The organism is uncultured Maribacter sp., from assembly GCF_963974015.1.
GTDB lineage: Bacteria > Bacteroidota > Bacteroidia > Flavobacteriales > Flavobacteriaceae > Maribacter.
The window spans coordinates 1-52,860 of record NZ_CAXBBZ010000019.1 but is presented as its reverse complement, the minus strand read 5'-3'; the positions used below and the strand labels follow the sequence as shown (position 1 = coordinate 52,860).

Here is a 52,860-nt window from a genome sequence, read left to right as displayed (position 1 = left end):
TTAAGAAAGTAAAATTCCGCATCTAAAAGGTTATTTATAATTGGCTACAACGGTTTGTGTATGATTAGTTGCGGACTTTTCCAACGGAAAATGTCCGCCTAGCTCTAAAGATAATTGATTGCAGGAATTTCCAATTGGAAATTCCGCCCGCAATTAATTATACACCGTGTTGTGCGCTGTTATTTTTTAAGTATTCCATTGCGTCACGGACATTTAAGTCCAATTCGTCAGCTGCTCGCCCGGTTCTCTCCTTAGCGAAGGCCTTTTCCCCAATTCCGTCCAATGCTATTAGAAGTTGGAAAAGAGTGTTTTTATGTCCTTTTTTTAATTCCATTCTCAACCAGTTTACAAAGTCCTCTTTAAGTTTAGGATTGCCAATTTTGTACAGACACCAATAAGCACTTATCCTTTCCGATTCGGTTTTATAAAGTCCAGCGTTTAGTCCATCAACAATTAGCGTTTCCAGTTCAGAAGTATTACGGTTTTTAAATTCCGATTCCGCAATTATTTTCCGTTCATATTCCGAATGAGAAACTCCGTTTGCTTTTTCGATAACGTAAGCCGCTTCTTCAAATTGATTTTCTGTAAGTTTCATAAATCAACCGATTTTACTGGCAAGCTTTAATAGTGCACAACGTTGATGTATAAGATTAGTTGCGTCTTTTAAGCACCTAATTTAGCAAATACAAACCAAATAGAAAATCCGCGAGGTTTTTCGAAAGTAAGCTTGCATTAGCAATTAATTTTATACGGTGTTAGCTACTGGTTTTTTCTTCAAATGTGTATTTCCCAAGTCTTAAGATACAGAAAAAAACTAATGTAACTGATTGTAAACTATAGTCCGAATATTGTAAAAATGAATGTGCAATATTATTCCTTAAATTTTTTCCTTTCTGTGTGAAAGTGTATTTGAACAATTCAATGTCTTTTTCTGTAAAATGTTTTTTGGTTGTTGGATTATCCAATAGTTCTTCAAGAAGCTGTTCTTTTATCTCTCCTCTTTTCGAAGTGGATGTATTTCCACCAGATAAGCGAATAAAATCTCTCAAAGCACCTTCAAACTTGACAGTCAATGAATCCATAGCTAATATGAAATTATTGATTTTATTGGTATTCATTAAAACGGAAAGTTCAAATTGTGCAAATAAATTATGAATTCCAGGTGCAAGCATTGTCAACCAAGATGAGTTTTGGTCAATCTCATTATCAGTCATCCCTCTTTTGAATTTCATTCCGTACCACGTTTGGACTTCTAAAAACTCGAATATTTTATAATAATTTAATTTACCTGTTATATTTCCATCAACGAATACTTTTAAGAAAAGACTAAAGCATTTAACTCCGTGAGCAATTGTGTAGCTTTGAATTATTTCTTTGTCAATTTTCTCCGAATCTTCAAGATTTTTGAAATTACTGTTTATATCAAAAACGCTCGTACTGAATAGACTACTAATAGAATTTTTTATAGATTTCTTGGCATTTTCTTCATTTTCAATAGGGTCAACAAGAATATCTTCATTTATTGAAAAGAAAGCAAGAATTCCGTCAGTTGGCATATCTAAAATGATTTTTGATTTCATATTTAGATATTCATTAAACATTTCTGTTTCCTTCTCACCAAGTTCCCAATTTACTTTTCCAAGCTTTACCGTTTGCTTTAATCTATTATATTCTTTTAGATTTTCTTCAGCTTCTTCTGTTTTACCTGCAAGCCTTAAATATTTGGCTTTTGTTCCAATGGTAGTAAACTTAACAAAATCAGTGTCTTCTTGATGTTGTTCTAAAATTAGGTCTTCGTTCTTTGCTAATAATTCATAAAGTTCATTTAGAGGAAGTCCAATTAAATTGTAAAGTCTAATTCCAGTTTCGAGTTTGTTTTTATTAGTGAAATATGAAACTGATTTATCATCTTCAATCCATTTTGGTAATTTAGAGGCTATATCATTTAATTCTTCGCTTGAGAGTGTATTATTATCTAAAATAGAGTTTAGGATATTTGGTTTAAACCAATTCGGTAAATCATTTACTAATTTTATAGCAGTCGCTTTAGCTATATCTATTTTCTTCTTTGATTTCTTTGAGATGTATAATATTGCAGATAGAATTATAGGTAATTCACGAGCTTCATCTGCCTTAATTCTATTTATTGTTTGGATATAATTGTCAATTGCAATTTCTGCATATTTGTTATGCTTTGTTCCTTGCCATAATAAATGTGAATATCTGGATTTTAGCCAAGCATTTTGAGTTGCCTCTAATCTATCCTTTAAATATTCAAGGTCATCTTTGTCTAATCCAATGCTCGATATTTGACCTTTCGTATCAGTAACTTGAACATTGGTTATTAATTCTCCTTTATTTAAATTATAGTTTAATGATTTCCTCTCAACGATTAGCTTTTTTTTCCAATCACCTTTTATTCTTTTTGTTGGCTTAAGTTCTCTTTGAATATTCCAAATGCTCAATGAATTAAGATTTTCAATTGAGTTGTAGAATTCTTTTAATTCATCTGGAATTTCATTCATATGAGTTTTGTTAAACTTGTAGCTAACGGTGAGTGTATGCGTAGTGGCGGACTTCGGAGCGCTTCGCTATCAAACCGATATGAAGTTGATGCGAGCCACAAACCTTGATATTTACTACTTTTCCAGCCATTACGTATGACACATTGTTAGCGGTTGTTTTTTTCATTTTTCTTTATTTTCTCAATCGCATCACTCAATTCCTTTTGGTATGAACTATTTTCAGTTTGGTCGTCATAGATAAGGAAACCCATGTCAACGACAGAATCTCTCTCAATTTTGTACAAACTTGTCCAGTTTCTTCCTGAATTTACATAATTGACGATTAGATTATATTCATTCAAAAATCTCGGATTCTTTATTTCATTAAATCCTTTAACTTTTGTCAAACTCTCGTTTTTTAAGTCAACGAGATATAGATTATAAGTCCAATTACTTCTTACGTCAGAGCTATTTTGTATTAAAATATCCTTAATGTTGTCGTTGTTAAAGTCGATGAAATTAATTTTGGGAACTGTGCTATAAATTGAGTCAGAATAAATGTTTTCAAATTGTCCATTTATCTTCTTTGTGAATTTAAACTCATATTTGTTTTCATTCTCGGCATCAGAGTTTAGCAATTTAAGTTCAATTTGGATGTGTAGATTACTATAAATTGAATCACAGTTTAATTTAATCACTTTTGAATTATCTTTTTTATCAATCCAAGCATCTGGAAATAAGGGCTGGTCAATTATCCATTTTTTGTCTTTCGAAGTCCACATTAAATATGGACCTTCAAATCCTTCAATAAATATCAATTGATATTCATTGTCGTTTAGTTTTTGGTATTCAGGTTCTAAAAAATCAAGATGGTCAATGAATCCGAATTTCTTCAATGTTTCCCAATCATTTGATTCAGGAAGTCCATTTGTTTTTTTGTAGGATTCAATCTGGTCAATTATTTTATTTCCTAACTCAATGTCAGAATGACGATTTATTGTAAAAGGAAGCTTTATCCAAATCAAATAGAGAACTACTAACGCAATTATTCCAAATCCTAATATTTTAATTCCTTTTCTCAAGTTTAACTTTTTATTTGTCAGTCCTTTAAATAACCGCTAACAATAGTATATATAACATTAATGTTATATATACCTCCAATATAGAATATATATAACATATGTTATATATATCTTTTATAAATTTCTAGGAGTCAAGAGGGTTTTTTATTTTTTTGAAAGTTGTTGTGGCAACATGTGTATAAATTTCAGTTGTCTTGCTCGAACTATGACCTAATAAAACCTGAATTTGTCTTAAATCTACACCTGCTTCTAAAAGATGTGTTGCAAAACTATGTCTTAACATATGTGGGGTTACAAGAATTTTAATACCTGCTTTTGTAGCAGCATTAATTACAACTTTCCCAATGCTTTGACCTGAATATTGCTTGCCGTATAAACCTTCAACAATATATTTTTCTGGCTTATATTGTTTATAATATTCTCGTAGATCTTTCAACAATGAATGTGAAAGCAAGGTATACCGGTCTTTATTACCTTTTGCAGCTTCAATCCGTATCAACATCCTTTTACTATCTATATCGCTGATTTTTAAATTCACCAATTCATTTCTTCGTATTCCAGAGGAATATAGAAGACTAACAATACATTTGTGTTTTAAGTTGTTGGTGTTGGAAATGATTCGGAGAACATCTTCTTTGGAAAGAACTTTGGGCAATTTCTTTTCTTTTCTAGGTCTTTCTATTTCATAAAACCTATTGGGCATACCTAGAACCGATTCATAATAAAATTTTATACTATTGATAGCTGAATTGATATAGGCATTGGATTTGTCTTCTTGAATTAATTTCAAGATATAACCTCTAACATCACTTTCATTAATAGATATTAAATCTTTTGTGCTGTAGTAATTTATGAATGTTTCAAAAGAATTTACATATGTTTTTACTGTGTTATTAGCATATTTCCTCAATTCTAACTTATCTAAATAACTTAAAGGACAAACACGATATGTTGCTGAAAGCTCCCTTTTTCTAAACCATGTAATATCGATTGTCTCGTTATGTTCTTTGGCAATGTTTCGATCAAAAAATTGGTTACAATCAACCCAAACAACACCATTAAATATTTTGAATATTTCATCAAGATTTTGTTTGTTGTTCAAAATGTAAGCCATGTTAAAGCTATTGCTCCATTTAACATCTGGTAACTGCTTAACAAGCGCATGAATAACTTTATCTGTGTTGAATTGCAAACCAATGTAGCGTCTTTCTTTAATTAAAAGATGCTTTAAAGTAACGCTCCTACCTTTTTCCATGGCTTTTTTTAGCAATTTACTTGATACAATTGATTTAATCGTACCTTATACGAATAGGATACGTATAATATGCTGTTAAATCTTTTATTATGAGAATTTATAAGGAATGTCGTCATTGTAGTAAAGAATTAAGAGGTAGGACGGATAAGAAATTTTGCGATCCTCAATGTAAAAGTGCCTACCAATACCAAATTGAAAAGCAAAATCCTGAGCGCTTTTATAATAAGGTAGATAATCAACTAAAATTAAACCGTAAGATTTTAAAGGAATACAACAAAGGGGGGAAGGTAACGATAAGAAGCAATGTGTTGTTGAAATTGGGATTCGACCCGAACTTTTTTACCCACTACTGGAAAAACCAAAAAGGGGAGGTGTACCTATTCGTGTATGAATACGGATTTTTAAAGAAAACGGAGAACGGCAAGGAGAAATATGTACTGGTCACTTGGCAGGACTATATGGGCAAATAAAAAAATTGAGGTAAAAAACTACTAAAATCTATACCGTTTTGAACGGAGGTAGGTAAGCTACCTGTTTGGTCTCCATACCGTAAAGGGGTGCGAAACCATCTTCCCGTAAGGGTAGAATATATTTTAGGTACCGAAATTTCGCTTTACGGACAAATCGTATGCACTTTTGTGTTCACTGGTAACTAACTGCTTAAAATTAGGCATGAAAAAACGGTTTAGCGAAAACTAAACCGTTGTTTTTAAATACTTTAAACTTAGTAGCGGGGACTGGACTCGAACCAGCGACCTTCGGGTTATGAGCTCACCAAAAACCTCCTATTTCCCCGTTTTTATTGACTTGTTGTTATGAAAACGTGTACGTTTGCGTGTACGCTAATTATACATTAGAATATGGAAATTTAATGATTTTTAATTTAGTTGTAGAAATTAGGTATTAACAATCTGAATTTAAAATCCACTCATACGTTATTACGGCTTATCAGATTTAAAGGTGTAAAAAAGAAAATACTTGTTATACCATTTAGTACTTGACTAGTTAAGTGTATCACGATTAATATTTTTAAATAATTCATCTTCTTTTTCTATTAAGGGATCATACCAGTCTGCCTTTTCATTTATCCATCTTTTTAGGTCTAAAGTCATTTTGTTATTCTCTACAGCATTAAGTTCTACAGCTTTTATATAGTTGCGTAAATCCATTGATTTTTGCCAGCGACTAGAATGGTTAATAACGGACTTGAAGGTTTCTAATTCCTTAGCTCTTCGTAGTTTTAATTCTTCTTCTATTTTTTGCTTCCGCTTGTATTCTTTGTGCCAAATTTCTCGCTCCTTTCTATCTTTTATATCACGCTTGGCTCTAAGTTCAAAATAAGCTATAATGTTCGGTAGCTTATCTTCTAGCAATTTAGTTTTTGAATCACTCCAGGTATTACTATTTAAGTTATCAAGTTTTAGGGTTAGTTTGCCAGAAGGAAAGTATTTAGCTTCTTTCCAATCGTATTTAGGGTGTTGTTCCATTATCCTAATGTTACTTTCTCTAATTCTTATATAATATATCTCTCCAAAAACGATTATTTTAGTTCCGTTATGATTAGAATATTGTTGATTAGCGTGCACCACTAAAGAATGCCCTCTTCTTTTTAAGAGCTTGATTAGTGCATCAGTGAAAATTAAGGCTCTTCTTTCTAATGCATTAGAAACATTTATAGATAATACTCCTTCTTTTGGAGGTTCAATTCTGGTATATTTTTTAGTTTTTTTAATTTTATTTAGATACTCTCTAGTTGATATAATTAATTTATCTGGTTTGTTAAGTTTTGTTGTTATTATTTGAGGTAAAATATTATCGTTTTTTATATCCCTAATTAATAAATCTAACTCAGTTAATTTACTTAAAACTGGTTCTCCTGAAATGCGTTTAGGTAATGTTATATCACTGTTATCAATGGAATTATCTGATAGGGGAATTGGAGCCACCATCTTTCCGAATTTTATCTTAGACCAATGACCTTTTAGAGGTAAAGGGATATCTTTTTTTTTGCATAATTTTTTAAAAGCATTATGGGTTATCGCAAATTCTTGAATAATTTTTGAGATTGGTTCGGACCATACTAATTTGTATAATTCTAATCTTGAAAATTTCTTATTGTTCATTTTTTATTTTAACCATATTTATAATTTATTAGTTAGGCATTTATAAATTAAAGGGGAGTACTGATTTTTGAAATCATGTGGTATAAGAAATATACTTTGGATAAAATTAAATATGCGATAGAAACTTGCTTTACGGTTTTCCGTAATCAAAGATTTGCAATAATGAATAACTTGTGAGAATATTCCGTGTATGCTAATTATACACTTATAAAGTTGGAATTATAAGTTGTTTATTCAACTGTCTTATGAAAATGAACAAGAACCTATTTGAGTTTAAAATTACAGATCAGGATTTTTTTATTATCTGAACTTGTCGATGAGTTGGAAATTGAAAATGTAACTTTTAAATGGGAATAGGGTCGCTATAATTTAGAACTTTGTTATCTTCAATTTTTATTCCCCCTAACAATTTTAATTTAGAGTATTCTATGACTAACATAAAAGAGTCAGCTAACTTTATATGGTCTATTGCAGACCTTTTAAGAGGTGATTATAAGCAAAGTGATTACGGCAAGGTAGTATTGCCGTTAACTGTTCTAAGGCGTTTAGATTGTGTATTGCAAAACACCAAACCTGATGTAATAAAAAAGTATAATCAGGTGAAGACAATGAGCATACAAAATCTTGACCCCATACTTAATAAAGAGGCAGGTTATAACTTTCACAATAAAAGCCCTTTCAACTTTGACAAGTTAATAGCAGACCCAAATAATATAGCCTCTAACCTTAGAAATTATATTAATGGATTTTCAGAAGATGCCAGAGAAATCATAGAGCAATTTGAGTTCGATAATCAGATTACAAAGCTAGATGATGCCAATCTACTTTTTATGGTCTTAAAACGCTTTCAGGAAGTTGATTTGCACCCTCAGCGTATTTCTAGTATGGAAATGGGCTATATGTTTGAGGAGCTTATAAGAAAGTTTGCTGAAATCTCTAATGAAACAGCAGGAGAACATTTTACACCTAGGGAGGTTATTCGGTTAATGGTCGATTTGTTGTTCATGAATGACAGGGAAATTCTAACCCAAAAAGGAATCGTAAAGACAATTTTTGACTGTTGTGCGGGTACAGGGGGCATGCTGTCTGTAGCAGAGGAATATTTAGCAGAATTAAACCCAGATGCGCGCTTAGAGGTATTTGGTCAAGAGCTAAACCCAGAGTCCTATGCTATCTGTAAATCAGATATGCTAATTAAAGGGCAAAACCCTTCTAACGTTGCAAAGGGCAATAGTTTAAAACGTAAAGATGATACCAAGCTAAAAGGTGACCAGTTTGTAAACCAGAAATTTGATTACCTAATTACGAACCCTCCGTTTGGAGTGAAGTGGGGTAAGGTACAGAAAGAGGTAAAGGAAGAGCATGAAGAATTGGGTCATGGTGGGCGTTATGGAGCAGGTTTACCTTCTGTTAGTGATGGTTCTTTCTTATTTCTTATGAATCTGATGTCTAAAATGAAACCCAAAGAACAAGGAGGCTCACGTTTGGCAATTGTGTTTAATGGCTCTCCCTTGTTTTCAGGTTCACCTAGTAGTAAAAAGAATGAAAGTACTATAAGACAATGGATAATTGAAAACGACCTCCTAGAGGCTGTTATAGCCCTTCCTAATCAATTGTTTTACAATACAGGTATAAGCACTTATATCTGGATAATCAGTAATCATAAACCTGCTGAGCGCAAGGGTAAGGTGCAACTAATTAACGCTATTGACTTCTATAAGAAAATGAGTAAGTCTTTGGGTGACAAACGCAATGAGTTAAGTAAAGAACACATCAAAGAAATTACGGAGCTTTATGGTAATTTTAAAGAGAGTAAACATTGTAAGATTTTTGATAATGAAGACTTCGGTTATTCAAAAGTAACCGTAGAAAGACCATTAAAAGAAAATGGTAAGTTGGTTACAGACCGTAGTGGTAACCCAAAACCAGATAGTAGTTTACGAGATTCTGAGAACATACCTTTAAAAGAAGATATTTCTACCTATTTAAAACGTGAGGTGTTACCTCATGTGCCAGATGCTTGGATAGATGAAAAGAAAACGAATGTAGGTTATGAAATTAATTTTACTAAGTACTTCTACGAGTATAAACCTCTACGTTCTCTTGTTGAAATTAGAGCAGATATTTTGGCTTTAGAAGAAGAAACCGAGAGTTTAATTAAAACGGTGATGAATTAGTATGAAACAATACGAAACATACAAAGATTCAGGTGAAGAATGGATTGGAGAAATACCAACAGAATGGGGAATGACACGTATTGGTAATTTGTCAGAGCTGACAGTTCCTCAAAGAGACAAGCCAAAAGATTTAAAGGGAGAAATACCCTGGTTACGAATTGAGGATTTTGAAAGCAAGTATGTTTCAACTTCCAAGAGTAATCAAGGTGTGTCAATTGAGACTGTAAAATCAATGAATCTTAAAGTATATCCCGTAGGAACAGTACTTACAGCTTGTAGTTGTACAATGGGAAAAACAGCTATTGTTAGAGAGCCACTAATTACAAATCAAACTTTTATTGGTATTACACCAAATCAAAACTTAGAGTCAGAATACCTATACTATTTTTTAATTTCTTCGACACAATATTTAAATTCAATTGCTTCTGGAGCAATACAAAGTTACTTGTCTAGAAGCGAGTTTTCAAAGTTGAAAATTCCTAAAATATCAATAGTAGAACAAACCAAAATAGCCAATTACCTCAACCACAAAACGGCACATTTAGATACCTTAATTGCTAAAAAAGAGCATTTAATCAACTTATTACAAGAAGAACGTACTTCTATGATTAACCAAGCAGTAACCAAAGGTATTGACTCTACTGTTATAATGAAAGATTCTGGTATTGAGTGGTTGGGTGAGATTCCAGAGCATTGGGTGAATTATAGAATTGATTGGATTACAACAATTGTTAGAGGCAATACTGGCTTTAAAAAAGATGAATTGCTTGAAAGTGGAGAATATGTAGCTCTGCAATATGGTAAAACATATAAAGTTGATATAGTTGATGAAAGTTTTAAATTCTTTGTTAATAATGAGTTTTATAAGCAAAGTCAGATTGTATCGAGAGGTGATACCATTTTGATTTCAACATCAGAAACGGTTGAAGACTTAGGTCACACATGTTACTACGATAAAGAAAATATTGGCTTACTGGGAGGGGAGCAAATTTTACTAAAACCTAATCGAAAAATTTTATCTGAAAAATATCTTTATCATTATGCAGGTCAGTTTTGTTTAGAAATGAGGAGGTATGCAAAAGGATTAAAAGTTTTTAGGTTCAATACTAATAACCTAAAGCAAATTTTTATCGCTATTCCCTCGCTAGAGGAACAAATTCTTATAGCTGATTACTTAGACCGTGAAACAATTCGTATTAGCGAGGTAATTAGTAGAACAAAGAAAGAAATAGAACTTCTAAAAGAGTATAAAACTTCATTAATTAGCGAAGTGGTTACAGGTAAAGTAGATGTGAGGGGAGAAGTTTATAATTAGAATATTACAAAATGAATTTTGAAGAAATAAGCGAATTATTTACTCAACTCCAACAAGCCAAATTAAACAATGCCGTAGAATGGGAGTGTTTGGGTAAAACAAGATACAGAACCAACTGGAACGGTCAAGAAATAGAAGTCGATAGAAGAAATAATATTGATAAAGATGTTCAGGAAATATATTTAAAGGTAGAAGACTTTGAAAATACCTATTCATCAAATACAGAAGAGTTTGATTTTCTGGTAAAATTTATAGAGAGAATTTAATGAAGGTATTAATTAATAGGGTTAAGGGAATTATAGATTTATGTTGGGATAGCTTCTCTGCAAAAGTAGGTTGTGGTCTTATTGTTATTAATAAAGAAGCTTCAATGCAGTTGCAGTTTGCCTACTTGCTCAAAAATAGTTTAGACTTGGTTGTTTATAACGAAGATGAATCTGTTGAACTGGAGCTTGAAATGGGAATTCGAGTTGGTGAAAAAACTAGAGTTTGCGATATTATAATTCATATTGAAAAAGGAACGGATAAAATTGAGCTACCCATTGAATTGAAATGTTATAGAAATATAAGTTCTTCAAGTGGTAAGTTAAGAGGTGCGCAAGACCTCTTTAAATTTGGGGTTTATGAAGATTTAGAATTATTAGAGTCTTATGTTGGCGATAATCGAATATCGGGAGTGCAATTAACTATGACTGATGCTCGAAATTTTGTTTATCCTAGAAATAAGACAGGTAAAAGTTGGGATTATGATATCTCTGACGGACATAGTATTACAAATGGAATTGAATTAAATACTCCAATAGGAGGGAAAGAAGTATCTATTATTTTGAAAGGTAGTTACAATTTCGCATGGATTAATAAAGGAGCTTTTTATTTTTTAAAAATACAGTCTAATGAGCAAAAGTGGGTTTATGCGCCTAATGAAGATAATACTGCTAGATATACTTTGGGTAAGGTAGGAAACCGGAATTTAATTTGTGTAGGTATTAACCCTAGCACAGCAACCCCTGAAAAATTAGATACAACACTAAGGAAAGTAAGCAACATAGCAGAACAAAAAGGATATGATGGTTGGTTAATGCTCAATGTATATCCTCAACGAGATACCTATCCAGAAAATTTAGGTACAGTAAGCGATGCATATCTTATTAAAGAAAATAACAAAGCAATTAAGGAAGTGTTAAGCAACTATGATTTTGCTGATATATGGGCAGCATGGGGAACAACAATAGAACACAGGGCATATTTAAAAGATTGTTTAATTGAACTTTCTAAAAATTTTAATTTCTCTTATAGGTGGCTTCATTATGACGAACTTACTAAATATGGTCATCCAAGGCATCCATTGTATGTATCCTATGATAAAGAGTTTTCAGAATTTAATATTACCTCTTATCTTGAAAGTCTATGAGTATATTAGTTGGTATAGAAGAGTTGTTGTCAGGGAGTGTCGTCGAAGGTACTCGTATGGAGTTTAAAAAAGGTTGGAATCCTACACCTATAATGCGTTCTGTTTGCGCTTTTGCCAACGATTTTGAAAATGAGGGGAGTGGTTATATTATTATAGGTGTTGAAGAAGTTGATGGCAAACCTATACGACCTGTTTTTGGGTTTAACCCTGCCCAACTTGAAAAGGTGGAAAAAGAACTTTTGGGGTATTGTAATACTATAAAACCTTCATATTTTCCAAGAGTTTCACTTGAAAGTATTGATGATAAACATGTTTTGGTATTATGGATTCCGGCAGGTAGCAACAGACCTTATGAAGTTCCTGACGATGTTATCGCTAAACATAAAACCTATAACTATCGTATTCGTTTTCAGTCCAATAGTATAGTTCCGAATAAAGAACAAGAAACAGAGTTAATTCAATTGACCTCTAAAATCCCTTTTGATGATAGGGTAAATACACAAGCCAGTATTGACGATTTGAGTTTTTCTTTAATGAGGGAACACCTACAAAAAACTAAAAGTAGGTTGTACCAAGAAAGTGATGCAATGACTGTTGAAGAACTGGCGGAAAAAATGAACTTATCGCAAGGCGCAAAGGAGCATTTATTTCCTAAAAATGTGGGCTTACTTATGTTTTCAGACCATCCAGAAAAGTACTTCAAGGGAGTTCAAATAGATGTTGTGGAATTTCCTAAAGGAGTTGCTGCAAAAGAGTTTAATGAAAAAATTTTTGAAGGAGCAATTCAAAAACAACTAGTAGATGTGCTTTCCTATATAAAGACAAATGTTATAAAAGAGAAAGTAATTAAACATGCTAATAAGGCTGCTTCTGATAGGGTTTTTAATTATCCGTTTAATGCTATAGAAGAAGCTTTGTCTAATGCAGTATATCATAGAAATTATGAGTTGCAAGACCCTATAGAAGTAAGAATTTTGCCAGAAGCTATTGAGATAATAAGTTTTAATGGTGCAGACCCTGCTTTAAAACAAGCTGATTTTGATAAGGGTATTGTTAGAGCTAGGCGTTATAGAAATAGAAGAGTAGGGGAGTTTTTAAAGGAATTGAGACTTACAGAAGGTCGTGGTACAGGTATACCTACTATTGTAAAGGCTTTAAAAGATAATGGGTCTAGTGAGCCAAAGTTTGATACTAATGAGCCAGAAAGAACTCATTTTTTAATTGAGTTACCTATTCATGATACATTTATAGATGTAATGAGTAAAAATGTCGAAAAGTATGTACAAATAGCAAAATCATTAGATAAGCTTCAAATAGAAATATTGAAGTATGCTTTAGAGCCTGTTAAGAAAAAAGAACTGTTGGAAGATTGTTTGAAGATGTCAAATCAGACTAAAAATTTTACCACTCATATAGAACCGTTAATGGATATGAATTTAATTAGTATGACGTTACCAGATAAACCAACTAGCCAATTGCAAAAATACTATACTTCTAACTTAGGAAAAGGAGTCCTTCATGTTATTAAAGAAGGAGAGATAAAATAGGAGTTAATAAGAGAATAAGTAAAAATGTAAATAAGAGAGAAACTTAAAAAGTAACTAAGGTAGTAACTAAGTTAGAAGTTGAATGAAGAAGAAGGAGAGAAACTTATAAAGTTGATAAGAAGATAATACATACAGCATCTAAGAGAGAAGTTAAACAAGATGTAGAAGGAGAAACTAAGTTAGAAGTTAAGAGAGAAACTTACAAAGTAACTAAGGAGGTAACTAAGGAGGTAACTAAGGTAGAAGTTGAATGACGAGGAAAGAGAGAAACTTAAAAAGTTGATAAGAGGGTAATACCTACAGTATCTAAGAGAGAAACTAAACAAGATATAGAAGTAGAAACTAAGTAAGAAGTTAATAGAGAAACTTACAAAGTAACTAAGGAGGTAACTAAGGTAGTAACTAAGTTAGAAGTTGAATGAAGAGGAAGGAGAGAAACTGAATAGACAACTTAAAAGGGTAACATAAATAAGAAGATTAGAATATGGCTAAAGGAATACATACAGAACTAACTTTTGAAGAAGCTATAGAAGTATCATTATTAGAAGATGGTGGTTATGTTAAAGGACATTCTAGAGACTTTAATACTCAGTTAGGTTTATTTCCTGTTTATATTACAGACTTTCTTAAAGATTCTCAACCTAAAGCATGGGATAAGTTAAGTAACATTCATAAAGAAGAGGTAGAAGATAAAGTAATTCAAAGATTAATAAGGGAATTAGATTTAAGAGGCACACTTGATGTTGTTAGAAACGGATTTACCGATTATGGAGTAAAGTTTAAAATGGGCTTTTTTAAGCCTGAGACAACACTCAATGAAGATGATGAGCTGTTGTATAGTAAGAATCATTTAAGCGTAACAAGACAACTGTATTATGAGCGAAAAGGCAACAATTCTTTAGATATGGTTTTAAGTCTTAACGGCTTACCAGTTTCAACAATAGAGTTAAAAAATCAATTTTCGGGTCAGAATGTTACCAATGCAAAAAAGCAATATGTGTTTGACCGTGAACCTAATGAGCCTATTTTTTCCTTTAAGAAAAGAGCCTTGGTTCACTTTGCAGTTGATACAGATGAGTGTTTTATGACCACTAAATTAAGTGGTAAGTCAACAAGATACCTTCCTTTCAATTTAGGCTATAATAACGGAGCAGGTAACCCAATCAATAAGGAAGGGTATAGGACAGATTATCTCTGGAAGTATGTTTGGGCAAAAGACAGCTTTTTAGATATTATAGGAAAGTTTCTACACTTAAAAATAGAAGACTTTGAACTTAATGGAGTAAGTAAGAAAAAAGAAACATTAATTTTTCCCCGCTACCACCAATTAGATGTAGTTCGTAAGTTGACTACGGATGCAAAAGCGAAGGGTGCAGGTACAAATTATTTAATTCAACATTCAGCAGGTTCTGGTAAATCCAATTCCATTGCATGGTTGTCTTACAGATTGTCTAGTCTTCATAATGCTGAAAACAATAGGATTTTTGATTCCGTAATTGTTATCACCGATAGGAAAGTTTTAGATAGTCAATTACAAAATACTATTTACCAGTTTGAACACAAACAGGGAGTTGTTCAAAAAATAGATAAAAATTCTCAACAGTTAGCAGACTCTTTAATGGCAGGGTCAAACATTGTAATTACTACCCTTCAAAAATTTCCTTTTATTTTAGATAAGATAGGAGAGTTGCCAAATAGAAAGTATGCTGTCATAATAGATGAGGCACATTCTTCACAAGGAGGAGAAGCATCAAAAAAAATGAAAGAAGTGCTATCTGCTAAAACCTTAGAAGAAGCACAAGATTTAGAATTAGATTCAGGCTTAGATGAAGATGCAGAAGATGAGATTAGAAAGTCAATGGAAGCGAGAGGTAAGCAACATAATTTAAGTTTCTTTGCATTCACAGCAACCCCAAAAGCTAAGACAGTAGAAGTATTTGGTTCTAAAGGGACAAATGATATTCCAAAGCCTTTTCATTTATATAGTATGAAACAAGCTATTGAAGAAGGTTTTATTTTAGATGTACTTCAAAATTACACGACCTATAAGACCTATTTTAAACTATCCAAGGAAATAGAAGAAGACCCCAAAGTAAATAAAAAACAAGCTTCAAGAGCTATAGGAAGGTTCTTGTCATTGCACCCACATAATTTGGCTCAAAAAACTGAGGTGATAATTGAGCATTTTAAACAAATAGTATCCAAAAAGATTGGTGGCAAAGCTAAAGCAATGGTTGTAACAGGTTCTAGGCTTCATGCGGTACGTTACAAAGAAGAGTTTGACAAATACATAAAAGATAAAGGTTATACAGATATTAAAACCGTAGTAGCATTTTCTGGTAAAGTAATTTATGATACTTACCCAGAAGGAGTAACAGAAGTAGAACTGAATGGTTTTAAAGAAAAAGAGTTACCCAAAAAGTTTTCTAGTAATGAGTATCAGCTACTTTTAGTTGCAGATAAATACCAGACAGGTTTTGACCAGCCACTATTGCATACAATGTATGTAGATAAAAAATTATCTGGGGTTAAGTGTGTGCAAACCTTATCTAGGTTAAATAGAATGCATGCAGGTAAAGAAGATACTTTTATTTTAGATTTTACAAACGAAGTTGAGGACATTGTAAATTCTTTTCAGCCCTATTATGAGCTAACCACTATAGAAACCAATACAAACCCAAACCATTTATACGATTTAAAAGGAGAGATAGAAAAAGCTCAAATAATTTGGGAGTCAGAGGTGGATAATTTTTGTAATGTGTATTTCAAGTCCATGAGTGTGCTGAATGTAAAACAGCAAGCTAAGTTAAATGCATTTGTAGACCCTGCTGTTGAACGGTTTAAACAACTACCAGAGGAAGACTCTAAAGATGATGTAATAGGAACAGAAGTAACACAAGATAATTTTAAGCATGCTTTACAGACTTTTACAAGAACCTACTCTTTTTTAACTCAAATAATGCCTTTTGCAGATGTTGACCTAGAAAAGCTCTTTACCTATAGTAGATTTTTATTAAAAAAACTACCAAGAAAAAGTCAGCAAGACAGATTTAAGTTAGGTGATGAAGTTTCATTAGAGTACTATAGACTACAACAAATTGCAGAACAAAATTTAGTACTAGAAAGTCAAGGGGAATATGGTTTAGATGGTATATCTGAATCTGGGATTAGAGCTGCTAAAGAAGAAAAAGAAGCTTTGTCGGAAATTGTTAATGTTTTAAACAAAAGGTTTGGAACTGAGTTTGCAGAGGCTGATAAACTTTTCTTTGACCAGATAGAAGAAGAACTAGTTGCAGATGGTAAGCTATCAGAGCAAGCCCAAAGTAATACTCTTGACAACTTTAAATTTGGTTTCGAAGATGCTTTTATGGATAAACTAATTGGACGTATGGAGCAGAATCAAGACATCTTTACTAAGATGATGGATGATAAGGATTTTGGTGCTTTAGTGAAGAATTACATGCTTAAGAAGGTTTATAAACGATTGAATGAATAAAGGTTTAAAACTCGAAATACTAAGAGAACTATTAACTCAGCAATCACCATTCTATTATCGTGAAGATGGGGATATTATGGAGTTTCTGTTATCCATTTGGGATTTAAGAGCAATGCCGGATACAGATGGAAGATATAAAGATGCATATGGCGATGTCTTTCAGCATGTAATTAATAATCAAGACTGGGATTTTGAGTACTTGTTTATTGAAAGATTAAATCTACTTGAAAGCAATGATATTTTTATAAAATTCTTAAATAGAATTATTCACCCTGATACAAGAGGGGACGAAAAAAGTATAATGGCTTACTATTATCTTTTACAACCTTATTTAAAGAGGGGTAATTTAGGTTTTATCCGTAAGGCATTTGAATCGAATGAATTGCCGATATATGAAATAGGACAATTTAAAGAGGATAGTGTAAGTACATTTGGAATAAAAAAAAATGTAATTCCTTTTATAGTTGATTTTAGACCCAACGGGCATTCAAACCTTGTAAACTCTCATAGGAGAATAGATAAGTTTCCTTATTTTGCTTTAGCTTTTAATTACGGATGGAATGATTATAAAATAAAATCCACATTTCATTTGTTCTTTCATAAAGACAATGCTCAAGTTTATCATGTTGGGGAGGTTAAAATTATTCATGAAAGTGCGACTGATGCTTCTGAGGTTGTTCCTGCTGAATTTACAGATTTAACTACTGATTTCTGCTCACTTGGTCAGAGTAGTCATTATTACAAAACTTTAAAGGAGTTATTTCCTAAAGAATTTGAAAATATTTTGTGGGCGTTAAGAGATTCGGCTTTTTTCTTGGAGAATGCAGAGCGTTTTGAACAAAATTCCAATTTTAAAAATTCTTTAATTAGAGAAAATACGGCAGAGCGATTACTAAGAGAAGCGAAATATTTACTATATGATTATGATTTAGAGAATCTATATTCCTTCTCGTTTAAATTCAATCCTAAGTTCGCAGAAAATAATTTAAACGTAGAATTTAATTTTAAAGATAGTGAATTTGCCTATGATAGAATATATGGGATAATAGGTAAGAATGGTACGGGAAAAACACAATTAATCACATCTCTTCCATTAGATATTTCTAAAAAAAATGATGCGATTTTTAAGCCAAAAGCACCCCTATTTAGTAAGGTAATTGCAGTTTCTTACAGTTCATTTGATAGCTTTGAACTACCCAGGAATAATGCAACATTTAATTATAATTATTGTGGGCTTAGGAATGAAAATAATGAACTTTTAACTGAAGAAGAACTTCTTTTAAGGTTTCATGAAACTCGATTAGATATAAAAAGATTAGGTAGAACAGGTCAATGGATTGATACGTTAAAAAATTTTATTGACAACGAGTCATTATCTCAATTTGTAGACTTCGAAATAGAACATTCTGGGACTACTAAAAAGAAGGTATTCACCTTTGATGTGGAAGCGTTTAGAGGGGTGGTGAAACATCTGAGTTCTGGTCAAAGTATTATTCTATTTATAATAACAGAGTTGATTGCAAAAATACGTTTCGATTCCTTAATTCTTTATGACGAACCAGAAACACACTTGCATCCCAATGCCATTTCTCAATTAGTAAATACAGTTTATCATTTAGTTCATCTTTTTAAATCTTATTGTATAATCGCAACTCATTCACCATTGATTATTCAAGAAATTATTTCGAAAAATGTTTATGTTGTTGAAAGGGAGGGAAATTATTCTTCGATACGTAGGATTGGCATTGAGTCTTTTGGTGAAAATCTATCCATTTTGAGCGAAGAAGTATTCGGAAATAGAGAGATACCCAAACAATATCAAATTATATTGAAAGAAATGGTTGAGTCAAGATTGACATATGAACAAATAAAGGAGCGTCTAGAGTATGGTCAAATCCCGTTAAGTATTAATGCAAGCATTTATCTCAAAAGTCTATTGAATGAACAATCTTAATGTTTCCAGCGAAGACCCCGATGACTTTTTCGACAGGGTATTAGCATCTAAAAAAAACTCTGCCAAAGATGTTAATTATAAATCAAGAGTAAATACATACAAACCAAATATTAGACGTCATTTTGCTGATTATAATTATAGATTTATTAGTGGAAGTCTAGGGGCTACAACATCACAAGGTTATGTTGACCCCGTAAAAAAAGATTTATTAAGGCTCTATAGATATGATACGCCCTTAATGCAAAAATTAAAGGTTGAAGTCACAACTTCATCAAACGATAGAATTATTAATACTTGCCAGAACTGTACAATAAATGCTGTAAATAGTTTAGACCATGTACTACCTAAAGAGGAGCTAAGTGAATTTTCCGTACATCCAAAAAATTTATTTCCTTCTTGTACAGAATGCAATGGAAAGAAAAATAAGTTTTGGCAAGATGGAGGACAATTATTGTTTCTCAATTTGTATACTGATACGCTTCCTAATCTTCAATATCTATTTGTGTCAGTTAGTTTTGTTGATGGATTACCGGGGTGTAAATTTACAATTGGCAATCCAAATGGAATAGACCCATTGCTTTATTCCGTTATTGAAACTCATTATACTAGATTGGGTCTTTTACGGAGATTTGAAATGAATACTAATGAAGTTATAACAAACATTGAACATCAAATATTGGTGAATAAAGGCAGGCTTCCTAGACAGGACATTATTGATGTTATAATCGAACACAATAATTTAAATAGAAGTTCGCTAGGGTTTAATCATTGGAAAAGCCTCTTATCAATTGAATTAACTAATTGTCAGCCGTACATGGACACACTATTTTCGTGAATAATATAGTAGGTGAATTAAAAGAATTTTATCAGATTTTTTTTTTGAAATACAAACTAGCTATGACTCTGAAAATGAAAGTGTTATTCCAAAGCAAAAAAGATGATTTAGGTTGTTGAATATGCCGAACGCAACACGATAAGATATAGTGTTTTCTTAAGTTAAGAAACTATCCTAAACTTGCACGAAACTAATTTTAAAGAAATGGATGGAAATTTTATCTACAACGTAGAATATCATAAAAAAGGTAAGCCTAATGGTAAACGCTCGCTAGAAGTTCTAGCAGATGATTATGAAGAAGTACTTTGGACACATTTATTAAAACAACTTTGTGAAAAAGTTCATGGTGATGATTTTCTCTTTGGATATTTAAAAAATGAAGATGTGGTATGTAATAATACGAACAATATCATAGCTCAATATACTGTGACCTTTAGAGATGAAATTGATACGATATACATAATTGATATGGAAGTAATAGGCGAGAGAAATATTGATTAATCTCTAATTTACTGTAGAGTCCTTTAGAATCAAATCCACCAAATCCCCACCTAGCTTAATATCTATTTTTTCTAAAAGGTTGCTACATTTCATTTTAAAACCTGATTCAATTAATAATTTCATTTTGTTATTCCAAACTAAGAATTCAGTTTTGTCAGGGTATAATATTATTTTAAAATCTTTTATGGGTAATAGTAATTCCTGCTTTAAATTGGACTTTGACCCAGTTGCCATCCAATGATAATCTGGTAGTATCATACTCATTATAATTGCAGTTTTTTCAGATTCCAGAAGGCATATTGTTTTCTTTTGAACATCATCCTTTATAAGGTGTAAACCAAAAAGACATTGTTGTAATACAAATGGTTCAATTTGTAATACCTTGTGCATCCAATTGATATGAGAAAAGGGTTTTTTAACTCTACTGCCTGTGCTACAGCTATATAGCATCACCTTTCCAGTATGTATTCTATGAAATTCATCGATTTGCCAGAAAATTGTGGCACCATTCCATATGCCAGTAGTACCTATGAAATACATTTCTATAGCTTGTATTACATCTTGTTCGTGAAAATGTTTTAATAAAAAAGTGATGAAGTAATTATTATCGTAATCATTACAATACCTGTCAATTACATTTTCATTTAAGTAGGTAGTTTTTAATGGTTTAATATTTTGAAATGGTGCTATAATTGCACTATTGCCGGATGGGGTATTAAGATAACCACATTTGCTTTCTCTGTCACAACGTCCGTATATTGGCTCCAAATAATTACCTGTTGTATAATCTATGTAATACACAAATGTTTTTTTTGTGCAATTAGGGCAACGAAATTTTTTGCTTGATTTGTCTAATGTGAATCTATATGTGCTCATGGGTTTTCGTAATTCGTACCGTCGTACCCTTTTAAATAAGTACGAGGGTACGAACTAGTTATTTTATGTGATGTTTTAAAAGGTCTTGTAGTGCATCTTCAACACTATATTCAGGTAGTTTTTTACGACTTTTTTTTATTTTATTGGTTTCCTTTAAATCTGATTTGAGCATATCGTACAGTAGTGCAAATTCCTCGGGAGGAAGAGCTTTAGCTATAGTATATACGTCAGGGGCTTTCATCTTTTAGATTTCAAGTTTTTCACGTCTTTTCCTAACAGTGGATTCGTGCATGCCTAATTCTTTTCCGGTAGCTACATTTGACAAACCTGAAGCTAATAGTTTTTTCATTTTAGCATCTCTCTCATCTAAATTGGTATAAGTTTGTTGTCTTAGATGGTTTAATTCTGAATCAAAAAATTGAAACCGAAATCCAAGGAAGTTAGATTCTTTCTCTAATGAGCATATCATTACGTTACTGGTATGGTACAAATGCTCGGTATTTCGTTGTTTAATTTGTTTTAAATACCTGTGCTTTGGGTCTTCAGTACTCTTGCCAATAGCAAATGCACTATCGCAAAAATTACTTAACATTTTGCTTCCAGCTAAGTCATTAATACTAATAGGTTTAGATTCATCGCGTTTAGGGGTATGTGCCAAAACCATCACTGAAACATTTTGTTCCTTTGTGATTATTTTTAGTTGCTTCATGAGTTCCAAAGCATTTTTAGCCTTTTCGTTATCATTTTGCAAAAAAGTAAGGTTGTCAATGATTACAACCTTTGCCTTATGTTTCTTAATAATTCCTTTTAATACCGCAATTAGGTAATCCTCAGGACCTTTGTATGGTTTAGGAATATCCAACATTGGATTAATTTCAGCCCTAAGAAAATTGGGGTGAAATATAAAGTGATCATTATAGTCAATGGAGTACCTTTTTTCAAACTGTTTATCAGAAAGTTCGAAGTCTAAATACAACACTTTTTGGGGTTGCGCTTCTAATTTGAAATCTTTAATTGGAATACCAGAACTAATGCTTTGGGCAATTTGAACCGCTAAAATTGATTTGCCAACATTAGTGTCAGCATATAGAATACAAACTTCATTTTCATACCATAATTCACTAAAAAGCATATTTGGTATAGGGCGGTTTTTGGCTTCATCCATCCATACATTAACGGGCTTTATAATTAGGCATTCTTTAGTTGTAGCGTCATTATTTAAATCAGCTTCTAAATTTTGAATGTCTGACTCAATAATACTCCTTGTAGTTGCAATGCTGTCTTTAGATTTCATAGTATCGGAATTTCTAGAGACCATATCTCATTCATTAATAGGTAGTAGTTAAAGGAAAGATGATTTCCTAATACGGAGAATTGGAATTGTTTATCCTCAGAGTCAGGTTCAAGTAAATACCTATTCAAATCGCCAAGAACTTTTAAGAACTCAAGTTTTAATTCATTTGAAAATGAACTTTCTGCAAGTACTCTCTCAACTTTTAACTTTAATGATGTTAGTATAGATTTTGAATTATTGTCGTGTGGATGCATGCGTCGACAGAACAACCATGTAAGAAGACATGTAAAAGCATATGTTTTTTCGTATGGTATTTCAATAGACAAATCAGAATCATAATATTCCTCCTCTTCATCAATTTCCTCTTGATCTATTGAATCAGTGAATTTTTCACTATTAAAATCTTCTACGTGATTTAAAAGTATTTCTCTAGTATAATCGGATAGGGAATATCCATGTATTTCTGCTAGTTCCTGTAGTGTTGATTTAAGTTCCTCATCAACTCTTAAATTAATTGTTTTTTGCATTTTACTCGTATTATGTTTAACATAATTGCAAGCAAATACTTATTCAACTAAAAAAAAAGGACATGAAAATGGTCATTCAATGGTTTTTTATGGTCCTAGAAGAAGTTTTAGGGTCATACAAATTATTCACCGTCTGTAAGTGCAAAATCGGCCCATAAAACCTTAAACTTTTCCATTCTTTGGAGGTGTTTTTTGTTCTCAGGAAAGTCGTTTTTTATTCTTTTGATTTTGAGGTCGAATTGAGAATTTATGAAATCTTGAAATATTGTACGGTTTTCATTGATTAGTTGATTATCAAATAGAAAAAAGTACAAACTTACAACATAGGATTGTGAAGGAATTTTGGTAATGTCCAGACATTTATTAATGAATTTAAATACTTCGAATGTTATGGATAAGCTTATAATATTTTGATACTTCTCAAATAAGACCACATTTTCGTCAAAATAAATATCAGTCTGAAAGTTGTATTTCCTGTTCAGTTCAAGTAGTATTTCAAGTTTTCCTTCAAATGAAATAATTGTTTGTAGGTATAAGTTTGAAAGGTATAATTCAACATCAAAAAAAACTTCATCACCAGTAAGAAATGCGATGACTATTTCACGTTCTTTTGAGATATTGGATGAAATATGTTCTCTTTCTAAGTGTAAAAGTTCAATCCTTCCTTTTTTTGAAAATGACTTGATTTTTAATGTATTGTATATTGCATTAAATTCGTTTAGCCCAGCTTTTTTAATTTCGTTATTTTCCAAGCCAAATATTGAATCTTCGAATTTTATAAAAAAGTTTACTGGAATAGCTTTTAAGTAAGTAAAGTATCTGTCTAAAAGGAAATTATAAATGTTTTTTTGAAGTTGGGTATTACAGAGGTAACTTTTGTTGTTGTAGTCATACTGTGCTAAAAAATTAAATTTACCAGGAACTGTTGACTTCGGAATGGGTATGTTATCACCTGCTAGCATTACGGTGAAAAGTCCAATATCTGTTAGATATTTATTTTGAGTGTCGATATCCCATTCAAGAAAATTTGGTTGGGTTATAGTTCCGAAATATTTGTTGTCCATTTATTTTAAATGTTTTGAATAGTCTTTTGGGAGACTTGCATCTATACCTCTTAAATATAGTTCCAAAGCTTGCATCGAACCATGTCCTGTGATGTGCATTAAGTGACTTTTAACTTCATGCGGGGTTAGGGTTTTTTCTAATTCTCTATATAGTTTACCAATTGCTGTATGTCTATAACTATATAAGGTATAGTCATTGTGTAATTCAAAATGGTTTTTAACCTTCTTAAATTTCTTGGTGTAGTAATCTCTTCTATTGGTTTCCTCAGTATCCCATAATCCTCCGATACCATTCATATTGAATAGGACATCACTTTTGTCGTATATGGAAAGGTCTGGCAATTCATTTATTAAAATTTCAGGTATAATCTTTGTCTTGACTGGTTGATTTTTAGCCTTTATACACAAAGTATTACCAATTAAGTCAAAGTCACCTATTGTTAGTCTACATATTTCAATAGGTCTTAATAACCCGTAATAAATAAATTGTATATATAAGCGCAATACTTTGTCCTCCTTTATTAGGTAGCCATCAATCTTATTAAAAAGTTCTGTAGGATATGTTTTGTTTCTAGTAGGGATAGAATGTAACTTATCTATTTCTTGTATGAAATTATGCTTTATAATTTCATTTTGTTCAAGTGTCTTAAAAAAAGCGGCTAAGTCCGCTCGTGTATTATTTCTTGTTCTAGCGCTTGTCTTTTGTAATACATGGTTGAGATATTGTATTACAACTTTTTTAGTTATGGATTCAATATCATTCTTATTTGTGATACTATTACTTCCTAACCACTTTTCAAAGCGTACTATTTTGTTTCTGAATTTCTTAAATGAATCATCGCCTAGTACCTTTTGTTTGACTTTAAGTCCTGTGTTAAAAGCATCTTTAATACTTATAGATGGTTCTGGGGACTGTGTTACATTTTGTATTACAGGTTTATGGATTGTGGGTGTGATTTCTTTACCTCGATTTTGAAGATATTCCTTTAAGCCCCCATTATCCCCATACGGATTGAACCCTTCTTGTAATACAATTTCAATTGCTAACTTAATTTGTTTGAGAATATGGTATCTACTTGCCTTGTCTTTGTGTCTATTGGCACCTGACTTTAGATTTGTCTGTTTGACAAGTTTTCCTGTTTTGGGATTTCGGTATCGATAATACACGTACCAATTTTTCTGAAGTGCGCTCTTTTGCTCCTTCTTTGTCAATTTTGACCATTGGGTTATATCGACTCCACCGGTGTAGATTTTAGGTTCTGAATAGTTCAGTTTCATGCGTAAAACGTGTACGTTTTCGTGTACGTTTAATAAAAGTACGGAAATTGAAGACATAAAAAAACGGTTTGTGCGAACACAAACCGTTGTTTTCATTGACCTAAGTCTTAGTAGCGGGGACTGGACTCGAACCAGCGACCTTCGGGTTATGAGCCCGACGAGCTACCTACTGCTCTACCCCGCGATATGGGTTTCATCTTTCTTGTTTTACAACTTCAGTTCATTACGTTGACAAGATGAGCGCTACTATTTGTAACGGGCGACAAAGATACAACACATTTTCTCTATATTCAAAACTTATTTAAAGAATCTTTTTAGGGCCAGTATCATTTAAAAAACTTAAAATCCATAACTTCGAATTTTTACTATTTTATGGATACAATCAATGATTTTATTGCAGGCGCACTCCCGTATACAGAATGGCCTATGTTCCTTTTGTTAATAGGTGGCGGACTTTTCCTCGTTTTCTACTCTAAGTTAATGCCTTATCGTTTTTTTGGACATGCCATAGCCATTACTGCTGGTAAATATGACAATAAAAACTCAAAAGGAGATGTGAGTTCTTTTCAGGCATTGTCGGCAGCAGTTGCAGCAACAGTGGGTCTGGGAAATATTTCTGGGGTTGCCATTGCTATACATGATGGTGGTCCAGGGGTAGTGTTCTGGATTTGGATGACGGCATTAATAGGAATGTGTATCAAGTTCTACTCCTGTAGTTTGGCAATTATGTATCGGGGCACAGATTCTGATGGTAAAATGCAAGGCGGGCCAATGTATTATATTACTAAAGGTTTAGGTGAAAAAGCCCGTCCGTTGGCAACTTTTTTTGCAGTGTGTGGCATATTTGGCTTTTTAGGGGTTTTTACTGCCAATCAATTTACTGAAACGTTTATGAGCGTAGTGGAGCCTTCGACTACCTTATTTGATATGGGCGATGAGAATTGGAAATGGACAATTGGCGTTATTTTGGCTATCATAACATCTTTCGTGATTTTTGGGGGGTTAACCAAAATAGCTAAAGTGGCCTCTGCTATTGTGCCTTTTATGGTAGCTGTATACTTGGTGGCGGTAATAGTGGTTATGGCCTTGAATTCTGATCAAATTCTTCCTTCTTTAAAAATGATAATTACCGAGGCTTGGAATTTTAAATCATTGGCAACTGGCGGTTTTTGGGGTCTTGTTATAATCGGAGTTCGTAGAGCGATGTTTTCTAACGAAGCAGGTTTAGGTAGTGCACCTATGTATCATGGCCAGTCTAAAAATGACGAACCTATTCGAGAAGGGTTGGTTGCCATGCTAGGCCCATTTATAGATACTATATTGGTGTGTACCTTCACTGCAATCGTAATTATATTAAGCGGGGCGTATCTAGAAGATTCTAGTGGTATTGTTATGACCTTGTCGGCATTTGAAACGACATTGTTTGGATGGGGAGATATACTATTAATGGTGATTGTTACTGCCTTTGCGTTATCTACCTTGTTTACGTATTCATATTATGGTGTTAAATCACTTTCATTTTTAACCAATGCTAAAATTGGAAAGTTTTACAATTGGTATTTTGTAATTATGATTGTCTTTGCTGCAGTTGCCTCTTTAGAGTTAGTAAAAAATTTAATTGATTTGTCTTATGCGCTAATGGTGATACCGAATATGATTGCCGTACTTTTGTTGGCTCCAAAGGTAAATGTGGAATTGAAAAAATATATAATAAAATATAAGGATGGCAGATCATAAGGCAGGCTTTGTAAATATTATCGGAAACCCTAATGTTGGTAAATCTACTTTAATGAATGCCTTTGTGGGTGAGAAATTGTCAATAATTACTTCTAAGGCCCAAACAACTAGGCACCGTATATTAGGTATAGTTAATGGTGATGATTTTCAAATGATTCTATCCGATACTCCTGGTATTATTAAACCTGCATACCAGTTGCAGAGCAGTATGATGGATTTTGTAAAGTCTGCATTTGAAGATGCCGATGTGTTACTGTATATGGTTGAAATAGGGGAAAAGGCCCTGAAGGATGAGGCATTCTTTGAAAAAATAAAGAATAGTAAAATTCCCGTTTTACTATTATTGAATAAAGTAGACACTGCTACTCAAGAGTTGTTAGAAGAGCAGGTTCAATATTGGCAAGAAATGTTACCAAATGTTGAAATACATCCTTTATCTGCATTATCTAATTTTAATGTCAAAGGTGTATTTGAGCGTATCATAGAATTGTTGCCCAATTCGCCAGCGTATTACCCAAAAGACCAGTTAACTGATAAGCCTGAGCGTTTTTTTGTCAATGAGACCATTCGTGAGAAAATCCTTTTAAACTACAAAAAGGAAATCCCATATGCTGTAGAAATAGAGACAGAGGAGTTTTTTGAAGATGAGGATATTATTCGCATGCGCTCGGTAATTATGGTTGAACGTGATTCTCAAAAGGGAATTATCATTGGTCATAAAGGTGCCGCATTAAAACGAGTTGGTGTTGAGTCTAGAAAAGATTTAGAGAAATTCTTTGGCAAACAAGTTCATCTTGAACTATATGTTAAAGTGAACAAGAATTGGAGAAGTGATTCTAGACAGCTCAGACGCTTTGGGTATAATAAGTAGTTCAATATTCCATAAAATTGCTCAGACTTCAGAACGATTTTTTTCACATTCTCTTTATTAATATGCTTTTAGGGTCTTTATACTATTTTTTCCTTTCTAATAATCATTTGGTTAGTATGGATTTTGCATATTTTTTTTAACGTTTAAAATAAAATAATTGACCTTATCTGGTTTTAAATTATCCAAATAGAAAAGAATGTACTACATTTGAATCATCGATAAAGTATGCAATAAACCCGATGAAATGCAGAATGTGATTATTTTTGGAGCCTCTGGCCATGGTAGTGTTGTTCTGGATTGTTTAGAAAAAGAAGGTAAATATAACCTTATTGGGTTTGTTGATTCATACAAAAAAAAAGGTTCAAGAATTAATGGATATGAGGTTCTTGGTAGTGAGTTTGATCTTCCATATTTAATTAATAGGTTTAACATAGTTGGTGGTATTGTAGCAATCGGGGACAATTGGATAAGAAAACTAATTGTTGATAGAATATTAAAAATAGTGCCAAATTTTAATTTTGTAAATACAGTGCATCCGAAGTCTATATTGGGCAAAGATGTGCTTTTGGGATGTGGTAACGTTTTTATGCCAGGAGCAATAGTTAATGCCAATTGTACAATTCATGATTTCTGTATAGTAAATACGAATTCTTCCCTTGGTCATGATGGAGTTATGGAATCTTATTCAAGTCTTGCGCCTTCGGTATGTTGTGGTGGTAATTTATACCTTGGTCAATTTTCTGCTGTTAGTTTAGGAGTTAATATTATTAATGGAATTGAAATTGGGAGACATTCAGTTATTGGGGCCGGTTCTTTGGTAGTAGAAAGCTTTGGTGATAATATAGTTGCCTATGGTTCACCTGCTAAAATAATCCGAAAAAGAATAATTGGAGAACCTTATTTGTCAACCTCTAAAAAACAATCATTACCAAGTTTAAGAAATCTTCAAGAGGTTAGGTCTAATCTCTCTATTTAAGTTTTATTGTAATTGCCACTTTAAGCACTACCTTTGCGCCAAATTTAAGATATGAGTGCTATTGTTGCCATTGTAGGAAGACCTAATGTGGGTAAATCTACTTTATTTAATCGATTGATTCAGAGACGTGAAGCTATTGTTGATGCCGTTAGTGGTGTAACTCGTGACCGTCATTATGGTAAAAGTGATTGGAACGGCAAAGAGTTTTCGGTTATTGATACTGGGGGTTATGTTATCGGTAGTGATGACGTTTTTGAAAAAGAGATTGATAAGCAAGTCGAGTTGGCTATTGAAGAAGCCGATGCCATTATTTTTATGGTAGATGTAGAAACCGGTGTAACCGGTATGGATGAAGATGTTGCAAAATTACTGCGTAGAGTTAAAAAACCTGTTTTTTTAGCGATAAACAAAGTAGATAATGCAAAACGTGCAAAAGATGCTGTTGAATTTTATTCACTAGGTTTAGGGGAATACTATACATTATCAAGTATAAATGGTGGTGGAACAGGTGATTTGCTAGATGCTCTGGTTAAGGAATTGCCAGATGTTGTTGAAGAGAAAAGTGAGTTGCCAAGATTTGCAGTGGTCGGGAGACCAAATGCGGGTAAATCATCTTTTATCAATGCACTAATCGGTGAGGAAAGATATATCGTTACTGATATTGCTGGTACTACAAGAGATAGTATCGATACGAAATACAATCGCTACGGGTTTGAATTTAATTTAGTCGATACAGCAGGAATCCGTCGTAAATCTAAAGTTAAGGAAGATTTAGAGTTTTATTCGGTAATGCGTTCTGTTCGAGCAATAGAACATTGTGATGTATGTATATTGCTTTTGGATGCTACTAGAGGTTTTGACGGACAGGTAGAGAATATTTTCTGGCTTGCCCAACGTAATCATAAAGGAATTGTCATTTTAGTGAACAAGTGGGATTTGGTAGAAGACAAAGAAACCAATACCATAAAACACTACACGGATAAAATCAAAAAAGCAATTGAGCCATTTACGGATGTTCCGATACTTTTTGTTTCAGTGCTTACAAAACAACGAATTTTTAAGGCCATTGAAACCGCAGTAGAGGTCTATAATAATAGGAGCAAGAAAATCATTACACGTAAGTTTAATGAAACCATGTTACCAATTATAGAACATTATCCACCACCAGCATATAAAGGTAAGTTTGTGAAGATAAAATTCTGTACACAGTTGCCTACACCATATCCTCAATTTGCATTTTTCTGCAATCTTCCTCAATATGTTCGGGAGCCTTATAAGCGTTATTTAGAGAATAAGATTAGAGAGGAATACGATTTTACGGGAGTACCGATTACTGTATTTATGAGGAAGAAGTAGTTTTATTGAGAGTTAAGTTTTTTGGTCAAGTAGTTTTATGTAAATAAAATTATTTGACCAATTATATTTTGGTTAAGTCAACATCTAAGATTTACCATCCACCAGAAGCTCCGCCACCGCCGAAGCCACCGCCGCCAAAACCTCCTCCGAATCCGCCACCGCCAAAGCTTCCACCGCCGCTGCTACCACCAAAGCCACCAGAACCATTTGAGCGGCCCATATTGCTAAGTATAATGATATCCCACGGACTTAAGCCTCCACGTCTTCCGCCACGACCATTGTTGTTGCCATCTTTTCTATTCCATAGAATAAATAAAATGACAATAAAAATGATAAACGGTAAGATGGACGAGAACGGGAAACCATCATTTTCGTCAAAGGTTCGCTCTTCTTGAAACTCTCTATTCAGGACTTGAAAAATAACATCGGATCCTTTGTCCAAGCCAGCGTAAAAATTACCAGTTCTAAACTCTGGTAGAATAATATTTTCAATAATTCTTTTCGACAAGGCATCGGTTAAGGAACCTTCGACTCCATAGCCAGTACTAATGGCAATTTTTTTGTCGTCTTTCGCTAATATGATTAAAATACCATTGTCCTTTCCTTCTTGTCCAATACCCCATTTTTGACCCCAGTTAGCACCAAGATAATTTATATCCTCCCCTTTGGTGGTTGGAATAATAGTGATCACTATTTGTGTAGAAGTACTGTCAGAATATCGAACCAACTTCTGGCTTAACTCCTTTTTTTGTTGGTCGGTCAGTAAGTGAGTGTAGTCATAAACACTTGTTTGTAGTGCTGGTTTTTCAGGAATCTCAAATTGACTCCAAACAGGTTTGCACCAAAGAAAAAGTATTACAAGGCTAACCTTTAGATATCTCATTGCTTAATTCGTTGGTGTCATCTGAATACCATGGAAAATGGCTATTCAATTCTGTACCGGCTTTTAAAACGCCGGCTATAATACCCTCTTTGTATGCTCCTTTAATAAAGTGACTTTGAATGGTATCTTTAGTAGTTTTCCAGAAATCTGTAGGCACTACTTTGTCAATTCCCTTGTCACCACAAATAACAAACTTTCTATCATTTACGGCAACGTAGATTAGTACGCCATTTTCTTGCTTGGTATTGTCCATCTTTAGCAAGTGAAAGACTTCTTGAGCACGTTTGTAATGGTCTTTTCGGGTATGCGCCTCAATGTGTACCCTAATTTCACCAGAAGTGTTTTTTTCAGCCTTTAAAATAGCGTCAACTATTTCTTGCTCTTCTGTTGCAGTCAAAAAATCTTCTACTTTGGACATAATTGAATCAATCAAATTCAAAATTCACGTCTGGTGCATTTTCAGAGCCTGAGTCTGCTTTGTAGTAAGCTAGTTCGCTAAAATTTAATATACCCGCCAATATCGAATTGGGGAATTTTTTAATGTGTAGGTTATAAGGTTCAACAGTTGCGTTGAATCTATCTCTAGCTACATTTATTCGATTTTCAGTACCTTCTAATTGAGATTGAAGTTCAAGAAAATTTTGATTGGCCTTTAAGTCAGGATAACGCTCTACGGTTACCAATAATCTGCTTAAGGCACTGCTAAGTCCGCTTTGAGCTTGATTGAACTGTGCTAGTTGTTCAGGAGTGATATTCGACGGGTCAATACTAATTGATGTAGCTTTCGCTCTTGCTTCGATTACATCGGTCAATGTTCCTCTTTCAAAATCGGCTGCACCTTGTACAGTTTTTACCAAATTACCGATTAAATCGTTTCTTCGTTGATAGGCACTCTCTACATTGGCCCAAGTTTTACTAGATGTTTCTTTCAATGCTACGGCAGTGTTGTTGAAGCCTACGCCCCATTGGTATAGCCCAAATGCTATGACTGCAATTATTATTAATGCAATAAGTCCTTTTTTCATAATGGGTTGTGTTATAATTGATCTTTAATTTTATTTAATTCCGCTTTCACCCGTTCCAATTTCTGTATAATATCGAAATTTGAAAGTGTTTTCTGTTTTTCTTCTTTGAGGTGTATTTTGGCACCATCAAGGGTAAATCCTCTTTCTTTTACCAGATGATAGATCAATTGAAGATTTTTAATATCTTGAGGTGTAAATTTTCTATTGCCCTTAGCATTTTTTTTAGGCTGAAGCACATCGAATTCTTTCTCCCAAAACCGAATTAAAGAGGCGTTGACTTTAAAAGCACGGGCCACTTCGCCGATGCCATAATATCTTTTTTCTGGAAGTTCTATTTGCATTAATCCAATGATTGGTTTTCTTGATTAGCGAATTTCAACATATTTTCAAATTCTTCTGGAGATAAACTGCCATAGTAGAAATTGATAGGGTTGATTCTGTCATTTTCTTTCCATACTTCATAATGTAGGTGAGGAGCTTCTGAACGACCTGTGCTTCCTACAAAGCCAATTAGGTCACCACGTTTTACTTTTTGTCCTTTTTTTACATTGTATTGGCTAAGGTGACCATAAAGACTCAAGTAACCATAACCGTGTTCTATACGAATGTGTTTGCCATATCCTGAAGAATTATTATCGGCACGAGTTACTTTTCCATCACCTGCGGCATAAATAGGTGTGCCTTTCGGTGCTGTAAAGTCCATTCCGTAATGCATCTTTCTAGCCTTGGTGAAAGGGTCTGACCTCCAGCCATAACCAGAAGCCATACGAGTAAGGTCTTCGTTGTTAATAGGTTGAATTGCAGGAATGGACATTAATAACTTTTCTTTTTCTTCGGCCAACTTGGTAATTTCATCTAATGATTTAGACTGTATGGCCATTTGTTTTTTTATAATATCTAGCCTTTTTGTGGTAGACACGATCATTTCTGAATTGTTGAAACCTTCTAATGATTTGTATCGATTTATACCTCCAAATCCTGCTTTTCGTTGTTCGTCTGGTATTGGATTTGCTTCAAAATATAGTCGGTAAATATTATTGTCGCGTTCCTCAATATTACCAAGAACCTCCTCGATTTGGGCCATTTTTTTGTTCAATAGCTCATATTGGAGCTCATAGTTTTTTGCTTCACGAGCCAAAGAAAGTTCCCTAGGGGTATTGATCAGGTTGGTGTTTAAAAGAAGAACAAGAGATAAAAGTCCAAATAGGAAAGATCCTAAAACAAAGAATGCGATATTTCTATAGCGCTTTGATTTTACGGGCTCTATTTTACGGTACGACAGCGTGTCCGGGTCGTAATAGTATTTTACCTTAGACATGAATGTAATTTATCCTATTTTTGTGGTTTAATTTTAACGCAACAAACAAATATAAAAATTGTTTTATAGAAACGGTTAAAATTTGTAAAAGCTTAGCATTTTAGATGAATTCCAAAGATACAAGAACTACATTTTTAAATTATTTTAAAGGTAAGGCACATAAAATCGTTCCTTCTGCCCCAATGGTCATCAAAGATGATCCGACCCTACTTTTTACGAACGCGGGTATGAACCAGTTCAAAGAATATTTTTTGGGTATCAGTCAATCTAAAAACCCTAGAGTAGTTGATACACAGAAATGTTTGCGGGTTAGTGGTAAGCATAATGACCTTGAGGAAGTAGGTAAGGACACCTATCACCACACCATGTTCGAAATGTTGGGCAACTGGAGTTTTGGTGATTACTTTAAAGAAGAGGCGATTACTTGGGCTTGGGAGTTATTGACGGAAGTTTTCAAAATCGATAAAGAAAGTCTGTATGTTTCCGTCTTTGAAGGAAGTGAAGACGCAGATCAATTAGATATGGATACTGAAGCTTTTGAGCTTTGGAAAAAGATTGTGCCGGTCGACAGAATTATTAAGGGTAATAAAAAGGATAATTTCTGGGAAATGGGTGATCAAGGTCCATGTGGTCCATGTTCCGAAATTCATGTGGATATTCGTTCGAAAGAAGAAAAAGCAAAAGTTTCTGGGGCCAGTTTAGTAAATCAAGATCATCCTCAAGTTGTAGAGATTTGGAACTTGGTATTCATGCAGTACAATCGTAAAGCAGACGGTTCTTTAGAGAGTCTGCCCGCCAAGCACGTAGATACGGGTATGGGCTTCGAACGTCTTTGTATGGTTTTGCAGGGAGTACAATCGAATTATGATACCGATATTTTCACACCGTTAATTCGTGAAATTGAAACAATAACTAATTCTGATTATGGCAAAAATGAAGAAGTAGATATAGCAATACGCGTTATAAGCGATCATATTCGTGCAGTATCTTTTTCTATCGCAGATGGCCAATTGCCCAGTAATACTGGTGCGGGATATGTGATAAGAAGAATTCTAAGAAGAGCAGTACGTTACGGATTTACGTTTTTGAATACAAAAGAGCCATTTATGTATCGTTTGGTTAATGTGCTTACCGATTCTTTAGGTGATGCTTATCCAGAATTGAAAGAACAAAAGCAATTAATAGAAAACGTAATTAAAGAAGAGGAGTTTTCATTCTTAAAAACCCTTGATCAAGGGTTGGTCTTACTTGATACTATAATAGCAAATACAAAAGGTAAAACTGTTGATGGTAGTAAGGCGTTTGAATTATATGATACTTTCGGATTTCCAATAGATCTGACTGCATTGATTTTAAGCGAAAAAGGCTATCAATTAGATGAAGCTGGTTTTGATGCCGCCATGCAGCAACAAAAAAACAGATCTAAATCTGCATCTGTTGTTTCAAAACAAGATTGGGAAATTTTAGTAGATGATACCGAGCAAGAATTTGTGGGTTATGATTTACTCGATGTTGAGGTGAAGATTACCAAGTATCGTAAAATAGTTTCGAAAAAAGATGGTACTCAGTACCAGATGGTCTTTAATCTTACTCCTTTTTATGCCGAAGGTGGTGGTCAAGTAGGGGATAAGGGCTATTTAGAAGATATGCATGGTGATGTTGTTTATATTACCGATACGAAAAAAGAGAATAATGAAATCATTCATTTTGCAAAGAATTTACCTAAACATTTAGGTGAAAGTTTTAAAGCCGTAGTAGATAAAAAACAACGTAGTAGAACAGAGTCGAACCATACGGCAACACATTTACTACATCAAGCATTGCGTGAAATTCTAGGTAAACATGTTGAGCAAAAAGGATCATCGGTACACTCTAAATATTTACGTTTCGATTTTTCTCATTTTGCTAAACTTTCTACTAAAGAACTACGCGATGTAGAAAATTTTGTAAATGCACGAATTGATGGGCAATTACAATTGCAGGAACAGCGAAATGTGCCAATGAAGGATGCTATAGAAGCTGGTGCCATGGCTTTGTTCGGTGAAAAATATGGTGATGCGGTTCGAACGATACGATTTGGACAGTCCATCGAATTATGTGGTGGAACCCATGTAAAAAACACGGGCGAAATCTGGCAGTTTAAAATTAAGTCAGAAGGTGCGGTAGCGGCAGGTATTAGAAGAATCGAAGCTATAACAGGCGATGCAGTGAAAGATTTTCATATAGAAAATGATAAGCTTTTGTCCAAGATAAAAGATGTCTTGGGAAATTCTCAAGACCCTTTAAAAAGTGTGGTTGGTTTGCAAGATGAAAACAGCAATCTTAAAAAGCAAGTTGCCGAATTATTGAAAGACAAGGCAAAGAATCTGAAGGGAGAATTGTTGCAGGAGCTTCAAGAAGTGAATGGAGTGCAGTTTTTAGCCAAACATATCGATTTGGATGCAGGTGGTGTAAAAGACCTTTGTTTTGAAATGGGTAACAATAAGGATAACCTTTTTTTGCTTTTTGGAACGGAACAAAATGGTAAAGCTTTATTGTCTTGCTATATATCAAAAGAACTTGTGGCTTCGAAAGATTTGAATGCCGGTACAATTGTAAGAGAGTTGGGTAGATATATTCAAGGTGGCGGTGGTGGGCAACCTTTCTTTGCCACGGCGGGTGGTAAGAATCCTGACGGTATAAGCGAGGCCTTAGATAAAGCCAAGGGATATCTACAATAAAACTTTTTTGTTCTGATATTTTACATAGGTGAAGATTGATTCAGAGTACGGTAATCTTATTAAATAAAAATTTAAGACTATCTTCAAAATGTAGATAGAAACACTTCATTTTTTTATTTGAAGAAGCTATATAACTTGATAGTTTTATGAAAAAGTATTTAATTATTTTACTGAGTGTTGTGTCATGCAATCTGGCAACCGAAGACCAAAATAGTTCAGAGATTTCCGAGGGTTCTGAAGGTATAGCACTTACTTCTGTCGATTCAATGCGAGTTAAAGGTTTTATTCAAAAAGCGTTCGGCACACCTTTGCATTCCTTAGAACATCAACAATTTTTAGATTCAGCTCTTGCTATTCAGCCAGATAACGGTTGGCTTTGGCAGCAAAAAGCGATGCCTTTATATAAGGCAAGAAAGTATCAGTTGGGTAAGCCATTTTTAGAGAAAGCTGTTGAGTATGACCCTAAAAAATGGTTGGATTATAGCGGATTTATGAGATGTATATTCTCTAAGGATTATATAAAATCTATATCCGAATTCATGAGAGCCAAAAAAGAGTATGGCGATGGTTATGTAATGGACCATACCTATAATTTTTACATCGGCTTAGATTATCTTCAATTAAATGAATTTTCTAAGGCTAAAGAGTTTTTACTGTTAAGTAAAGAACAGCAATTTAAAGATTTCCCTAAAGACCCACCACAAGAGGCGTGTCATTATTTAGATTGGTATTATTTGGGTATTGCAGATTTTGAGCTTGGTAATTATAAAGAGGCTATTGAATCTTTTAATATGTCCTTAATGGTCTATGAGAATTTTGCTGATGCGCTTTACTTTAAGGGTAGAAGTATGACAAAGTTAGGCGATGTGGAAGAAGGGGTGAAGTGGGAAAAGCAGGCATTTGATAATGGCGATAATACGATTAATGAGGATAACGTTATTTATGAAATTTATCCATATCAGGTTTTTCATAAGCTAAACGAAAGTGTGCGGCCAAAATGAAACTTTTAACCCAAATTCCATTTTCAAAAGCTAAATCTACCATTGATTATTCAGATCAATTATTGCTATTGGGTTCTTGCTTTTCTGAAAATATAGGAGCGAAACTTAAGTACTATAAGTTTCAGGGGTTACAGAACCCGTTAGGAATTTTATTTCATCCGTTGGCCATTGAAAAATTGATTCAAAAGGCCGTTCAACAAGATGTTTATGATGAAAATGATGTGTTCAATTTAAATGAACAATGGTATTGTTTTGATGCGCACTCAGAGCTAAGTAATCCATCCAAAGAAAAATTAATATCAGATTTGAATTTTGCGGTTGAACGTACAATGGTTCAATTGAAAAAGGCAAGTCACGTCATCATCACTTTTGGTACCGCCTGGGTATATCGAAATACTTCTACCAAACAAGTAGTTGCAAATTGTCATAAAGTACCTCAGTCAAATTTTACGAAAGAATTATTGGGTGTTGAAGATGTAAAAGAAAGTTTAAAGCGGACTATCGCGTTGGTTCATTCAGTAAATCCGACAGTTCAATTTATTTTCACGGTATCTCCGGTACGTCATTTAAAAGACGGGTTTGTGCAGAATCAATTGAGCAAGGCACATTTAATAGCTGCTATTCATCAAGTAATTGATGCCGATAAGATTTCTTATTTTCCAAGTTATGAGCTTATGATGGACGAGTTGCGTGATTATCGGTTTTATGCCAAAGACATGCTACATCCTAATGAAATGGCCGTTGATTATATTTGGGAAAAATTCTGCGAGGTTTGGATTGGTGATAGTGTTGGTCATGTAATGACAAAGATAGATGAGATACAGCGAGGATTGAGGCATCGGGCGTTTAATCCGGAGGGTATGGCACATCAGAAATTTTTAACATCGTTAAGGGGTAAAATTGCGTATATAAAACAAACATATCCATTTATGGATTTCAAACTTCCCGAAGCATGAAAAAGTTTACAGCTGGCGTCTTAATTACCTTGGCAATAGTTTTTATTATTCGTTCTTGTAATGACGGTAAAGAAAATATGTCGATTCTGCAGGAGAATTCCATGCTTATTCAGCAAGAAATTACAAATGTTTCTAAATTGATAGTTACTGAAGGTCATTTTGCTGAGGTCTATAATTATAAGGATTCTAAAGAGCTATTTGGTCAACTATTGCGTGCCGAGAAGAAAGCACTTGTAGTTGTGAACGCTGATGTTACGGTAGCTTACGATTTAAGTCAAATAGATTTTGAAATTGATGAAGCAACTAAAACGGTTAAAATAAATAGTATACCTGAAGCAGAAGTTAAATTGAATCCAGATTTTGAATACTATGATGTTACCTCAGACTATCTAAATCAATTCGATGCAGCTGACTACAATAAAATTAAAAAAACGGTAAACGCATCGTTGATGAAAAAAGTGGAAGCCTCTTCACTACGTAGTAATGCAGAGAATAGACTGATCAGTGAACTACAAAAGTTCTACATACTTACCAATTCTATGGGCTGGCGATTAACTTACCAAGAACAAACCATTGAGTCTTTAGAGGGTTTACAGGTTATTAAGCCATAGTTATGGCCTCTATTGAGGCTAATTCCAAGCCATCATCTATCAATTGACCTAAATTGGGCTGTTTTTGTTTAATGGTTTCAAGATGTGTTTTTATTCCGTCTGTCAATGTCTTTTCCCCACTTTTTACGGCCAATTCATATATTTCTATAGGCAATAACCAATCTGATGGATATTTCAGTTGTATTTCCTGAAACACCTTAGTTCTAGATATGATGGTGTTTTTACCTTCCCTAAAATCACGTATTAATTTATAATACGATTCAAGCTCACTTAAGTTGGTATTGTCATTATTTAAAGACCCAGTACTAAGTGTATGGTCTAGTAAGTCAAAACTTTTTAAATCTGCTGGCCCGTGGTATGCAGAAACAATTTCTTCACCAATAGCCATATTATATAATTCGTTGTTCGATTCAAAAAGTATATTTCCTTTATGTGTCACTTTGCAGTTTTCGAAGGTGATTAAAATGATACGCCCCTGCAGATTTCGTGTGCCCGTGACTATTTTACCCGTAACATTAATGCCTCCCGTAAAATCTAACGATACGACTTCACCTTCATAAATTTTGTAGGCTTTTAGGTCTCGCGGACTCATTTCCTCAATAGGTATGTTTATGCCTTTTAATCTACCGATTGGCGACCCAAAACCAGTTTCATGTTGGTTGATGTCTTGGCCTACTAATTCTTTCTCTCTATAGGCAAGTGCAGATTTTCCTTTGGTTTGAAAATAGATTGGTTTACCGTCATGTTCAATTAATGTTTCGAAATTTCCAGAAACTTGTAAGCCAGTACTTAGTTCGATTGTTCCTAGTTCTTTGGAAGTAATCAATTTTTGTAAACCACTAAGACCGCCCCTACGTAGTGCCATCGTGTTGGCAAAATCTTCTAAAACCTGACTTAAAAAAGCAAAATCCGGAGTTACGAATAGTTGAGGTTGAGGTTTTGTGATATCGAACGAAGTTCTAGCTGCCTCAATAGAATAAGGTAGTTTTTCAACCTTATCGGTCATGCACCATTGACTTTCACCAATAGAGGACAAAAGTCCTGCACCGTAAATTTTAGGGTCTTCTACGGTACCGATAAGTCCGTATTCAACGGTCCACCAATGAAGATTTCGAATAAGGGCCATCTCGCTTGGTTCGCCCATATTGTCTTGTAAAAATTCAATATGTTTTTCAGCTTTTTCAATTTCCTCTAAAGCTGTTCCCTTAGCTTCTTTAATTATAGAGAGATGGCGTACCGCCTCATACAATTCAAAATCTTTTGCGCTAGATATGGCCTTGCAGCCGATTTCGCCAAATCGCCTTAAGTAAGCTGAATATTCCGGATTTCCAATAATTGGGGCATGACCAGCTCCTTCATGAATAATATCTGGTGCTGGGGTGTAAGCTATATTTTCTAGTTGACGAATATCAGAAGCGATGACCAAAACATTATATGCCTGAAACTCCATAAATGCGGCCGGTGGAATAAATCCATCAACCGCTACCGCGGCCCAACCTAAATCTTTAAGAATACGGTTCATACCATACATGTTAGGAATCTTGTCTATAGAGATACCAGTTTTCCTTAATCCTTCTAAATATGATTTATGGGCCACCTTACTTAGGTAAGTGACATTTTTACGCATTACATAACGCCATACCGCTTGGTTAATGGGTGAATAGGTCTCATAGTTTTGAGGCTTAATGTATTGAATAAGATGTTTTGGGAGTTTATCTAATATAGGATTACTCTCATAGCCTTTACCGTTCATCTGCTTCATTTTTTTATTTTGTTACCTTGGGTATCGAACATTTCTTTGATAGAAAATACGCTCTGCGTATCACCGTGTTTTTCGTGGTGGAGTAATTTTTTTTTAACCATTTCTAAGGTAGGGGTTTCTCCGACCGGAATCCACCACATAATGAATTGAGAGGGCCCGCCTAAATCAAACCATTTCTTCTTGTTTCGCAGAAAGTAACTATGCACTGAACTATAAACAAAATTAGAGAGAGAATCGAAATCTTCCCAAACACTAACATTGATTGCCATTAATTCATCTTTAAACGGGGACTCGATATATGAAGCCGACTTGCCATCGGTATCGGTTAGTCTCCATATGAATCCTTTGCTTTCCTCAGCTGACTTATTTACAGGCTCTAAAAAATCTGTAAATTCTTTCATTAGGGGGTTGTCTAATGGTGCTTTAAAACGTGCGATGTTGGCTTGTGCTAAGTAGTACATTCATGTGATATTTCTAATAAATTTAAGGAAACAGTATTTAATATTTGTTAATTATCATATAATTGGTAAAAAAAACTATATTGATGTAATAAATCAGGAATTAGTTATAATAAGAGATTGATTTATTACAATAAACAGGAAAAAATTATGGCAGTTAAATTAGATGAAATTGATAGATCGATTTTAAGAATCCTCCAAAAGGATTCTAAAACAGTGGCAAAATCAATTGCTGATGAACTAGGGCTGACAAAAACGCCAGTCTATGAGCGTATAAAACGTTTAGAGCAAGATGGGTTCATTAAGAACTATGTTGCCATCTTGGATAAAGATAAAATTGAAGAAAGTATTACGGTCTTTAGTTTTGTTTCATTGGAAACACAGAAAGGTGCAATGATGGATGAATTTTTTGAAGATGTCAAAAGTTATCCTGAAGTCGTTGAATGTTTTGTGGTGGGTGGTGAATTTGATTTTCTTCTGAAAGTAGTAGTGAAAAATCTAGATGCGTATTATGATTTCGCAAAGTTTAAGATAGCTTCATTACCGAGCATTGGCAGTGTAAAAAGTGCATTCGTATTAAACGAGGTAAAGAATGATACAACATTTCCGTTATTATAAAAAAGCGATAGTTAATAACAACCTTATTAACTATCGCTTCTATTAAAATTGGTGTGTATTACTTTAAAGCAACTGTATTTGGTGGATATTGCTCTAATATTTGAGAAACAAATTCCTTAATGCGTGCTTCTTTCTTAGCTACATTACTAGTGCTTTGAAGCGTTCCCTCACCTTTGCCTTGCCAAACCAGTTCGTTTGTCTTGTTATCTATTAGGTCTATATATAAAGAACCTTGTGTACTTGCGCTGACTGTACTTCCGCCCCAGCCAAAACCAGGTCCCCAAGCCCATGGGTTGTAACCCCATCCCCAAGCTCCGCCCCAACCATAGTTGTTGGTGTAAACATCTACTCTTTCTTGTTCCTTGGTGAAAATACTGACCAATAAATCTGGATTCTCTGATTTTACAAAACCTCGTGAGCCCATTTCAGCTTCAATCGCTCTTAGAATTCGTTTTTTATCTAAATCTGATATTTGTGCTTTGTCGATTCCTGTTTTATAAAAGGCGTACGAAGTATATCCATTAAAATCTGCTTTCTGGTCATAATCTGATAGTACTCTTACCGATGAGCATGAGGAAATGAAAACTAGAAGCAGTAAGGGAAGAGCAAGGAATTTAATTTTTTTCATAACGTTATTTTTTTTAAGTACTAAATTGTTCTATTTAGAACAATCACAATAATCATGCCGAATGAGAGAGAGTAAAGCTACTGTGTATTGGTTTTTAAGTCATAACCAAAAGGGCAATGCCTGCAGCCACTTTCACAACAATAACCACGTTTATAGTGGTATTGCGCTGTAAAAACTCGAAAGCCATTTTCAGACCAATAAAAATCACCTTCCTCAATAGGAATAATCTCTTTCATCTACAATTGTATTTTAATGGTATAAAGTTACTTTATTCTGTTGATAACCTAGACTACATTCCTTTGTTACTAGGTTAAATAGAGGTTGTGCAGCGTATTAACCTTTTGTCGGCATTGTTGGCAACAAAATCCAGTAATTTTCTTACAAAGACTATTTGGCTTTATCTTTGTTATAGAATACCCAAAGTAAATTTATGATTTTAGTTTTTAGACATTTCTTCTATAAAAATTATGTGGGGTTATCACTATGGCCCTTTATATTTTTAAAAAATAGAAGTTTAAAAAATGATGGGGTTCTAATTAATCATGAAAAAATTCATTTACGGCAGCAACGAGAACTATTGATCATTCCATTTTATATTCTTTACTTATTAGAATGGAGCGTTCGTACAATTTGGTATTTAGATTCTTACAAGGCATATCAGAATCTTAGTTTTGAGCGAGAGGCATATTCGCATGAGAACAACTTAGACTATTTGTCAAACAGAAAATCCTTCAGTTTTATTAAATATCTTTGTCGTTAAATTACGACGCGTTTGCAAATAGAGAATCAACTTGTTCAAATACCGTTATTTGTAGAAAAGCAAGTGACACTTGCCATTAAACGGGAAGATTTACTACACCCATTTATTTCAGGTAACAAATATCGCAAATTGAAATACAATTTGTTGGAGGCCAACAAAAAGAGGTGTCATACCATTTTGACTTTTGGAGGCGCCTTTTCAAACCAAATTGCAGCGACCGCTTATGCGGCTAAAGAAAAAGGATTCAGTTCAATAGGAATCATTCGTGGTGAAGAGCTGAGAGAATCATGGCGTCAAAATACGACTTTGCTTAAAGCCCATGAGGATGGAATGATTTTCAAATTCGTAAATAGAGGGGAATATAGGAAAAAAGAAGAGTCGGGCTTTTTAGCTGATTTAAGGAAAGAATTTGGTGATTTTTATCTTGTGCCTGAAGGTGGAACAAATAAACTAGCTATAAAGGGTTGCGAAGAGATATTGGTAAGCGGGGATGAGCAATTTGATTTTATTTGTACTAGTGTGGGCACTGGCGGTACAGTAGCAGGATTGATAAATTCATCATTTCTACATCAGAAAGTACTAGGATTTTCATCATTAAAAGGAGATTTTCTAAATAAGGATATTAAGAGAATAACTGCCAATAACCGTTGGGACTTAATTTCAGAGTATCATTTTGGAGGGTATGCTAAAATTTCTCAAGAGCTAATTAACTTTATAAACGATTTTAAAAAACAAACCAACATATCGTTGGATCCTATTTATACGGGAAAAATGATGTTTGGGTTGTTCGATATGGTTTTGCGTGATACTTTTGTAAAAGGAACTAAAATTTTAGCAATACATACTGGTGGTCTACAAGGTATTGCTGGCATGAATAGTGTACTGAAAAAGAAAAAATTACCTTTGTTGGATATATGAAGAAGAAAATATTATTGCTGTTAATCATAGGAATCATTTTTGCTTCCTGTAAATCTAAAAAAGCGTACTCAGATCAGTTGCGTACAAAGAATGTACTCAATGAACGAAAGAAATCAGGAGATGTTAAGCCACTAACATCGCGAGAAGTTGTGCTGCCGAAAGAGCCATCTAGATTTGTTCCATTTAGAATCGAAACTCCTTCCGAATATATAGAAACTTTTGCCGAAACCGCACAGGTAGAGATGATGGGTTATGGTATACCAGCAAGTATTACATTAGCTCAAGGTCTTTTAGAGAGTGGGTATGGTAAGGGTGAGCTTGCCATGAAAACAAATAATCATTTTGGTATAAAGTGCCATAAAGGTTGGGAGGGTGATTATGACTTTCATGATGATGATGAAAAGGGCGAATGTTTTAGAAAATATAATCACCCAATGTATTCTTTTCGAGACCATAGTATATTCTTGACTACTAGGTCTAGGTATGCTTTTCTTTTCAATTTAAAGCATACCGATTACAAAGGATGGGCCAAAGGGCTACGAAAGGCAGGATACGCTACCGATCCAAAATACCCACAAAAGCTTATTTATTTAATAGAGAAACATGGTCTGCATAAGTATGACAAGCAAATTAAAAATGCAGGCTATGACAACACTACAATTGTCTCGACCGAATCTGATAAAATACACACTGTTGAAAAGGGAGATACCTTATATTCATTATCTAGAAAATATTATATGAGTGTTGATGAAATTATGCAAATGAATAATTTAAGAAGCTCCGATTTGTCAATAGGGCAGCGAGTTAAGGTGAAACTTAGCAAAATCAATTAAGAGAAATGATCTATCAAAGAAGTAGTGCTTTATTCGCAGAGGCAAAAAAATATATACCAGGCGGAGTAAATTCTCCAGTAAGAGCTTTTAAAGCTGTAGGCGGCGATCCCATTTTTGTAAAAAAGGCAAAAGGAGCTTATTTGTATGACGAAGACGGTAATAAGTTAATTGATTACATAGCATCATGGGGCCCATTAATTTTAGGTCACGCACACGAATCGGTTATTAATGCTGTAATCGAAAAGGCAAAAAATGGAACTTCATTTGGCATGCCGACCGAGATTGAAACAGAACTGGCTAAATTGGCTATTTCTATGGTGCCTAATATGGATAAAATTAGATTTGTCAATAGTGGTACAGAGGCTTGTATGAGTGCGGTTCGCTTAGCTAGAGGGTATACAGGTAAGGATAAAATTATAAAATTTGCAGGATGCTACCATGGCCATTCAGATTCGTTTTTAATTCAAGCGGGTAGTGGTGCGGTTACATTTGGAAGTCCTAATAGTCCTGGTGTAACACAAGGTACGGCTAAAGATACTTTGCTTGCGGATTATAACGATTTAGACGGTGTAAAAAAATTAGTAAAAGCTAATAAAGGAGAGTTAGCTGCAATCATAATTGAACCGATTGCTGGGAATATGGGGTGCATTGTACCAAAAGATTCTTTTATAAAGGGCTTACGAGAAATCTGTACCCAAGGAAATATTCTGTTAATTTTCGATGAGGTGATGACTGGCTTTCGTTTAGCGAGAGGTGGTGCGCAAGAGGTTTTGAATATAAAAGCAGATATCGTTACTTATGGGAAGGTAATCGGTGGTGGTTTACCGGTAGGTGCCTTTGCTGCGAAATCTGAGATTATGGATTTCTTAGCGCCAGATGGTCCTGTTTATCAAGCGGGAACATTAAGTGGCAATCCACTAGCAATGAGTGCAGGTTTGGCAATGTTGTCCGAACTGAACAATAAGCCAACCATATTTCAAAGTTTAGCTGACAAAACAGAATACTTGCATAAAGGTATTGCCGAAGTTTTAACGGCAAAAGGTGTAGACCACCAAATTAATCGATTTGGCAGTATGATTTCAGTACATTTTACTGATGAGCCGGTAGTTGATTTTGAATCTTCCGCTAAGGGTAATAATGATACTTTTAAAGCCTATTTTCATGGTATGTTAGAGAGAGGCATTTACTTGCCGCCAAGTGCATTTGAAAGCTATTTTTTAAATGATGCCTTAACTTATGCTGATTTAGACGACACTATTAAAGCTTTAGAAGGTATACAACTTTAAGATTTTATTCTGTAAGTTTTATATATCCACCATCCTGCAGCTATAAATAAAAGTTGAACAGCAATACGAATAATCGCAGTGACTTTAGACCCTATCGCCGGTGCGTCTTTAGTTAGGTCCCATATATGAATTGGTAAGAAAGATATCATGAGTATAAAAAAACCAAGGCCGCCCCATTTTCTGTATTTTGGGATTAAAAGGGCAATTCCTATAGCTGCTTCAGCAACAGCCGATAGCATATGGGCAAGAGTTTCAGGAAAAAAATCGGGTATAAATTCTTTGTAAGTTTCCGGAGCGTAAAGATGGTTAAAAGCCCCTGCGAGCATTAAAAAAGCTAAAATAAAAAGTACTATAAGTTGAAATATTTTCATGTTGGTCGGTTGATTGTTTTCATTCTAAGATAGCATTTAAAAAATAATTTATTCTCCAATATTTTTTATAAATTCTCCACACTTCCTTAGCTATATTTCTACCTAAATCTAAATTATCAATATTATCAGATTGAATATGGTATCTGCCTAAAGACAATGATGTGCCGGCCATTTCTAAAGGACAGTAAATATTGGAGTATTGCCTTTGATTTTCACATCAAAAGTGTAGGTTAGAATATTTGTTCTATCTATTTGTTTCTTGGACAAGAATTTTTCAGATAGGTTTAAGGCTGAAATTCTTTTTAGTAAATATTTAACTCCATTTGTACAATGTTTAAAATCAAAAAGCGCGGCTTTTAGGCCGCGCTTTTAAGTAGGTAAGTTTTGTAAATATTTTAATTGGTTTGATTTATGCTCTCAAGGTTTTTATATGGATTAATTATAATATCAGCATCTTGCTCGTAGGAATTGGTTGCTATTTCTTTTTGCACCTCTGTATTAGTATTTTGGTGATATACCACTGAAGCACATATGAAACAAGCTAAATAAATAAGACTTTTTAATTTATTGGTCATGATTTGGGGTTTTTTATTTTTCACTAATCTATACAACATAAACGCATGAAAAAGCCCATTGTTGTGAAATGGGCCTTTTTTGATGTCAGAGATATTTAAATTGTGGTAAGGTGATTTCATTCATCGATGATATTGGTTTTTCATCGATAGAGTCAAAAAAGTGACCTTATATTCGTTTCACTATTTTGGCTCTAAAATGAGGTTAATGCGCTCAGAAACATCGTTTAAGTGATATTTTGTCATTATATCAGATGTTCGGTTTCTCGCATTTTTAATATCTCTATTTAATATGTTTAATTCTGCCCTTGCAATCGTTCTGATATCAGATTGACTAGTGTTGACAACTGTTGATTTTCTGTAGCCACCGAAATCAGATGCTTTAGACTGGTTATCTGCCGTTAATAAATATTCTAAACGGTCGACATGGGCTTTCTGTAGGTTTCTTCTATACGTATCAATGGCAACTCCATTTCTAAGTTCAGACCAAATACCCTTTCGAATTTCGCTCATCATTTGTATTAAGGAATATGCCTCTTTAGGGTTCGATGTTTCAAATTCAATAAGACGGGCCATTTTTCCTAGACTTAATACATTGTTTAATGTACGTACTTGCATTGAACGCATTTGTTCTAAATATCCTGAGTATTCGATACGTTCCAGTATATTCTGGTCTAACATCCACAATGGGGTTTTGAACAATTGCTCATTTAAGAATACCATTGCTTTTTGTTGATGTGCTTTTGGTACAGCAGTATAAACAGCACCTTCTTGGTCGTAAGTTTTATGGTTCTCATAAACACCTCCAATATTATTAGAAACATGGCCCATATACCTATTAAACTGAGAAAATACCTGTCCGTAAAGTTTATTCAGGTCATCATAATTTTTTCCATCTTCAGCAGTCCATTCAATCAATTTAGGAACAATTCTTTTAAGGTTGGCAATACCATACTCACCAGCTTTCATAGCATCATCCCCTAAATCTTCTGTTTGTGAACTAGGGTCAACAATATCGCCTACTTGTTGATGTCCGAAACGATAGAGAGGATCTCCCGAATGTGCCATAATCCACTGATCTAAAGTTGATTTTTCTTCTTCGGCAGTTGTATTTAAGATAGGCTTGTATCCCCATTGAATGGCATATTTATCATAAACACCAATATCTGGCATCAAAGCCACACCATCGTCTCCTGGTTGTGCGATGTAGTTAAAACGCGCATAATCCATAATTGATGGAGCGGTCCCATTTTTTTCTGTAAAAGTCTTCGAGCGAAGAGAATCTACCGGATAGGCAACACTACTACCCATGTTATGTGGTAGCCCTAGAGTATGTCCAACTTCATGTGACGATACGAATCGAATTAACCGCCCCATAATATCATCATCAAAAGAAACTCCTCTAGCAGCTGGATTTATAGCGGCAGTTTGAACAAAATACCAGTTCCTTAGTAGTGTCATGACATTATGGTACCAATTAATATCAGATTCTAGTATTTCACCACTACGGGGGTCACTAACATGTGGGCCATTTGCATTTGGTATTGGTGATGCCAAATAGCGAACAACAGAATAACGTACATCTTCTGGTGACCATTCTGGATCTTCCTCTTTGGTTGGTGGTTCTTTTGCAATAATTGCATTTTTAAAACCAGCTGCTTCAAAAGCAGTTTGCCAATCTTCAATACCTTGCTTTATGAACGGTACCCATTTCTTTGGTGTAGCTCTATCTACATAATAAATAATCTGTTTTTTAGGCTCTACGAGTTCACCATTCTTATACTTTTCTAAATCTTCATCTTTGACCTCTAAACGCCATCTGTCTAAAAACTTAATCGTTTTACTTTCTTGTGCGTCTAGACCGTAATCTACTTGTCCTCTAGCAAACCATCCAACACGTTCATCAAAATAACGTCGCTTCATAGGTTTTTCTGGTAATAATACCATAGAGTTGTTAATTTCAACAGAAATAGAGCCTAAACTTTCATTACTTGGAGCTTCACTAGCTAGGTAAGTTTTTACATGACGGACTTCAACATTTAAAGGATAACTTTTTATAGATTCAATATATCCTCTACCCTCGTCTAAACGTGAAACTTTATATTGTTTGCGATAACGTTCGGGCATGCCAAATGGTTTGGTGTCCTTTATGAAAATATCATTGACTTCAATTACCGTACTTGGGTTTAATGAGTCTTTCTTAAAAGCTTTTATGTCAAATGCATAAAGTACTGGCTCAAAATTAGAGTTGATAACTGCCTCATGAACGGGTAAGGAATCTGCAGCGACTACATCATGTGAAACAACCCGTAATAATACTTTCTTATCTTTTTTTTCCCATCGCAATACTTGGGTGTTTATTTTACCTCCACCGAAACCAATACCAGAAGCTGTTTTAGAAATGCGACTTACCATCAACATCTCTTTATTAAATAAGGAATCTGGTATTTCGAAAAAATAATTTTCTTCGACTACATGGCTGGTAAATAGCCCTTCATCAGAAACTGCATCTTTTGTTATGACCTTGTCGTAAGGTTGAATCTTATCTTTAGATGAAGTATTCGCTTCTTTTTCAGTGTCTTTTTTCTTTTTTTTGAAAATTTGTGCTTCTGCAGTTTGGTAGCCGAAAACGAATAGTAATAGCAATAATTTTAATAATAATTTTCTTTTCATTTGTGAGTTAGTTTGGTAAACTTTCAAAGATTGAAATAATATATGAAACAAATAGTTAATAATTTCTTAAGCCTATTTTGTAACAATAGAAGGTAGAAGGCGTCTTATAAATAGGAATAATCATTTTATACATTCTGAATTAGTCAATTATAAAGCCTTTGCATTTGCAAAGGCTTTATTTTTTTTGGTAGTATTTAGAACAAAAGAGGAAGTATAAATTGAAACAATCCTATTAATAATAAAACTGCAATTAAATTTAAAATAAGACCGGCACGTGCCATTTCATGAACTTTGATATATCCACTAGCAAAGACTATTGCATTTGGTGGCGTTGCCATAGGTAACATAAAAGCACAACTACTTGCAATAGTAATAGGTATAAGTAAATAGGTGATGGGTATACCTAGACCAATGGCGATACCCGCAACTACAGGGGCAAGTACGGCCACTAAGGCGACATTGCTCATCAATTCGGTCATGAAGAGCATTAAAATAATTAGAAGTGATGCGGTTAAGAGAATACTTAGATTGCTTTGTGCAATACCATCAGCGACTAAATCGACAATACCAGAGACCGACATGCCGTTGGCTAATGATAATCCGCCACCAAAGAGAATTAATATTCCCCAAGCCAGTTTTTGAGTGTCTTGCCATTGCAAGATAAAATCTCCTTTTTTAAGATTATAGGGTAAGGTAAATAGAGCTATAGCAGCAAAAATACTAATGAGCGTATCTGACAAACCTAAACTCGGGAAGATGGAATTGATCAAGGTTCTAAATACCCATAGGAATATAGTTACCCCAAATATTGCAAGCACCATTTTTTCTTTCCCAGAGGTAGGTCCTAGTTTTTCAAGTTCCTCATGAATGATTGTTTTAGATGCTTTAAACTTTAAATTTTGAGTAGGAAAAAACACTTTCACCAGCACAAAATAGCAAATGGCAATCATGAAGAGTGAAAAAGGTAGCCCAATAATCATCCATTTTAAAAAGGATATTTCAATGTTATATTCATTTTCCAATAGACCTATTAATACAGAGTTTGGTGGTGTGCCAATAACCGTCGCAATACCACCGGCATTTGCTGCAAAAGCGATACCTAGCATAACGCTTAATGCAAAATTACGGTCCCGTTTTGTGAATCCGTCTTCATCTTCAATCAGTAAATTAATGACCGACATGGCAATGGGAAGCATAACTACGGTACTTGCCGTATTACTGATCCACATGCTTAAAACAGCGGTAGCGATCATAAAACCTAGCACCACTTTATTGGCTGTTGTGCCTGTAAGGCGAATAATATTTAAGGCAATTCGTTTGTGAAGCTTTACCTTTTCTAAAGCCAATGCCATAACAAAGCCGCCAAAAAACAGAAATACAATAGGGCTGCCGTAATTTGCACCTACATCGCCAATGGGCATAACCTTTAAAATAGGGAAAAGTAGCAATGGTAGGAGTGCGGTTACCGAAATGGAGACCGCTTCGGTAACCCACCAAATGACCATCCAAAGTGCAACAGCTATTACGGCATCTGCATTTTCGTTAATCAGAACATTGGGTAAAAAAATGAGTATAAAAAATATCATAGGGCCCGTAAACAGACCTATTTTGCTACTTAAATTCATGCTGGTTGGTTTTGCCAGCTTCTAAGCTACTATTTTTTAATTATCCTTTTAAAATCTAACTTGATATTTCAACAAAAAGAACATCACCATCTTTATAGATTTTGGCTAGTTGATGTTTTGTGATGCCTTTGATGCCTTTATCCCAAGCTTTATTACTTAAATCTGCCTTAGTTTTAAGAATATCAAGTTCCATTTTCTTTTCAGTCTTTAAGATTTCGAAAATTACTTTTTCACTATCAGATAACTGAAGAGGCTGTTTCTCTGGTCTCATTTGAGGAAAGAACAATACTTCTTGTATAGATGCATTATTGGTCATTAACATTACCAAACGGTCAATACCGATGCCAATGCCTGAGGTAGGTGGCATTCCATATTCAAGTGCTCTTAGGAAATCTTGATCAATGAACATTGCTTCGTCATCTCCTTTTTCAGAAAGTTTCAATTGCTCTTCAAATCGTTCTCGTTGGTCAATTGGGTCGTTAAGCTCAGAATAGGCATTTGCCAACTCTTTGCCGTTAACCATAAGCTCAAAACGCTCGGTTAATGCAGGGTTGTCTCTATGCTCTTTGGTAAGCGGACTCATTTCTTTTGGGTAGTCGGTGATAAATGTTGGTTGCACGTAGTGATGCTCACATTTTTCTCCAAAAATTTCATCGATTAATTTACCGATGCCCATTGTGTCATCAACCTCTATACCCAATTTCTTGGCAGTTTCGCGAAGTTCATCTTCTGGCATTCCTGCAACATCAAAACCGGTATGAATTTTAATGGCTTCTAAGATAGGTACACGTGCATACGGAGCTTTAAATTCAATTTCATGTTTGCCAACTGTAACTAGTGTGGTTCCATTGGCATCCATAGCTATTTTCTCCAATAACTTTTCCGTGGTGTCCATCATCCAATTGTAGTCCTTGTAAGCAACATACAATTCCATTACCGTAAATTCTGGGTTGTGCGTACGGTCCATTCCCTCATTACGGAAATCTTTTGAAAACTCATATACACCGTCAAAACCACCTACGATTAATCTTTTAAGATAAAGCTCATTGGCAATTCTTAAATATAAAGGCATGTTGAGCGCATTATGATGTGTTAAAAATGGTCGTGCAGTTGCACCACCAGGAATCGGTTGTAAAATCGGAGTTTCAACTTCCAAGTACCCTTTGCTATTATAAAACTCACGAATACTGTTAGTGATTTTAGTTCTTTTAATAAATGTTTCTTTAACCTTTGGGTTGACTACTAAATCAACATAACGTTGACGGTAGCGCAATTCAGGATCATTGAATTCATCATATACGTTACCTTCAGCATCTTTCTTAGGTAATGGTAATGGTCTTAACGATTTACTGAGCATAGTAAATTTCTTTACCATAATAGTTTTTTCACCAACTTGAGTGGTAAAAAGGTATCCTTCAATACCGATGATATCACCTATATCAAGTAATTTTTTGTAGACTTCGTTATAAAGAGTTTTATCCTCGCCAGTACAAATTTCATCTCTGTTGAAATAAACTTGTATACGCCCCGAACTATCTTGAAGTTCAGCAAATGATGCTTTACCTTGAATACGACGAGACATAAGTCTACCGGCAACAATTACTTGCTTGCCTTCCTCATAATTGGATTTTATACTTGCCGATGTGGCATTTAAAGGATATAA

The 52,860-nt window shown here is 34.1% G+C and carries 47 protein-coding genes and 1 tRNA gene; 23 read left to right on the top strand and 25 right to left on the bottom strand.

Annotation, left to right across the window (positions count from 1 at the left end; all coding sequences use genetic code 11):
• Nucleotides 1–157 precede the first annotated feature (157 nt).
• The 4 genes from AACZ41_RS16370 to xerA all read right to left on the bottom strand — a co-directional run bounded on the left by AACZ41_RS16370 (nucleotide 158) and on the right by xerA (nucleotide 4,841).
• The gene (locus tag AACZ41_RS16370) at nucleotides 158–595 is read right to left on the bottom strand and encodes a hypothetical protein (protein WP_339629680.1); all 438 of its coding nucleotides are present in this window, start codon (nucleotides 593–595) and stop codon (nucleotides 158–160) included.
• Between the two features lie 160 nt (nucleotides 596–755).
• Nucleotides 756–2,525, bottom strand: a complete 1,770-nt coding sequence (locus AACZ41_RS16365; protein ID WP_339629679.1) for a DUF4209 domain-containing protein — start codon at nucleotides 2,523–2,525, stop codon at nucleotides 756–758.
• A 146-nt stretch (nucleotides 2,526–2,671) separates the two neighbouring features.
• Nucleotides 2,672–3,586 (bottom strand): hypothetical protein, encoded by a 915-nt coding sequence (locus tag AACZ41_RS16360; protein ID WP_339629678.1) that lies wholly within the window; start codon nucleotides 3,584–3,586, stop codon nucleotides 2,672–2,674.
• A gap of 124 nt (nucleotides 3,587–3,710) precedes the next feature.
• Nucleotides 3,711–4,841, bottom strand: a complete 1,131-nt coding sequence (gene xerA, locus AACZ41_RS16355) for a site-specific tyrosine recombinase/integron integrase (RefSeq protein WP_339629677.1) — start codon at nucleotides 4,839–4,841, stop codon at nucleotides 3,711–3,713.
• Nucleotides 4,842–4,930: 89 nt separating this feature from the next.
• Here xerA and AACZ41_RS16350 point away from each other — a divergent pair, with 89 nt between their 5' ends.
• Nucleotides 4,931–5,311 (top strand): hypothetical protein, encoded by a 381-nt coding sequence (locus AACZ41_RS16350; RefSeq protein WP_339629676.1) that lies wholly within the window; start codon nucleotides 4,931–4,933, stop codon nucleotides 5,309–5,311.
• Nucleotides 5,312–5,842: 531 nt separating this feature from the next.
• Here the strand turns inward: AACZ41_RS16350 and AACZ41_RS16345 are convergent.
• A complete protein-coding gene (locus tag AACZ41_RS16345; RefSeq protein ID WP_339629675.1) occupies nucleotides 5,843–6,964 on the bottom strand; it encodes a hypothetical protein in 1,122 nt (373 codons plus the stop codon).
• A 428-nt stretch (nucleotides 6,965–7,392) separates the two neighbouring features.
• On the opposite strand from AACZ41_RS16345, the gene AACZ41_RS16340 reads away from it, so the two are divergent.
• The 9 genes from AACZ41_RS16340 to AACZ41_RS16300 all read left to right on the top strand — a co-directional run bounded on the left by AACZ41_RS16340 (nucleotide 7,393) and on the right by AACZ41_RS16300 (nucleotide 20,200).
• Nucleotides 7,393–9,141: a class I SAM-dependent DNA methyltransferase gene (locus AACZ41_RS16340; RefSeq protein ID WP_339629674.1), complete on the top strand. Its 1,749-nt coding sequence runs from the start codon at nucleotides 7,393–7,395 to the stop codon at nucleotides 9,139–9,141.
• A gap of 1 nt (nucleotide 9,142) precedes the next feature.
• On the top strand, nucleotides 9,143–10,456 hold the full coding sequence (locus tag AACZ41_RS16335; RefSeq protein WP_339629673.1) for a restriction endonuclease subunit S: 1,314 nt from the start codon (nucleotides 9,143–9,145) through the stop codon (nucleotides 10,454–10,456).
• An 11-nt stretch (nucleotides 10,457–10,467) separates the two neighbouring features.
• Complete coding sequence (locus AACZ41_RS16330; protein WP_339629672.1) at nucleotides 10,468–10,722, top strand: hypothetical protein; 255 nt, start codon at nucleotides 10,468–10,470, stop codon at nucleotides 10,720–10,722.
• Entirely contained in the window at nucleotides 10,722–11,867 is a 1,146-nt protein-coding gene (locus tag AACZ41_RS16325) for a DUF1643 domain-containing protein (protein WP_339629671.1), read from the top strand. Before AACZ41_RS16330 ends, AACZ41_RS16325 begins: the two co-directional genes overlap by 1 nt.
• Nucleotides 11,864–13,414 carry an RNA-binding domain-containing protein gene (locus tag AACZ41_RS16320; protein WP_339629670.1) on the top strand — a complete coding sequence of 517 codons (1,551 nt, stop codon included), beginning with the start codon at nucleotides 11,864–11,866 and terminating at the stop codon, nucleotides 13,412–13,414. Before AACZ41_RS16325 ends, AACZ41_RS16320 begins: the two co-directional genes overlap by 4 nt.
• A 484-nt stretch (nucleotides 13,415–13,898) precedes the next feature.
• A complete protein-coding gene (locus AACZ41_RS16315; protein WP_339629669.1) occupies nucleotides 13,899–16,910 on the top strand; it encodes a DEAD/DEAH box helicase family protein in 3,012 nt (1,003 codons plus the stop codon).
• Entirely contained in the window at nucleotides 16,903–18,864 is a 1,962-nt protein-coding gene (locus tag AACZ41_RS16310; protein ID WP_339629668.1) for an AAA family ATPase, read from the top strand. The genes AACZ41_RS16315 and AACZ41_RS16310 overlap by 8 nt, the downstream gene beginning before the upstream one ends.
• Nucleotides 18,851–19,699, top strand: coding sequence for a hypothetical protein (locus AACZ41_RS16305; RefSeq protein WP_339629667.1), 849 nt, complete (start codon nucleotides 18,851–18,853; stop codon nucleotides 19,697–19,699). Before AACZ41_RS16310 ends, AACZ41_RS16305 begins: the two co-directional genes overlap by 14 nt.
• A gap of 204 nt (nucleotides 19,700–19,903) precedes the next feature.
• On the top strand, nucleotides 19,904–20,200 hold the full coding sequence (locus tag AACZ41_RS16300) for a hypothetical protein (RefSeq protein ID WP_339629666.1): 297 nt from the start codon (nucleotides 19,904–19,906) through the stop codon (nucleotides 20,198–20,200).
• Between the two features lie 3 nt (nucleotides 20,201–20,203).
• Here AACZ41_RS16300 and AACZ41_RS16295 read toward each other — a convergent pair whose 3' ends face one another.
• The 7 genes from AACZ41_RS16295 to AACZ41_RS16265 all read right to left on the bottom strand — a co-directional run bounded on the left by AACZ41_RS16295 (nucleotide 20,204) and on the right by AACZ41_RS16265 (nucleotide 25,423).
• The gene (locus AACZ41_RS16295) at nucleotides 20,204–21,076 is read right to left on the bottom strand and encodes a DUF6371 domain-containing protein (protein WP_339629665.1); all 873 of its coding nucleotides are present in this window, start codon (nucleotides 21,074–21,076) and stop codon (nucleotides 20,204–20,206) included.
• A 58-nt stretch (nucleotides 21,077–21,134) separates the two neighbouring features.
• The gene (locus tag AACZ41_RS16290) at nucleotides 21,135–21,317 is read right to left on the bottom strand and encodes a hypothetical protein (protein ID WP_339629664.1); all 183 of its coding nucleotides are present in this window, start codon (nucleotides 21,315–21,317) and stop codon (nucleotides 21,135–21,137) included.
• Nucleotides 21,318–21,320: 3 nt separating this feature from the next.
• Nucleotides 21,321–22,370: an AAA family ATPase gene (locus AACZ41_RS16285; protein WP_339629663.1), complete on the bottom strand. Its 1,050-nt coding sequence runs from the start codon at nucleotides 22,368–22,370 to the stop codon at nucleotides 21,321–21,323.
• Entirely contained in the window at nucleotides 22,367–22,897 is a 531-nt protein-coding gene (locus tag AACZ41_RS16280) for a hypothetical protein (RefSeq protein WP_339629662.1), read from the bottom strand. The genes AACZ41_RS16285 and AACZ41_RS16280 overlap by 4 nt, the downstream gene beginning before the upstream one ends.
• 122 nt (nucleotides 22,898–23,019) lie before the next feature.
• Nucleotides 23,020–23,961, bottom strand: coding sequence for a hypothetical protein (locus AACZ41_RS16275; RefSeq protein WP_339629661.1), 942 nt, complete (start codon nucleotides 23,959–23,961; stop codon nucleotides 23,020–23,022).
• Complete coding sequence (locus AACZ41_RS16270) at nucleotides 23,962–25,296, bottom strand: site-specific integrase (protein ID WP_339629660.1); 1,335 nt, start codon at nucleotides 25,294–25,296, stop codon at nucleotides 23,962–23,964.
• Between the two features lie 54 nt (nucleotides 25,297–25,350).
• A tRNA-Met gene (locus AACZ41_RS16265) sits at nucleotides 25,351–25,423 on the bottom strand.
• Nucleotides 25,424–25,611: 188 nt separating this feature from the next.
• Between AACZ41_RS16265 and AACZ41_RS16260 the strand changes: the two genes are divergently transcribed.
• The 4 genes from AACZ41_RS16260 to der all read left to right on the top strand — a co-directional run bounded on the left by AACZ41_RS16260 (nucleotide 25,612) and on the right by der (nucleotide 30,179).
• Complete coding sequence (locus tag AACZ41_RS16260; RefSeq protein ID WP_339629659.1) at nucleotides 25,612–26,976, top strand: alanine/glycine:cation symporter family protein; 1,365 nt, start codon at nucleotides 25,612–25,614, stop codon at nucleotides 26,974–26,976.
• Complete coding sequence (gene era, locus AACZ41_RS16255) at nucleotides 26,963–27,847, top strand: GTPase Era (RefSeq protein WP_091620200.1); 885 nt, start codon at nucleotides 26,963–26,965, stop codon at nucleotides 27,845–27,847. Before AACZ41_RS16260 ends, era begins: the two co-directional genes overlap by 14 nt.
• 244 nt (nucleotides 27,848–28,091) lie before the next feature.
• Nucleotides 28,092–28,823, top strand: coding sequence for an acetyltransferase (locus tag AACZ41_RS16250; protein ID WP_339629658.1), 732 nt, complete (start codon nucleotides 28,092–28,094; stop codon nucleotides 28,821–28,823).
• Nucleotides 28,824–28,874: 51 nt separating this feature from the next.
• Nucleotides 28,875–30,179 (top strand): ribosome biogenesis GTPase Der, encoded by a 1,305-nt coding sequence (gene der, locus AACZ41_RS16245; protein ID WP_339629657.1) that lies wholly within the window; start codon nucleotides 28,875–28,877, stop codon nucleotides 30,177–30,179.
• 91 nt (nucleotides 30,180–30,270) lie between these two features.
• Here the strand turns inward: der and AACZ41_RS16240 are convergent, their stop codons facing one another.
• From AACZ41_RS16240 to AACZ41_RS16220, 5 genes are read right to left on the bottom strand one after another with little or no spacing between them, the layout of a single operon-like run.
• Nucleotides 30,271–31,062 (bottom strand): TPM domain-containing protein, encoded by a 792-nt coding sequence (locus AACZ41_RS16240; RefSeq protein WP_339629656.1) that lies wholly within the window; start codon nucleotides 31,060–31,062, stop codon nucleotides 30,271–30,273.
• Nucleotides 31,043–31,480 carry a TPM domain-containing protein gene (locus AACZ41_RS16235; RefSeq protein WP_339629655.1) on the bottom strand — a complete coding sequence of 146 codons (438 nt, stop codon included), beginning with the start codon at nucleotides 31,478–31,480 and terminating at the stop codon, nucleotides 31,043–31,045. The genes AACZ41_RS16240 and AACZ41_RS16235 overlap by 20 nt, the downstream gene beginning before the upstream one ends.
• Nucleotides 31,481–31,487: 7 nt before the next feature.
• Nucleotides 31,488–32,087 (bottom strand): LemA family protein, encoded by a 600-nt coding sequence (locus AACZ41_RS16230; protein WP_339629654.1) that lies wholly within the window; start codon nucleotides 32,085–32,087, stop codon nucleotides 31,488–31,490.
• A gap of 11 nt (nucleotides 32,088–32,098) precedes the next feature.
• A complete protein-coding gene (locus AACZ41_RS16225; RefSeq protein ID WP_339629653.1) occupies nucleotides 32,099–32,428 on the bottom strand; it encodes a MerR family transcriptional regulator in 330 nt (109 codons plus the stop codon).
• Nucleotides 32,428–33,405, bottom strand: coding sequence for a M23 family metallopeptidase (locus tag AACZ41_RS16220; RefSeq protein ID WP_339629652.1), 978 nt, complete (start codon nucleotides 33,403–33,405; stop codon nucleotides 32,428–32,430). The genes AACZ41_RS16225 and AACZ41_RS16220 overlap by 1 nt, the downstream gene beginning before the upstream one ends.
• Before the next feature lie 104 nt (nucleotides 33,406–33,509).
• Between AACZ41_RS16220 and alaS the strand changes: the two genes are divergently transcribed.
• The 4 genes from alaS (at nucleotide 33,510) to AACZ41_RS16200 (ending at nucleotide 38,693) form a co-directional block, all read left to right on the top strand.
• Nucleotides 33,510–36,125: an alanine--tRNA ligase gene (alaS, locus tag AACZ41_RS16215; RefSeq protein WP_339629651.1), complete on the top strand. Its 2,616-nt coding sequence runs from the start codon at nucleotides 33,510–33,512 to the stop codon at nucleotides 36,123–36,125.
• A 146-nt stretch (nucleotides 36,126–36,271) separates the two neighbouring features.
• The gene (locus tag AACZ41_RS16210; RefSeq protein WP_339629650.1) at nucleotides 36,272–37,126 is read left to right on the top strand and encodes a tetratricopeptide repeat protein; all 855 of its coding nucleotides are present in this window, start codon (nucleotides 36,272–36,274) and stop codon (nucleotides 37,124–37,126) included.
• Complete coding sequence (locus tag AACZ41_RS16205; protein WP_339629649.1) at nucleotides 37,123–38,082, top strand: GSCFA domain-containing protein; 960 nt, start codon at nucleotides 37,123–37,125, stop codon at nucleotides 38,080–38,082. The genes AACZ41_RS16210 and AACZ41_RS16205 overlap by 4 nt, the downstream gene beginning before the upstream one ends.
• Nucleotides 38,079–38,693 carry a DUF4230 domain-containing protein gene (locus AACZ41_RS16200; protein WP_339629648.1) on the top strand — a complete coding sequence of 205 codons (615 nt, stop codon included), beginning with the start codon at nucleotides 38,079–38,081 and terminating at the stop codon, nucleotides 38,691–38,693. Before AACZ41_RS16205 ends, AACZ41_RS16200 begins: the two co-directional genes overlap by 4 nt.
• On the opposite strand, the gene AACZ41_RS16195 is transcribed toward AACZ41_RS16200, so the two are convergent.
• The gene (locus tag AACZ41_RS16195; protein ID WP_339629681.1) at nucleotides 38,683–40,446 is read right to left on the bottom strand and encodes an aromatic amino acid hydroxylase; all 1,764 of its coding nucleotides are present in this window, start codon (nucleotides 40,444–40,446) and stop codon (nucleotides 38,683–38,685) included. The genes AACZ41_RS16200 and AACZ41_RS16195 overlap by 11 nt on opposite strands.
• A gap of 5 nt (nucleotides 40,447–40,451) precedes the next feature.
• The gene (locus tag AACZ41_RS16190) at nucleotides 40,452–40,916 is read right to left on the bottom strand and encodes a DUF3291 domain-containing protein (RefSeq protein WP_339629647.1); all 465 of its coding nucleotides are present in this window, start codon (nucleotides 40,914–40,916) and stop codon (nucleotides 40,452–40,454) included.
• A 147-nt stretch (nucleotides 40,917–41,063) separates the two neighbouring features.
• On the opposite strand from AACZ41_RS16190, the gene AACZ41_RS16185 reads away from it, so the two are divergent.
• Nucleotides 41,064–41,531, top strand: coding sequence for an Lrp/AsnC family transcriptional regulator (locus tag AACZ41_RS16185; protein ID WP_339629646.1), 468 nt, complete (start codon nucleotides 41,064–41,066; stop codon nucleotides 41,529–41,531).
• Nucleotides 41,532–41,589: 58 nt separating this feature from the next.
• Here AACZ41_RS16185 and AACZ41_RS16180 read toward each other — a convergent pair whose 3' ends face one another.
• Both AACZ41_RS16180 and AACZ41_RS16175 read right to left on the bottom strand, forming a co-directional pair.
• Nucleotides 41,590–42,159: a DUF4136 domain-containing protein gene (locus tag AACZ41_RS16180; RefSeq protein ID WP_339629645.1), complete on the bottom strand. Its 570-nt coding sequence runs from the start codon at nucleotides 42,157–42,159 to the stop codon at nucleotides 41,590–41,592.
• A 77-nt stretch (nucleotides 42,160–42,236) separates the two neighbouring features.
• Nucleotides 42,237–42,395: a DUF5522 domain-containing protein gene (locus AACZ41_RS16175; RefSeq protein WP_177170916.1), complete on the bottom strand. Its 159-nt coding sequence runs from the start codon at nucleotides 42,393–42,395 to the stop codon at nucleotides 42,237–42,239.
• A gap of 194 nt (nucleotides 42,396–42,589) precedes the next feature.
• Here AACZ41_RS16175 and AACZ41_RS16170 point away from each other — a divergent pair, with 194 nt between their 5' ends.
• Genes AACZ41_RS16170 through hemL form a run of 4 tightly spaced genes read left to right on the top strand, consistent with a single transcriptional unit; the run spans nucleotide 42,590 to nucleotide 45,956 of the window.
• Complete coding sequence (locus AACZ41_RS16170; protein WP_339629644.1) at nucleotides 42,590–42,919, top strand: hypothetical protein; 330 nt, start codon at nucleotides 42,590–42,592, stop codon at nucleotides 42,917–42,919.
• A gap of 12 nt (nucleotides 42,920–42,931) precedes the next feature.
• A complete protein-coding gene (locus AACZ41_RS16165) occupies nucleotides 42,932–43,837 on the top strand; it encodes a pyridoxal-phosphate dependent enzyme (RefSeq protein ID WP_339629643.1) in 906 nt (301 codons plus the stop codon).
• Nucleotides 43,834–44,670: a glucosaminidase domain-containing protein gene (locus tag AACZ41_RS16160; RefSeq protein ID WP_339629642.1), complete on the top strand. Its 837-nt coding sequence runs from the start codon at nucleotides 43,834–43,836 to the stop codon at nucleotides 44,668–44,670. Before AACZ41_RS16165 ends, AACZ41_RS16160 begins: the two co-directional genes overlap by 4 nt.
• A gap of 5 nt (nucleotides 44,671–44,675) precedes the next feature.
• Nucleotides 44,676–45,956, top strand: a complete 1,281-nt coding sequence (gene hemL, locus AACZ41_RS16155) for a glutamate-1-semialdehyde 2,1-aminomutase (protein ID WP_339629641.1) — start codon at nucleotides 44,676–44,678, stop codon at nucleotides 45,954–45,956.
• Here the strand turns inward: hemL and AACZ41_RS16150 are convergent.
• The 4 genes from AACZ41_RS16150 to lysS all read right to left on the bottom strand — a co-directional run.
• Nucleotides 45,953–46,327, bottom strand: a complete 375-nt coding sequence (locus tag AACZ41_RS16150) for a hypothetical protein (protein WP_339629640.1) — start codon at nucleotides 46,325–46,327, stop codon at nucleotides 45,953–45,955. The genes hemL and AACZ41_RS16150 overlap by 4 nt on opposite strands.
• A 755-nt stretch (nucleotides 46,328–47,082) precedes the next feature.
• Entirely contained in the window at nucleotides 47,083–49,572 is a 2,490-nt protein-coding gene (locus tag AACZ41_RS16145; protein ID WP_339629639.1) for a zinc-dependent metalloprotease, read from the bottom strand.
• 194 nt (nucleotides 49,573–49,766) lie between these two features.
• The gene (locus AACZ41_RS16140) at nucleotides 49,767–51,197 is read right to left on the bottom strand and encodes a DASS family sodium-coupled anion symporter (RefSeq protein WP_339629638.1); all 1,431 of its coding nucleotides are present in this window, start codon (nucleotides 51,195–51,197) and stop codon (nucleotides 49,767–49,769) included.
• A 55-nt stretch (nucleotides 51,198–51,252) separates the two neighbouring features.
• Nucleotides 51,253–52,860: lysine--tRNA ligase (gene lysS, locus AACZ41_RS16135; protein WP_339629637.1), on the bottom strand; the 1,608-nt coding region annotated here is incomplete at its 5' end.

Bases quoted from the DNA above. Each gene is read 5' to 3' on its own strand.
- AACZ41_RS16160 (WP_339629642.1), top strand. From the start codon at position 43,834: ATGAAGAAGAAAATATTATTGCTGTTAATCATAGGAATCATTTTTGCT.
- AACZ41_RS16210 (WP_339629650.1), top strand. From the start codon at position 36,272: ATGAAAAAGTATTTAATTATTTTACTGAGTGTTGTGTCATGCAATCTG.
- AACZ41_RS16280 (WP_339629662.1), bottom strand. From the start codon at position 22,897: ATGCAAAAAACAATTAATTTAAGAGTTGATGAGGAACTTAAATCAACA.
- AACZ41_RS16180 (WP_339629645.1), bottom strand. From the start codon at position 42,159: ATGAAAAAAATTAAATTCCTTGCTCTTCCCTTACTGCTTCTAGTTTTC.
- xerA (WP_339629677.1), bottom strand. From the start codon at position 4,841: ATGGAAAAAGGTAGGAGCGTTACTTTAAAGCATCTTTTAATTAAAGAA.
- AACZ41_RS16235 (WP_339629655.1), bottom strand. From the start codon at position 31,480: ATGTCCAAAGTAGAAGATTTTTTGACTGCAACAGAAGAGCAAGAAATA.
- AACZ41_RS16330 (WP_339629672.1), top strand. From the start codon at position 10,468: ATGAATTTTGAAGAAATAAGCGAATTATTTACTCAACTCCAACAAGCC.
- AACZ41_RS16140 (WP_339629638.1), bottom strand. From the start codon at position 51,197: ATGAATTTAAGTAGCAAAATAGGTCTGTTTACGGGCCCTATGATATTT.
- AACZ41_RS16200 (WP_339629648.1), top strand. From the start codon at position 38,079: ATGAAAAAGTTTACAGCTGGCGTCTTAATTACCTTGGCAATAGTTTTT.
- AACZ41_RS16320 (WP_339629670.1), top strand. From the start codon at position 11,864: ATGAGTATATTAGTTGGTATAGAAGAGTTGTTGTCAGGGAGTGTCGTC.
- AACZ41_RS16205 (WP_339629649.1), top strand. From the start codon at position 37,123: ATGAAACTTTTAACCCAAATTCCATTTTCAAAAGCTAAATCTACCATT.
- AACZ41_RS16145 (WP_339629639.1), bottom strand. From the start codon at position 49,572: ATGAAAAGAAAATTATTATTAAAATTATTGCTATTACTATTCGTTTTC.
- AACZ41_RS16195 (WP_339629681.1), bottom strand. From the start codon at position 40,446: ATGAACGGTAAAGGCTATGAGAGTAATCCTATATTAGATAAACTCCCA.
- AACZ41_RS16370 (WP_339629680.1), bottom strand. From the start codon at position 595: ATGAAACTTACAGAAAATCAATTTGAAGAAGCGGCTTACGTTATCGAA.
- AACZ41_RS16170 (WP_339629644.1), top strand. From the start codon at position 42,590: ATGATTTTAGTTTTTAGACATTTCTTCTATAAAAATTATGTGGGGTTA.
- AACZ41_RS16305 (WP_339629667.1), top strand. From the start codon at position 18,851: ATGAACAATCTTAATGTTTCCAGCGAAGACCCCGATGACTTTTTCGAC.
- AACZ41_RS16240 (WP_339629656.1), bottom strand. From the start codon at position 31,062: ATGAGATATCTAAAGGTTAGCCTTGTAATACTTTTTCTTTGGTGCAAA.
- hemL (WP_339629641.1), top strand. From the start codon at position 44,676: ATGATCTATCAAAGAAGTAGTGCTTTATTCGCAGAGGCAAAAAAATAT.
- AACZ41_RS16220 (WP_339629652.1), bottom strand. From the start codon at position 33,405: ATGTCTAAGGTAAAATACTATTACGACCCGGACACGCTGTCGTACCGT.
- AACZ41_RS16250 (WP_339629658.1), top strand. From the start codon at position 28,092: ATGCAGAATGTGATTATTTTTGGAGCCTCTGGCCATGGTAGTGTTGTT.
- AACZ41_RS16285 (WP_339629663.1), bottom strand. From the start codon at position 22,370: ATGAAATCTAAAGACAGCATTGCAACTACAAGGAGTATTATTGAGTCA.
- AACZ41_RS16175 (WP_177170916.1), bottom strand. From the start codon at position 42,395: ATGAAAGAGATTATTCCTATTGAGGAAGGTGATTTTTATTGGTCTGAA.
- AACZ41_RS16295 (WP_339629665.1), bottom strand. From the start codon at position 21,076: ATGAGCACATATAGATTCACATTAGACAAATCAAGCAAAAAATTTCGT.
- AACZ41_RS16310 (WP_339629668.1), top strand. From the start codon at position 16,903: ATGAATAAAGGTTTAAAACTCGAAATACTAAGAGAACTATTAACTCAG.
- AACZ41_RS16325 (WP_339629671.1), top strand. From the start codon at position 10,722: ATGAAGGTATTAATTAATAGGGTTAAGGGAATTATAGATTTATGTTGG.
- alaS (WP_339629651.1), top strand. From the start codon at position 33,510: ATGAATTCCAAAGATACAAGAACTACATTTTTAAATTATTTTAAAGGT.
- AACZ41_RS16190 (WP_339629647.1), bottom strand. From the start codon at position 40,916: ATGTACTACTTAGCACAAGCCAACATCGCACGTTTTAAAGCACCATTA.
- AACZ41_RS16345 (WP_339629675.1), bottom strand. From the start codon at position 6,964: ATGAACAATAAGAAATTTTCAAGATTAGAATTATACAAATTAGTATGG.
- AACZ41_RS16315 (WP_339629669.1), top strand. From the start codon at position 13,899: ATGGCTAAAGGAATACATACAGAACTAACTTTTGAAGAAGCTATAGAA.
- AACZ41_RS16150 (WP_339629640.1), bottom strand. From the start codon at position 46,327: ATGAAAATATTTCAACTTATAGTACTTTTTATTTTAGCTTTTTTAATG.
- AACZ41_RS16230 (WP_339629654.1), bottom strand. From the start codon at position 32,087: ATGAAAAAAGGACTTATTGCATTAATAATAATTGCAGTCATAGCATTT.
- AACZ41_RS16225 (WP_339629653.1), bottom strand. From the start codon at position 32,428: ATGCAAATAGAACTTCCAGAAAAAAGATATTATGGCATCGGCGAAGTG.
- der (WP_339629657.1), top strand. From the start codon at position 28,875: ATGAGTGCTATTGTTGCCATTGTAGGAAGACCTAATGTGGGTAAATCT.
- AACZ41_RS16275 (WP_339629661.1), bottom strand. From the start codon at position 23,961: ATGGACAACAAATATTTCGGAACTATAACCCAACCAAATTTTCTTGAA.
- AACZ41_RS16260 (WP_339629659.1), top strand. From the start codon at position 25,612: ATGGATACAATCAATGATTTTATTGCAGGCGCACTCCCGTATACAGAA.
- AACZ41_RS16340 (WP_339629674.1), top strand. From the start codon at position 7,393: ATGACTAACATAAAAGAGTCAGCTAACTTTATATGGTCTATTGCAGAC.
- AACZ41_RS16270 (WP_339629660.1), bottom strand. From the start codon at position 25,296: ATGTCTTCAATTTCCGTACTTTTATTAAACGTACACGAAAACGTACAC.
- AACZ41_RS16365 (WP_339629679.1), bottom strand. From the start codon at position 2,525: ATGAATGAAATTCCAGATGAATTAAAAGAATTCTACAACTCAATTGAA.
- AACZ41_RS16290 (WP_339629664.1), bottom strand. From the start codon at position 21,317: ATGAAAGCCCCTGACGTATATACTATAGCTAAAGCTCTTCCTCCCGAG.
- era (WP_091620200.1), top strand. From the start codon at position 26,963: ATGGCAGATCATAAGGCAGGCTTTGTAAATATTATCGGAAACCCTAAT.
- AACZ41_RS16300 (WP_339629666.1), top strand. From the start codon at position 19,904: ATGGATGGAAATTTTATCTACAACGTAGAATATCATAAAAAAGGTAAG.
- AACZ41_RS16335 (WP_339629673.1), top strand. From the start codon at position 9,143: ATGAAACAATACGAAACATACAAAGATTCAGGTGAAGAATGGATTGGA.
- AACZ41_RS16350 (WP_339629676.1), top strand. From the start codon at position 4,931: ATGAGAATTTATAAGGAATGTCGTCATTGTAGTAAAGAATTAAGAGGT.
- AACZ41_RS16185 (WP_339629646.1), top strand. From the start codon at position 41,064: ATGGCAGTTAAATTAGATGAAATTGATAGATCGATTTTAAGAATCCTC.